The 55,235-nt window shown below is 69.0% G+C and carries 60 protein-coding genes (2 of these 60 cut by a window edge); 22 read left to right on the forward strand and 38 right to left on the reverse strand.

Going from position 1 to position 55,235, the window contains the following annotated elements:
* Together cobA and cobT are read right to left on the reverse strand one after the other, a co-directional pair.
* Positions 1–365, reverse strand: partial view of a uroporphyrinogen-III C-methyltransferase gene (cobA, locus tag ACFYRU_RS23120; RefSeq protein WP_387662206.1) — the 5' end (the start) only. It extends 874 nt beyond the left edge of the window; only the first 365 of its 1,239 coding nucleotides appear in the window; the start codon lies at positions 363–365; its stop codon lies off the left edge, out of view.
* Positions 362–1,423, reverse strand: coding sequence for a nicotinate-nucleotide--dimethylbenzimidazole phosphoribosyltransferase (gene cobT, locus ACFYRU_RS23125; RefSeq protein WP_387662208.1), 1,062 nt, complete (start codon positions 1,421–1,423; stop codon positions 362–364). Before cobT ends, cobA begins: the two co-directional genes overlap by 4 nt.
* A 101-nt stretch (positions 1,424–1,524) precedes the next feature.
* Here cobT and ACFYRU_RS23130 point away from each other — a divergent pair, with 101 nt between their 5' ends.
* Complete coding sequence (locus tag ACFYRU_RS23130) at positions 1,525–2,055, forward strand: YbhB/YbcL family Raf kinase inhibitor-like protein (protein ID WP_387662209.1); 531 nt, start codon at positions 1,525–1,527, stop codon at positions 2,053–2,055.
* Here ACFYRU_RS23130 and ACFYRU_RS23135 read toward each other — a convergent pair whose 3' ends face one another.
* The 5 genes from ACFYRU_RS23135 to ACFYRU_RS23155 form a co-directional block, all read right to left on the reverse strand.
* Positions 2,056–2,448: a YchJ family protein gene (locus tag ACFYRU_RS23135; RefSeq protein ID WP_387662211.1), complete on the reverse strand. Its 393-nt coding sequence runs from the start codon at positions 2,446–2,448 to the stop codon at positions 2,056–2,058.
* Entirely contained in the window at positions 2,448–3,395 is a 948-nt protein-coding gene (locus ACFYRU_RS23140) for a DNA glycosylase AlkZ-like family protein (protein ID WP_387662213.1), read from the reverse strand. The genes ACFYRU_RS23135 and ACFYRU_RS23140 overlap by 1 nt, the downstream gene beginning before the upstream one ends.
* Positions 3,396–3,402: 7 nt before the next feature.
* Positions 3,403–3,996 carry a hypothetical protein gene (locus ACFYRU_RS23145; RefSeq protein WP_387662215.1) on the reverse strand — a complete coding sequence of 198 codons (594 nt, stop codon included), beginning with the start codon at positions 3,994–3,996 and terminating at the stop codon, positions 3,403–3,405.
* 102 nt (positions 3,997–4,098) lie between these two features.
* Positions 4,099–4,236, reverse strand: coding sequence for a hypothetical protein (locus tag ACFYRU_RS23150; protein WP_387662217.1), 138 nt, complete (start codon positions 4,234–4,236; stop codon positions 4,099–4,101).
* Positions 4,237–4,373: 137 nt separating this feature from the next.
* On the reverse strand, positions 4,374–4,727 hold the full coding sequence (locus tag ACFYRU_RS23155; RefSeq protein WP_387662219.1) for a MerR family transcriptional regulator: 354 nt from the start codon (positions 4,725–4,727) through the stop codon (positions 4,374–4,376).
* 75 nt (positions 4,728–4,802) lie between these two features.
* On the opposite strand from ACFYRU_RS23155, the gene ACFYRU_RS23160 reads away from it, so the two are divergent.
* Together ACFYRU_RS23160 and ACFYRU_RS23165 are read left to right on the forward strand one after the other, a co-directional pair.
* Complete coding sequence (locus ACFYRU_RS23160) at positions 4,803–5,117, forward strand: DMT family transporter (RefSeq protein ID WP_387662220.1); 315 nt, start codon at positions 4,803–4,805, stop codon at positions 5,115–5,117.
* A 13-nt stretch (positions 5,118–5,130) separates the two neighbouring features.
* A complete protein-coding gene (locus ACFYRU_RS23165) occupies positions 5,131–5,556 on the forward strand; it encodes a DMT family transporter (RefSeq protein ID WP_387662222.1) in 426 nt (141 codons plus the stop codon).
* Positions 5,557–5,762: 206 nt separating this feature from the next.
* Here ACFYRU_RS23165 and ACFYRU_RS23170 read toward each other — a convergent pair whose 3' ends face one another.
* From ACFYRU_RS23170 to ACFYRU_RS23190, 5 genes are all read right to left on the reverse strand, one after another.
* Positions 5,763–6,647 carry a carbohydrate ABC transporter permease gene (locus ACFYRU_RS23170; protein ID WP_387662224.1) on the reverse strand — a complete coding sequence of 295 codons (885 nt, stop codon included), beginning with the start codon at positions 6,645–6,647 and terminating at the stop codon, positions 5,763–5,765.
* A complete protein-coding gene (locus ACFYRU_RS23175; protein WP_387662226.1) occupies positions 6,647–7,606 on the reverse strand; it encodes a carbohydrate ABC transporter permease in 960 nt (319 codons plus the stop codon). The genes ACFYRU_RS23170 and ACFYRU_RS23175 overlap by 1 nt, the downstream gene beginning before the upstream one ends.
* Positions 7,603–8,886 (reverse strand): ABC transporter substrate-binding protein, encoded by a 1,284-nt coding sequence (locus tag ACFYRU_RS23180; protein WP_387662228.1) that lies wholly within the window; start codon positions 8,884–8,886, stop codon positions 7,603–7,605. Before ACFYRU_RS23180 ends, ACFYRU_RS23175 begins: the two co-directional genes overlap by 4 nt.
* Before the next feature lie 209 nt (positions 8,887–9,095).
* Positions 9,096–11,231 (reverse strand): 3-hydroxyacyl-CoA dehydrogenase NAD-binding domain-containing protein, encoded by a 2,136-nt coding sequence (locus ACFYRU_RS23185; protein WP_387662230.1) that lies wholly within the window; start codon positions 11,229–11,231, stop codon positions 9,096–9,098.
* A complete protein-coding gene (locus ACFYRU_RS23190; protein WP_387662232.1) occupies positions 11,228–12,445 on the reverse strand; it encodes an acetyl-CoA C-acetyltransferase in 1,218 nt (405 codons plus the stop codon). The genes ACFYRU_RS23185 and ACFYRU_RS23190 overlap by 4 nt, the downstream gene beginning before the upstream one ends.
* A gap of 97 nt (positions 12,446–12,542) precedes the next feature.
* Here ACFYRU_RS23190 and ACFYRU_RS23195 point away from each other — a divergent pair, with 97 nt between their 5' ends.
* Entirely contained in the window at positions 12,543–13,253 is a 711-nt protein-coding gene (locus tag ACFYRU_RS23195) for a MerR family transcriptional regulator (protein WP_387662234.1), read from the forward strand.
* On the opposite strand, the gene ACFYRU_RS23200 is transcribed toward ACFYRU_RS23195, so the two are convergent.
* The 3 genes from ACFYRU_RS23200 to ACFYRU_RS23210 are packed head-to-tail and all read right to left on the reverse strand — an operon-like array spanning position 13,250 to position 14,798.
* Positions 13,250–13,507 (reverse strand): DUF6510 family protein, encoded by a 258-nt coding sequence (locus ACFYRU_RS23200; RefSeq protein WP_387662236.1) that lies wholly within the window; start codon positions 13,505–13,507, stop codon positions 13,250–13,252. The two genes, ACFYRU_RS23195 and ACFYRU_RS23200, sit on opposite strands and share 4 nt — an antisense overlap.
* Positions 13,504–14,232, reverse strand: coding sequence for a ferredoxin reductase (locus ACFYRU_RS23205; protein ID WP_387662237.1), 729 nt, complete (start codon positions 14,230–14,232; stop codon positions 13,504–13,506). The genes ACFYRU_RS23200 and ACFYRU_RS23205 overlap by 4 nt, the downstream gene beginning before the upstream one ends.
* On the reverse strand, positions 14,202–14,798 hold the full coding sequence (locus ACFYRU_RS23210) for a sulfite oxidase-like oxidoreductase (RefSeq protein ID WP_387662239.1): 597 nt from the start codon (positions 14,796–14,798) through the stop codon (positions 14,202–14,204). Before ACFYRU_RS23210 ends, ACFYRU_RS23205 begins: the two co-directional genes overlap by 31 nt.
* 116 nt (positions 14,799–14,914) lie before the next feature.
* On the opposite strand from ACFYRU_RS23210, the gene ACFYRU_RS23215 reads away from it, so the two are divergent.
* The 3 genes from ACFYRU_RS23215 to ACFYRU_RS23225 all read left to right on the forward strand — a co-directional run bounded on the left by ACFYRU_RS23215 (position 14,915) and on the right by ACFYRU_RS23225 (position 16,679).
* Entirely contained in the window at positions 14,915–15,046 is a 132-nt protein-coding gene (locus tag ACFYRU_RS23215) for a hypothetical protein (protein WP_387662241.1), read from the forward strand.
* 158 nt (positions 15,047–15,204) lie between these two features.
* The gene (locus ACFYRU_RS23220; protein ID WP_387662243.1) at positions 15,205–15,969 is read left to right on the forward strand and encodes an ANTAR domain-containing protein; all 765 of its coding nucleotides are present in this window, start codon (positions 15,205–15,207) and stop codon (positions 15,967–15,969) included.
* Complete coding sequence (locus ACFYRU_RS23225; protein WP_387662245.1) at positions 15,966–16,679, forward strand: GAF and ANTAR domain-containing protein; 714 nt, start codon at positions 15,966–15,968, stop codon at positions 16,677–16,679. The genes ACFYRU_RS23220 and ACFYRU_RS23225 overlap by 4 nt, the downstream gene beginning before the upstream one ends.
* 252 nt (positions 16,680–16,931) lie before the next feature.
* On the opposite strand, the gene ACFYRU_RS23230 is transcribed toward ACFYRU_RS23225, so the two are convergent.
* From ACFYRU_RS23230 to ACFYRU_RS23280, 11 genes are all read right to left on the reverse strand, one after another.
* Positions 16,932–17,237, reverse strand: a complete 306-nt coding sequence (locus ACFYRU_RS23230; protein ID WP_387662247.1) for a hypothetical protein — start codon at positions 17,235–17,237, stop codon at positions 16,932–16,934.
* 154 nt (positions 17,238–17,391) lie between these two features.
* Positions 17,392–18,534, reverse strand: coding sequence for an acyl-CoA dehydrogenase family protein (locus tag ACFYRU_RS23235; protein WP_387662249.1), 1,143 nt, complete (start codon positions 18,532–18,534; stop codon positions 17,392–17,394).
* Between the two features lie 12 nt (positions 18,535–18,546).
* Positions 18,547–19,668, reverse strand: coding sequence for a CaiB/BaiF CoA transferase family protein (locus tag ACFYRU_RS23240; RefSeq protein WP_387662251.1), 1,122 nt, complete (start codon positions 19,666–19,668; stop codon positions 18,547–18,549).
* Between the two features lie 34 nt (positions 19,669–19,702).
* Positions 19,703–20,092 carry a hypothetical protein gene (locus ACFYRU_RS23245; RefSeq protein ID WP_387662253.1) on the reverse strand — a complete coding sequence of 130 codons (390 nt, stop codon included), beginning with the start codon at positions 20,090–20,092 and terminating at the stop codon, positions 19,703–19,705.
* Positions 20,089–20,802, reverse strand: a complete 714-nt coding sequence (locus tag ACFYRU_RS23250; protein ID WP_387662255.1) for an SDR family oxidoreductase — start codon at positions 20,800–20,802, stop codon at positions 20,089–20,091. Before ACFYRU_RS23250 ends, ACFYRU_RS23245 begins: the two co-directional genes overlap by 4 nt.
* A gap of 19 nt (positions 20,803–20,821) precedes the next feature.
* On the reverse strand, positions 20,822–21,724 hold the full coding sequence (gene sigJ / locus ACFYRU_RS23255; RefSeq protein WP_387662257.1) for an RNA polymerase sigma factor SigJ: 903 nt from the start codon (positions 21,722–21,724) through the stop codon (positions 20,822–20,824).
* On the reverse strand, positions 21,717–22,280 hold the full coding sequence (locus tag ACFYRU_RS23260) for a DinB family protein (RefSeq protein ID WP_387662259.1): 564 nt from the start codon (positions 22,278–22,280) through the stop codon (positions 21,717–21,719). Before ACFYRU_RS23260 ends, sigJ begins: the two co-directional genes overlap by 8 nt.
* A complete protein-coding gene (locus ACFYRU_RS23265) occupies positions 22,277–23,728 on the reverse strand; it encodes a cobyric acid synthase (protein WP_387662261.1) in 1,452 nt (483 codons plus the stop codon). The genes ACFYRU_RS23260 and ACFYRU_RS23265 overlap by 4 nt, the downstream gene beginning before the upstream one ends.
* A gap of 4 nt (positions 23,729–23,732) precedes the next feature.
* Positions 23,733–25,229 carry an MFS transporter gene (locus ACFYRU_RS23270; RefSeq protein ID WP_387662263.1) on the reverse strand — a complete coding sequence of 499 codons (1,497 nt, stop codon included), beginning with the start codon at positions 25,227–25,229 and terminating at the stop codon, positions 23,733–23,735.
* A 72-nt stretch (positions 25,230–25,301) separates the two neighbouring features.
* Positions 25,302–25,838, reverse strand: coding sequence for a YbaK/EbsC family protein (locus tag ACFYRU_RS23275; protein ID WP_387662265.1), 537 nt, complete (start codon positions 25,836–25,838; stop codon positions 25,302–25,304).
* On the reverse strand, positions 25,835–26,128 hold the full coding sequence (locus ACFYRU_RS23280) for a GNAT family N-acetyltransferase (protein WP_387662267.1): 294 nt from the start codon (positions 26,126–26,128) through the stop codon (positions 25,835–25,837). Before ACFYRU_RS23280 ends, ACFYRU_RS23275 begins: the two co-directional genes overlap by 4 nt.
* A 59-nt stretch (positions 26,129–26,187) precedes the next feature.
* Between ACFYRU_RS23280 and ACFYRU_RS23285 the strand changes: the two genes are divergently transcribed.
* The 3 genes from ACFYRU_RS23285 to ACFYRU_RS23295 all read left to right on the forward strand — a co-directional run bounded on the left by ACFYRU_RS23285 (position 26,188) and on the right by ACFYRU_RS23295 (position 31,097).
* Entirely contained in the window at positions 26,188–28,938 is a 2,751-nt protein-coding gene (locus ACFYRU_RS23285; RefSeq protein ID WP_387662269.1) for a hypothetical protein, read from the forward strand.
* A 167-nt stretch (positions 28,939–29,105) separates the two neighbouring features.
* Positions 29,106–30,185, forward strand: a complete 1,080-nt coding sequence (locus ACFYRU_RS23290) for a flavin-containing monooxygenase (RefSeq protein ID WP_387662270.1) — start codon at positions 29,106–29,108, stop codon at positions 30,183–30,185.
* A gap of 90 nt (positions 30,186–30,275) precedes the next feature.
* Positions 30,276–31,097, forward strand: coding sequence for a helix-turn-helix domain-containing protein (locus ACFYRU_RS23295; RefSeq protein WP_387662941.1), 822 nt, complete (start codon positions 30,276–30,278; stop codon positions 31,095–31,097).
* 4 nt (positions 31,098–31,101) lie between these two features.
* On the opposite strand, the gene ACFYRU_RS23300 is transcribed toward ACFYRU_RS23295, so the two are convergent.
* Positions 31,102–31,536 carry an organic hydroperoxide resistance protein gene (locus ACFYRU_RS23300; protein ID WP_387662272.1) on the reverse strand — a complete coding sequence of 145 codons (435 nt, stop codon included), beginning with the start codon at positions 31,534–31,536 and terminating at the stop codon, positions 31,102–31,104.
* 13 nt (positions 31,537–31,549) lie between these two features.
* Positions 31,550–32,503, reverse strand: a complete 954-nt coding sequence (locus tag ACFYRU_RS23305) for a zinc-binding alcohol dehydrogenase family protein (protein WP_387662274.1) — start codon at positions 32,501–32,503, stop codon at positions 31,550–31,552.
* A 51-nt stretch (positions 32,504–32,554) separates the two neighbouring features.
* Here ACFYRU_RS23305 and ACFYRU_RS23310 point away from each other — a divergent pair, with 51 nt between their 5' ends.
* Positions 32,555–33,199: a TetR/AcrR family transcriptional regulator gene (locus tag ACFYRU_RS23310; protein WP_387662276.1), complete on the forward strand. Its 645-nt coding sequence runs from the start codon at positions 32,555–32,557 to the stop codon at positions 33,197–33,199.
* A 40-nt stretch (positions 33,200–33,239) separates the two neighbouring features.
* Here ACFYRU_RS23310 and ACFYRU_RS23315 read toward each other — a convergent pair whose 3' ends face one another.
* The 4 genes from ACFYRU_RS23315 to ACFYRU_RS23330 all read right to left on the reverse strand — a co-directional run bounded on the left by ACFYRU_RS23315 (position 33,240) and on the right by ACFYRU_RS23330 (position 37,031).
* Positions 33,240–33,986, reverse strand: a complete 747-nt coding sequence (locus ACFYRU_RS23315; protein ID WP_387662278.1) for a sulfite exporter TauE/SafE family protein — start codon at positions 33,984–33,986, stop codon at positions 33,240–33,242.
* Positions 33,987–34,097: 111 nt separating this feature from the next.
* Positions 34,098–35,273 carry an SPFH domain-containing protein gene (locus ACFYRU_RS23320; RefSeq protein WP_387662279.1) on the reverse strand — a complete coding sequence of 392 codons (1,176 nt, stop codon included), beginning with the start codon at positions 35,271–35,273 and terminating at the stop codon, positions 34,098–34,100.
* Between the two features lie 81 nt (positions 35,274–35,354).
* Entirely contained in the window at positions 35,355–35,873 is a 519-nt protein-coding gene (locus ACFYRU_RS23325; RefSeq protein WP_387662281.1) for an NfeD family protein, read from the reverse strand.
* Positions 35,874–36,248: 375 nt separating this feature from the next.
* Positions 36,249–37,031, reverse strand: a complete 783-nt coding sequence (locus tag ACFYRU_RS23330; protein ID WP_387662282.1) for an ABC transporter ATP-binding protein — start codon at positions 37,029–37,031, stop codon at positions 36,249–36,251.
* A 62-nt stretch (positions 37,032–37,093) separates the two neighbouring features.
* Here ACFYRU_RS23330 and ACFYRU_RS23335 point away from each other — a divergent pair, with 62 nt between their 5' ends.
* The 7 genes from ACFYRU_RS23335 (at position 37,094) to ACFYRU_RS23365 (ending at position 46,642) form a co-directional block, all read left to right on the forward strand.
* A complete protein-coding gene (locus tag ACFYRU_RS23335; protein ID WP_387662283.1) occupies positions 37,094–37,828 on the forward strand; it encodes a hypothetical protein in 735 nt (244 codons plus the stop codon).
* Positions 37,829–38,010: 182 nt separating this feature from the next.
* A complete protein-coding gene (gene serB, locus ACFYRU_RS23340; protein ID WP_387662285.1) occupies positions 38,011–39,228 on the forward strand; it encodes a phosphoserine phosphatase SerB in 1,218 nt (405 codons plus the stop codon).
* Between the two features lie 84 nt (positions 39,229–39,312).
* Positions 39,313–40,194 carry a GNAT family N-acetyltransferase gene (locus ACFYRU_RS23345; protein WP_387662287.1) on the forward strand — a complete coding sequence of 294 codons (882 nt, stop codon included), beginning with the start codon at positions 39,313–39,315 and terminating at the stop codon, positions 40,192–40,194.
* Positions 40,195–40,261: 67 nt separating this feature from the next.
* Positions 40,262–41,620, forward strand: coding sequence for a glycoside hydrolase family 16 protein (locus ACFYRU_RS23350; RefSeq protein ID WP_387662288.1), 1,359 nt, complete (start codon positions 40,262–40,264; stop codon positions 41,618–41,620).
* Between the two features lie 26 nt (positions 41,621–41,646).
* Entirely contained in the window at positions 41,647–42,708 is a 1,062-nt protein-coding gene (locus ACFYRU_RS23355; RefSeq protein WP_387662290.1) for a cyanophycinase, read from the forward strand.
* A gap of 9 nt (positions 42,709–42,717) precedes the next feature.
* The gene (gene cphA / locus ACFYRU_RS23360; RefSeq protein ID WP_387662292.1) at positions 42,718–45,516 is read left to right on the forward strand and encodes a cyanophycin synthetase; all 2,799 of its coding nucleotides are present in this window, start codon (positions 42,718–42,720) and stop codon (positions 45,514–45,516) included.
* A gap of 172 nt (positions 45,517–45,688) precedes the next feature.
* Positions 45,689–46,642: a Dyp-type peroxidase gene (locus ACFYRU_RS23365; protein ID WP_387662293.1), complete on the forward strand. Its 954-nt coding sequence runs from the start codon at positions 45,689–45,691 to the stop codon at positions 46,640–46,642.
* Positions 46,643–46,807: 165 nt separating this feature from the next.
* Here the strand turns inward: ACFYRU_RS23365 and ACFYRU_RS23370 are convergent, their stop codons facing one another.
* From ACFYRU_RS23370 to ACFYRU_RS23390, 5 genes are read right to left on the reverse strand one after another with little or no spacing between them, the layout of a single operon-like run.
* Positions 46,808–47,659, reverse strand: coding sequence for a hypothetical protein (locus tag ACFYRU_RS23370; RefSeq protein ID WP_387662295.1), 852 nt, complete (start codon positions 47,657–47,659; stop codon positions 46,808–46,810).
* A gap of 39 nt (positions 47,660–47,698) precedes the next feature.
* Entirely contained in the window at positions 47,699–49,369 is a 1,671-nt protein-coding gene (locus ACFYRU_RS23375; RefSeq protein WP_387662297.1) for a Mur ligase family protein, read from the reverse strand.
* An 18-nt stretch (positions 49,370–49,387) separates the two neighbouring features.
* The gene (gene fabI / locus ACFYRU_RS23380; protein ID WP_387662298.1) at positions 49,388–50,158 is read right to left on the reverse strand and encodes an enoyl-ACP reductase FabI; all 771 of its coding nucleotides are present in this window, start codon (positions 50,156–50,158) and stop codon (positions 49,388–49,390) included.
* Positions 50,158–50,862 carry a 3-oxoacyl-[acyl-carrier-protein] reductase gene (gene fabG, locus ACFYRU_RS23385; protein ID WP_387662300.1) on the reverse strand — a complete coding sequence of 235 codons (705 nt, stop codon included), beginning with the start codon at positions 50,860–50,862 and terminating at the stop codon, positions 50,158–50,160. The genes fabI and fabG overlap by 1 nt, the downstream gene beginning before the upstream one ends.
* A 60-nt stretch (positions 50,863–50,922) precedes the next feature.
* The gene (locus ACFYRU_RS23390) at positions 50,923–51,135 is read right to left on the reverse strand and encodes a dodecin (protein ID WP_350863729.1); all 213 of its coding nucleotides are present in this window, start codon (positions 51,133–51,135) and stop codon (positions 50,923–50,925) included.
* 73 nt (positions 51,136–51,208) lie between these two features.
* Here ACFYRU_RS23390 and ACFYRU_RS23395 point away from each other — a divergent pair, with 73 nt between their 5' ends.
* Together ACFYRU_RS23395 and ACFYRU_RS23400 are read left to right on the forward strand one after the other, a co-directional pair.
* A complete protein-coding gene (locus tag ACFYRU_RS23395; protein WP_387662302.1) occupies positions 51,209–51,592 on the forward strand; it encodes a DUF3099 domain-containing protein in 384 nt (127 codons plus the stop codon).
* 178 nt (positions 51,593–51,770) lie between these two features.
* Positions 51,771–51,974: a hypothetical protein gene (locus tag ACFYRU_RS23400; protein ID WP_387662304.1), complete on the forward strand. Its 204-nt coding sequence runs from the start codon at positions 51,771–51,773 to the stop codon at positions 51,972–51,974.
* A gap of 68 nt (positions 51,975–52,042) precedes the next feature.
* Here ACFYRU_RS23400 and moaA read toward each other — a convergent pair whose 3' ends face one another.
* The gene (gene moaA, locus ACFYRU_RS23405) at positions 52,043–53,062 is read right to left on the reverse strand and encodes a GTP 3',8-cyclase MoaA (RefSeq protein WP_387662306.1); all 1,020 of its coding nucleotides are present in this window, start codon (positions 53,060–53,062) and stop codon (positions 52,043–52,045) included.
* Positions 53,063–53,119: 57 nt separating this feature from the next.
* Here moaA and ACFYRU_RS23410 point away from each other — a divergent pair, with 57 nt between their 5' ends.
* Both ACFYRU_RS23410 and ACFYRU_RS23415 read left to right on the forward strand, forming a co-directional pair.
* Positions 53,120–53,920 (forward strand): SURF1 family protein, encoded by an 801-nt coding sequence (locus tag ACFYRU_RS23410; RefSeq protein ID WP_387662308.1) that lies wholly within the window; start codon positions 53,120–53,122, stop codon positions 53,918–53,920.
* Positions 53,838–55,235 carry the 5' portion of a glycoside hydrolase family 15 protein gene (locus ACFYRU_RS23415; protein WP_387662309.1) on the forward strand. The gene runs 456 nt beyond the window's last position, so the window shows 1,398 of its 1,854 coding nt (coding positions 1–1,398); it begins with the start codon at positions 53,838–53,840; its stop codon lies beyond the right edge, outside the window. Before ACFYRU_RS23410 ends, ACFYRU_RS23415 begins: the two co-directional genes overlap by 83 nt.

A 55,235-nucleotide genomic window follows, 5' to 3' on the forward strand; every position in this document is an offset into this window, starting at 1 on the left:
TTGTCGTGCTGCCCCGACGCCGGCGTCCACGCGGTCGCGCGGGACCGGTCGTCGGAACGTACGCAGAAGATCCGCAGCTCCTCGGCCTCGGCCGACACCTGGTCGTTGACCAGGGCATCGTCCGTCGCGACGACGACGTACCAGGCGCCCTCGAGGTCGCCGGACTCGTACCCGCGCTCGACCCAGGTGAGCGCCGGGTTGCCGAGCAGGCCCTCGATCGTGGGCGTGATCGACGGCGAGATCAGGTCGATCCGGGCGCCCGCCTCGAGCAGCCGGGGCAGCCGCCGCTGGGCGACACCGCCACCGCCGACGACGACCACGCGCCGCCCGTCGAGGACGAGACCGGACAGGTACTGGTGCGTCACGAAGAAATCCCCGCGTCCTCGAACGTGGCCATCTCGGCGAGCGCGCGGGCCGCGCAGGTCAGGATCGGGTACGCGAGCACCGCGCCGGTCCCCTCGCCGAGCCGCAGGTCCAGGTCGACGAGCGGCTGCAGGCCGAGCTGCTTCAGCGCGACCGCGTGGCCCGGCTCGGCGGACCGGTGGCCGGCGACGCAGTAGTCGATCACTGCCTGGTCGAACGCCTGCGCGACGAGCGCCGCCGCGCCTGCGATCACGCCGTCGAGGATGACCGGGACCTTGTTGGCCGCGGCGCCGAGGATGTAGCCGGCGAGCGCGGCGTGTTCGAGGCCGCCGTACGCCTGGAGTGCCGTGAGCGGCTCGGTCGGTGGTACGGCGTGGAGCGCGAGGGCGTCCCGTACGACGGAGGTCTTGTGGGCGAGCGCTGCGTCGTCGATCCCCGTACCGCGGCCGGTGACCGCATCGGCGGTCGCGCCGGTGAACGTCGCGATCAGGGCGGCGGACGCGGTGGTGTTGGCGATGCCCATGTCGCCGGTCAGCAGGCAGCGGTAGCCGTCCTGCACCAGCTTGTCCGCGAGGTCGAAGCCGACCGCGAAGGCTTGGCGGGCCTCGTCCTCGGTCAGGGCGTCGGTCTGGGAGAGGTCACGGGTGCCGCGGCGGACGTTCGCGTGGACGATGTCGAGCTGCTCCACCGGGGTCGCCACGCCGACGTCGACGACTCGTACGTCCACGCCGTTGTTCTTGGCGAAGGCGTTCACCGCGGCGCCGCCGGCGGCGAAGTTCGCGAGCATCGCGGCGGTGACCTCCTGCGGCCACGGTGAGACGTTCTGGGCGTGTACGCCGTGATCCGCCGCGAACACGGTGACGACGGCAGCGCCTGGTACGGCGGGGGCGCCGGTCATGCCGGCGAGCTTCACCGACAGCTCCTCGAGTACGCCGAGAGAGCCGGCCGGCTTCGTCAGCCGCGCATGCCGTTCCGCGGCCGCCCGCATCGCCGTCTCGTCCGCAGGCTGGATCCGCTCCAGGTACTCGTCCACCAGGTCCTCCACTCGTAGCTTCCGCACCGATCTTCGCATCCCCGAGTGTGCGCCCCCGGACCGAGCGGCAGTCTGTGGACAGTAGTGTCGGATTCACCACACGTCACTCGATGCCGGAGGGCTGCTTGATGTCGCTCGATCGTCCCGTCACACCGGACCCGTACGAACTCCTCCCGAAGGCCGGTTCGTTCACCGTCACCAGCACCGACGTCGCCGACGGCGAGCCGCTGGCCGACGCGCACGCGTTCGCCGGCGGGAACACTTCGCCGCAGCTCACCTGGTCCGGATTCCCCGCGGAGACCAAGGCGTTCGTCGTCACCTGCTTCGACCCGGACGCGCCGATCGTCTCCGGCTTCTGGCACTGGGTCCTGGTCAACCTGCCCGCCACGGTCACCGAACTCCCCACCGGCGCCGGCACCACCGAACGCCTCGACAACGGCGCGTTCCACGTCCGCAACGACTTCGGCACCAAGAACTACGGCGGCGCCGCGCCGCCGGCCGGTGACCAGGTGCACCGCTACTACTTCGTCGTACACGCCATCGACGTTGAGGCTCTCGACGTGGACGCAGACGCCAGCCCGGCGGTGGTCGGCTTCAACCTCGCCTTCCACACCCTGGCCCGCGCCGTCATCACCCCGACCTACCAGATCGCGGAGTAGTCAGAGCGCCGCGACGTACACCCATTCGCCGGCCTCACGGGTGAATCTGCTGTTCTCGTGCTGCACGCCGGTGTTGTGATGCGCGTTGAACTCGACCGTGCCCTCGGTGTGGAAGGCACTCCCACCGGTGGTACCGAGAATCTCCAGACCGGTCCAGCGGCGATCCGGATCAAACTCGATCGCCGCGGGCCGGGTGCTGAGAGACCACGTCCGCCGCAGGTAGTCCGCGTCGTGCATCACGAACGCGGTGTACCTGGACCGCATCAACTGTTCCGCCGTCACCGCGGTCGCCCTGCCTTGGTGAAGCGACCCGCAGCAAACGGTGTACGGCTGACTCAACCCACAGGGACAGGTAGAAGGCATAACCCCATTCTCCCCGATCGCTGTCGTCATCACGTGACACGTAGTTCCGGATCTCGTACTGGCATACCAGCGGCTTCTGCCCGCAAGGCCTCATGCTGTTCGGGGTTGAGGTCTTCCGCGAGGATCACGTCGACTAGGCCGCCTTTGCGGCCCCAGGCGCCGACGATGCGGCCGTCGGCCAGTACGCCGTTCGGGTGGAAGGTGTCGGCGGCCGGGGTGAGGTGGCGGAGACCTGGGCCGACGAAGCGGGCGCCTGCGTCGCGGCCGAAGAGGCGGAGATCCGGTGCCGGGAGCAACCGTACGCCGCGGGGTGGGGCTGCGAGACAGTCCTCGGTACGAAGCATCCAGGCGGGTACGCCGTCGAAGTCGACCTCGACCAGTTCCTGCGCCAACCCGTCCCACACCGCCCGCGCGTCGGCGGGCGACAGGCCCGACCACCAGGCGAACGCCTTCGGCGACGTGGGTCCGAAGTACTTGATGTGGCGCCGGCACAGCTCCAGTCGCGCCTCGTGTACGTCGATCGCCGGCCGCGGCACCTCACGCGCGTACAGCGAGGTCGTGTCCCAGCGCAGCGCGATCCGCCCGCTCGCGCAGGCCTCACGGAGTCCGTCGATGCCGGCACCGCGACACTCCCGCCCGGCCAAGGCCTCGCAGACCCGTTCCGCCAGCGCATCGATCCGCCGTACCGCTGACGGATCGAGTGGCAGCCGTCCCAAGGTGAAGACGCCGAAGTCGCGGGCCGGGAGTACGTACACGGCGGCGCGCGGGCTGTACGTCTGGATCAGGCTCGGGTGCTCCCAGTCGGTCGGCGTACATCCCTGCATGCGAGCGTGCAGAGCAAGCAACGCGTCCCGCGGCGCGGTGTCCTGCAGGCCGACGTACGCCGCCCGCTCGTGCGATCCACCCGGCAGCCGCTCGCCGAGGTGGTTCACGCGCAGGCGGTGGGCGACGGCCTGTTGCCGGGTGACGGTCCGCATGACTCAGTCAGGGCCGGATGTCGTAGTTGTAGATCATGATGGCGCCGACGATCAGCGCCAGGAAGGCGATCATCATGCCGATCGCGGCGGCGGGTTTGGCGCGGCGGTTGGTGGCGAGTGTGGTGATCGCGAGGGCCAGTGCGGGTATGGCGAACGGGAACGCCAGGTACTGCCGGACCGGGAAACGGTCGATCAGGTTCGAGAACGGCAGAAAGGGCGTGACCAGTCCGGCAATCGCCAGGAGCAGCGCGAGTATGCCCATCGCAGCCGAGCCCTTCGCGCGCGGTGCTGAGGGTGGAACGGCACCGTGCGGCTGCGCATGCTCCGGCCACAGATGCTGCGGATACCCAGAACCAGCAGGCTGCTGCGCATAGCCGGACCCAGGCGCCTGCCGGTAACCCGGCGCAGGCTGCTGCGCGTACCCCCCGCCGGAGCCGTACGGGTGACCCGGAGAAGGTTGTTGCGGGTAGCCGCCGCCGGAGCCGTACGGGTGACCCGCGGAAGGTTGTTGCGGGTAGCCGCCAGCGGAGGCGTACGGGTGGTCCGGAGCGGGTGGCTGCGGGTAGCCGGGGGTGGTGGGGTCGGGCGGGGGGTTGGTCATGGGGGCTCCACACTTGGGGCCAGGCGCGGGGGGCGTCTGGTGGGGAGGGCGTCTTCTGAGCCGACGCAGCGGCTCCGGTGAAGGTTCCCCGGATCGACCCGATTACTCCTCGTGGAGCGGGAACGCCCGAATGATCACCGCGGTCGGCGTGGTCGCCCCGTCCCGCGGCTCCGTACCGACGAAGTCGTACAACACCCGATGCAGCCCCGCCCGGAACTCCGCCAGCTCACCATCCGCCAAACCGACAACCGCACTGAACGCGAAGTCCTCGTCATCCGAGGTCTTCGCGATCAGCCGGGATCACCGGCGTCGGGCTGATGGTCGACTCCAAACGCTTTGTTGCGGAAGGGTCCGGTGGGCACGGGCTGTTCTGGGCGTCAGCCGGTGGGGACGGTGACGTCGCGGCGGAGGGCTTGTAGTACGTCGAGTTCGCGGTCGAGCTCGCGGCGCTTGGCCTCGAGACGCTGGACCTCTTGCGCGAGCAGCACTTCCAGTACTCCCGTACGTTCCTCAGGCGGCGACTCGAGACACGGCAACAGCTCGCCGATCGTGCTGCTGGACAGGCCGGCCGCGAGCAGATGCTGGATCATCACGACCCGCTCGACCATCGACGCCTCGAAGTCGCGCCACCCACCGGGCGTACGGCCCGAGCGGATCAGGCCCTGTTCCTCGTAGTACCGCAAGGAGCGCGTACTCACCCCACTCGCGCGCGCGAGCTCTCCGATCCGCATGCACCCAAGTGTTGCACCTGACACCAGCGTGAAGTTCCACGATGAGCCGGACGCACCAACCCCGGAAGGAACCTCATGCACTGGCTCTACCTAGCGATCGCCGTCGTGTTCGAGATCGCCGTGGCGGTGTCGGCCGGCAAAGCCCAAGGCTTCAAACACCGCGGCTGGACCGCCGCGACCCTCATCACCGGCGCCTTCGGCACGTACTTCCTCAGCCGCGCGCTCCTCACCTTCGACGTCGGTGTCGGGTACGCGCTCTGGACCTCACTCGCCGGCGTAGGCATCACGCTGCTCGGCGCGCTCGTCTTCGGCCAGCAACTCACCTGGCGCAAAGCCGTCGGGATCGCCCTCGTCATCGGCGGCGTCGTCGGCCTCCAACTCTCGTCCTGAGGAGTACTCCCCTATGACAACCTCTCGCCGCACCGCCTGGCTGACGCTCCTCCTCGCAGGCGCCTTCGAGATCGGCTACGCCCTGTCCGTCGCCGGAAGCCACGCCTTCACCGTATGGCCGTGGTCCGTCGCAGCCGCCGTCTTCTTCCTACTGACCCTGTGGGCCTTAAGCCTCGCCCTGCGCACCATCGAAGTAGGCATCGGCTACGCCACCTGGGCCGGCATCGGCGCCGCCGGCACCGCCGTACTGGGCCCGGCGTTCTTCCACGAAACCCTGACGGTCGCGAAGGCCGCCTGGCTGACGGTCACCATCGCGGGCGTCATCTGGCTAAAACTCGCCGACCGCCCATCCCAGCCGTCCAACACAGCCACCCCGCACTCAACTCCCGAGCACGCACCCCACGCCCAACCCGCCGCCAACCGGCCATACCCAAACTGAACTGGGATGACCCAATGGGGTCTGGGAACATGCCATAGCCTCTTCCCAGACCCCATTACCTATCGCCAGTCCCGACTGCCCACAGCCGAAGCCACAACCAACCGACGCGAGGCCAACCGCGCGCGCCGGTGAAGGCGGCCAACAGACAGCCGGCGCGAAGCGGTGACCGATTGGGGCGGGGAGCTGGGGTGGCTCCCCGCGCGGGGTCAGTCTTTGATGCCGGATTGGGTTACGCCTTGGATCAGGTAGCGCTGGAGGAAGGCGAAGATGAGGACGAGGGGGAGGATCGAGACCGCGACTGCCATGAACAGTTCGTGGATGTTGATGGTCTGGGCGGTGATGAAGGTCGACATCGCGACCTGGATGGTCCAGGAGGACGAGTCCTGGCCGATGACGAGTGGCCACAGGAACGAGTTCCAGTTGCCGATGAAGGTGATCGCCGCGATCGCCGCGAAGAACGGCAGTGAGTTCGGTACGACGATCCGCCAGAACACCCCGAGGTACCCGGCGCCGTCCACCCGCGCCGCCTCCTCGAGTTCACGGGGAAAACCGAGGAAGTACTGCCGGAACAGGAACGCCGCGAACCCACTGAACAACGTAGGAATGATCAGACCACGCAGCGAAGACACCCACCCGAGCGACGAGACCACGATGAACGAAGGGATGAACGTCACCGCCCCCGGGATCATCAGCGTCGCCACGATCGCGTAGAAGATCTTGTCGGCGTGCCGGTAAGGAATGCGCGCCAACCCGTACCCAGCCATCGATGCCAACAGCAACTGTCCCGCCGTACCCAGCAGACCGACCACGGCAGAGTTGTACAGAGCCCGCGCCATCGGCACGGTCGTGTCGTTGAACAGCTCGCTGATGTTCCCCCACTGCAGATGCGACGGGAACAACGTCCACGAAGGCGCCGTGATGTCCGACTCGGTCGACAGCGCGTTGCGCAGGATCAGGTAGAACGGCACCAGGAACAGCACCACCGCGATCAACAACGCGATCCAGCGCAGCACCGTACCGAGGCGGCCGAGCCCGCTGCGGTTGAAGCCGATCGGTTGCGGCGTTCCCGTCGTACGTTCGGAGACTGCCATCAGTCGCCCGCCTTCCCGAAGCCGAAGATCCGGCTCTGCAGCAGCGTCACGATCATGATGATGACCGCCAGGATCAGCGCGCCGGCGGAGCCGTGCCCGAGGTCCTGGATGGAGCCGAGCGAGATGCCGTACAGGTAGACCAGTGGCGGCCGCGCGTAGTTCACGTTGCCGACCAGGTTGTAGAACTCGTCGAACGCCTGGTACGCCGCGATCAGGTTCAGGATCAGTACGGCGACCGACGTCGACCGCAGCTGCGGCAGCGTGATGTACCGGAACACCTGCCACCCGGGCTTGGCCCCGTCGACGTACGCCGCCTCGTACAGCGTCGGCGAGATCCGTTGCAGACCGGCGATGAACAAGATCATGTAGAACCCGAGCTGCAGCCACAGCCGTACCGTCACCAGCGGGATCCAGTACCACGGCGGCGAGACCGTCGACAGCCAGGCGATGTTGTCGACGCCGAACCAGCCGAGCACCGTGTTCGCGAGGCCGAACCGGACGCCGTTGAAGATCGACAGCTTCCAGATCAGCGACGCGACGACGTACGAGCACGCGGTCGGCAGGAAGAACACCGACCGGAAGAACGCCCGCGCGATCTTCACCTGGTTGACCAGCAACGCCAGCGCGAGCGAGAGCACGAACGTCAGCGGCACGATGAACACCGCGAAGATCGTGAACGTGCCCAGGCTGGACAGGAAGTTGTGGTCGGTGAGCATGTCGACGTAGTTGCGCAGCCCGACGAACTTCGACGGGGTCGCGGTGTTGTACGCCTCGAAGAAGCTGAGGACGAAGCTCCAGATGATCGGCAGGTACGAGAAGATCAGCAACCCGAGGACGAACGGGCCGACGAACACCCAGAACCACAGCGTGTTGCCCTTGATGCCCTTCTGCTTCCGCCGGGAACCCCGCCGCTCACCAGGAGCAGCGGGGTCCGTACGTGTCTTGACGGTGGAACTCATCCGAACAACCGCTGGAGTTCGTCGTTGACGGTCTTCTCCGCCTTCGTGATCTCGGCGGCTGGGTCGGCTCCCTTCTTGATGACGTTGGTCAGCATGTCGCCGAACGCCGTACCCATCTTCGGAGTCCAGGCTGGATTGTCGGTGTGCCCGTAGTCCTGGTTCAGCTTGACCGTGTCGGCCGCGACGCCGCTCTGCAGTTTGGAGGCCTTCGCCGCGAGGCTCTTGCGCGGCGGGATGTGGAAGCCGTAGCTCAGCGACCAGTCCTCCTGGTCCGCCGAGTTGTCGATCCACAGCCACTTCACGTACTTCTTCGCCGCGTCGACGTTCGCGCTCTTCGAGGACACGAACTGGGTCCAGCCGCCGGAGTACACGGCCGGCTTGCCCTCGGCGTCCAGCTTCGGGAACGGGATCACGCCGATGTCGTCACCGAGCGCCTTCTGCATGCCCGGCACCGCCCACATGCCGATCCACTGCATCGCCACCAGGCCCTGGTTGATCGCGGTCGGGTCCCACCAGTCCGTCGGCGCGCCGAGCAGGATGCTCTTGCTCGCGTAGAGCTCGTGCAGCTTGCCGAATGCCTTGGCCGCGCGGTCGCCGGTGAAGCCGGGCTTGTTGTCCTCGGTCAGGTAGCTGCCGCCCGACGACCACAGCGCCGGCCCGCCCATCCCGTTGCCGCCGTCGTTGCCGACGAACATGCCCTTCACCTTGTTGGTGGTGAGCTCCTTGGAGGCCGCGATCAGGTCGTCGACGGTTTCCGGCGGCTTGATCCCGGCCTTGTCGAGCATCGACTTGCGGTAGTAGATGACCTGCGGGTCGATGATCATCCGGACGCCGTAGATCTTGCCGTCGAGCGTGTTCGTGGCCAGGTCGCCGGGCAGGAAGTCGTCCTTGACGTCGGCGATGATGTCGTCCAGCGGCACCACCTGGTTGCTCTTCACCATGCCGATGTTGAACTGGCTCTCGAACACGTCCGGGCCCTTGCTGGACAGCAGCCCGGACGAGAGCTTCGCGGCGTAGTCACCCGGCGTCCACTGCACCGTCACGTTCGCGTCGGGGTAGGCCTTGGCGTACTTGAGAGCCGCCTGCTGGGTGCCGGTCTCGCCGTACTGGTGGTACCACTGCGAGAGGGCCGGCTTGGACCCTCCGCCGCCGCCACCGGACGAGGGCCGGCCGGTATTGCCGCCGCAGGCCGCGGTGAGCGCGGCGAGCGCGGCCAGTCCACCGGTCCGCTTGAGCAGATCGCGCCGGGACAGTCCGGCGTTCGGAACATGAGCAGGCATGAATTTCCACCTTCCCGAGAGGGAACGTCGCAGGGGTACGACGCACGGTTCCGAGTTACTTAACGGTGTTAAGCATCTCCGATTTTGGCACACGGTACTACAGGTCAATCGTTGTAGAAGTGCCAGCACAATGTCTCAAAAGCGCGCCCGGCGCAAGACCGGGCGCGCTGCTATTTGTTTGAACGTGTGTAGTTGGTACCGGCTCGTGATCAGCTGAAGATCTCGCCCGCGGCTGCCTTCCGGAGCAGCAACGCCGGCGGCTCGAAGCGTTCGCCGTACGCGGCGGCCAGCTCGCGCGAGCGCTCCGCGAACCGGTCCAGTCCGTACGCGTTCACGTACTGCAACGCGCCGCCGTGCAGCGGCGGGAACCCGATGCCGAAGATCGACCCGATGTTGGCGTCCGGCACCGAGCGCAGCACGCCCTCGGCCACGCACTTCACGGTCTCGAGCGCCATCGCGAACAGCATCCGTTCCTGCAGGTCGATCAGCGGTACGCCGTCATGCTGCGTGAAGTGTTCCCACAACCCCGGCCACAGCCGCTTCGGCCCGTCCGCCGGGTAGTCGTAGAACCCCGCCCCGGCCGCCTTCCCGCGCCGGTCGAACTCGTTCACCAGCCGATCGGTGACCGCCATCCCGGGGTGCTCGTCGAACGCGCCCGCACTGTCGCCGGCCGCCCGCGCCGCGTCCCGGATCTTCTGCGGCAGCGTCAGCGTGACTTCGTCCAGCATCGCCAGCGGCGGCGCCGGGAACCCGGCCTGGGTCGCGGCCCGCTCGATCATCACCGGGTCGACACCCTCGGCGACCATCGCGGCACCTTCCATCACCAGCGTGCCGAACACCCGCGACGTGAAGAACCCGCGGCTGTCGTTGACCACGATCGGGGTCTTCTTGATCTGCCGTACGACGTCGTACGCCTGCGCGATCGCCCGGTCCGAGGTCTTCGCGCCGACGATCAGCTCGACCAGCGGCATCCGGTCGACCGGGGAGAAGAAGTGCATGCCGATGAAGTCGTCCGGCCGGTCGATGCCGTCGGCGAGCGTGGTGATCGGCAGCGTCGACGTGTTCGAGCACAGCAGCGCGTCCGGCTCGACCACGGCGGCGATCTCCGCGAACACCTTCTGCTTCAGTCCGCCGTCCTCGAACACCGCCTCGATCACCAGGTCGCACCCGGCGAGATCGTTCGGGTCCCCGGTCGGCGTGATCCGGCTGAGGAACTTCTCGACCTCGGCAGCAGTGGTCCGGCCTTTCGCGACCTGCTTGGCCAGCAGCTTCTCGGAGTATTCCTTTCCGCGCGCAGCCGCCTCCAAAGAAACATCTTTGAGCACAACCTCCATACCGGCCTTCGCGCAGACGTACGCAATTCCCGCGCCCATCATCCCGGCACCGAGTACACCGACCTTCCGCGCGCGGTACGCCGGTAGGTCGGCCGGCCGCGAACCGCCGGCGTTGATCGACTGCAGGTCGAAGAAGAACGCCTGGATCATGTTCTTCGCGATCTGCCCGGTGGCGAGCGAGACGAAGTACCGGGACTCGATCCGGGACGCGGTCTCGAAGTCGACCTGGCTGCCCTCGACCGCCGCGCTCATGATCGCCCGCGGCGCCGGGTACGGCGCGCCCTTGAGCTGCTTGCGCAGGTTCGCCGGGAACGCCGGCAGGAACGCGGCCAGCTTCGGCGACGACGGCGTACCACCGGGGATCTTGTACCCGTCGCGGTCCCACGGCTGCTTGGCGTCACCGTCGTACGTCGTGATCCAACGGCGCGCGGCATCGAGCAACTCGCCGGCGGGTACGACCTCGTCGACGATACCGGCCGACTGAGCAACCAAAGGCTTCATCCGCTGGCCTTGCAGCAGGACCTTCATCAGCGCGTCCTGCAGGCCGAGCATCCGGACCGTACGGGTCACTCCCCCACCGCCGGGCAGCAGGCCGAGCGTCACCTCCGGTACGCCGAGCTCGATGCGGTTGTCGTCGGCAACGATCCGGTGGTGGCAGGCGAGCGCGATCTCCAGCCCGCCGCCGAGCGCGGAACCGTTGATCGCGGCAACGACCGGTACGCCGAGTGTCTCCAGCACACGCAGCTGACGCTTGACTTCCTCGATCGTCTCGAACACCTGCGCGGCGTCCGACGGCTGGATCCGGGACAGCTGCTGCAGGTTGCCACCGGCAAAGAACGTCGACTTCGCGGACGTCACGATCACGCCCTTGAGCAGCGCCTTCTCGGCGACCAGGCGCTCGACGGTCCGGCCCATCGCCGCGACGTACGCGTCGTTCATCGTGTTCGCCGACGCGGCGGGGTCGTTCAGGGTCAGTGTGACGACACCGGCGTCGTTCTTCCACTCGATCATGCGGCAAGCCTCTCGATGATCGTCGCGACGCCCATCCCGCCGCCGACGCACAGGGTGGCCAGACCGTACCGGAGCTCGCGGCGCTCCAGCTCGTCCAGCAGGGTTCCGATCAGCATCGCGCCGGTGGCGCCGAGCGGGTGCCCGAGGGCGATCGCGCCACCGTTGACGTTCACCTTCTCGTGCGGTACGCCGAGATCCTTCATGAAGTGCATGACCGCCGCCGCGAACGCCTCGTTCATCTCGAACAGGTCGATGTCGCCGACCTCGAGCCCCGCGCGCGCCAGCGCCTTCCGCGCGGCCGGCGCCGGACCGGTCAGCATGATGGTCGGATCGGCACCGCTGACGCCGACCGACACCACCCGCCCGCGCGGCGCCTGACCGAGCGCCGCGCCGGCCTTTTCGTTGCCGACAGCAACCAGAGCCGCGCCGTCCACGATGCCCGACGAGTTGCCCGCATGATGCACATGCGAGATCCGCTCGACGGTCAGGTACTTCTCCAGCGCGACCGAGTCGAACCCGCCGTGCTCCCCGATCGCCGCGAACGACAACGGCAGCCCGGCCAGCGTTTCGACGGAAGTCCCGGGCCGGACCAGTTGGTCGTGGTCGAGGATCCGCAGCCCGTTCCGGTCCAGCACCGGTACGACCGAACGCCCGAAGTACCCGTTCGCCCAGGCCTTCGCGGCCCGCGCGTGCGACTCGGCCGCGTACGCGTCGACATCGGTCCGGGAGAAGCCGTCGATGGTCGCGATCAGGTCCGCGCTGATGCCCTGCGGGATGAAGCCGGTCTCGAGCGCGGTCTCCGGATCCATCGCCCAGGCGCCGCCGTCGGAGCCCATCTTCACCCGTGACATCGACTCGACACCGCCGGCCAGGATGAAGTCCTCCCAGCCGGAACGGACCCGCTGCGCGGCTTGGTTCACCGCCTCCAGACCCGAGGCGCAGAACCGGTTGAGCTGCACGCCGCCGGTGGTCTCGGGGTAGCCGGCCATCAGTACGGCGGTCCGCGCGATGTCCATGCCCTGGTCGCCGATCGGCGTCACCACGCCGAGGACGACGTCGTCGATCGCGGCCGGATCCAGGCCGGGGTGCCGGGTCCGGAGCTCGTCCAGCAGTCCGGTGATCAGCTGGATCGGCTTGACCTCGTGCAGCGCGCCGGTCGGTTTCCCTTTGCCGCGCGGCGTGCGGATCGCGTCGTACAGGAAGGCTTCGGTCATACGCCCGATTGTGACAGTAGCACTGTCACGATAGTAAGAGGGACTCGTTATGATCTCCGCCATGTCCGAGGTGGCGGGGGACGCATCATATGAAGGCGTGACGTTGACAGTTGACGAGCTGTCGGCGCGGGTCGGGATGACGGTACGTACGTTGCGGTTCTACGCGGGCCGGGGCCTGATCCCGCCGCCGATCCGGCGCGGCCGGGTGGGGTACTACGGTCCCGAGCACATCGCGCGGCTCGACCTGGTGCGCGAACTGCAGGCACACGGGTTCACGCTGCAGGCGATCGAGGGGTACCTGGACCGGATCCCCACCGACGCGACGCCGCAGGACATCGCGCTGCACCGCACCCTGCTGACACCGTGGATGCGCGACCTGCCGGAAACGCTCGACCGGGCGACGCTGGTACGGCGTACCGGCCGGGAGCTGAGCGACGACGACATCGAGATGCTGGTCGCGCTCGGGGTGGTCGAGCCGACGCCGGACGACGACGTGTTCCAGGTCGCGACGGCCCATCTGTCGCTCGGGGTCGAGCTGCTCGACCTGGACCTGCCGGTCGAGGCGGTGCTCGACGCCGGCCGGATCTTCACCGAGCACGGCCGGGCGATCGCGGAGGAGCTGACCGAGGTGTTCCGGACCAAGGTCTGGCCGCACTACCGCGATTCCGGCGGACCGCCCGAGCACATCCAGCAGCTCGTCGAACGCTTCAAACCCGTCACCATCCAGGGCCTGGTGCTGGCGTACGAGCGAGCCGTCGGCGAAACCCAACGCGACACGATCCGCCGCACCCAGCACAAGCGCCGCTAGGAGCTCGGGACGCGCAAGTACGTCAGGCCTCTCAGGTCGAGGTAGGTGTCGTTCGGGGTGGTGACGACGCGGAGCAGGACCGCGTCGCAGCCGGAGCAGCGGGCGACGGTGCCGGGGGCGTTGACGTAGACGCGGGACTCCGCGAAGACTGTGGTCTGGCCGCACCCGTCGCACTGGCCGATCGCCGCGGTCAGGTCCACCGCGAACAGCTCGCTCAGCGCTCCGGCGGCTGCGTTCCCATCAAGATGACTCATCCGAACCGCTCCGTTCTCACTCGCGCCGGGTCGTGACCGGCCGCGACCAGCAGGTCAGCGACCGTCTCCACGAACGCCGTCGGTCCACACACGTACGTCGTCGCGCCGTCGGCCGGCTTGTACGCGTACTGCTCGAGAAGCTCCGCGTCGATCCGCCCGACCCGCGGCTCCCCCGCCGGCGCCTCCCGGGTGTACACCAGCCGTACGTCGATGTCGTCGGACGCCGCCAGCTCCTTGAGGTCCTGGACGTAGATGACCGACTCCGGACGGCGGACGGAGTACAGCAGGCGCATCGGTGTCGACGTACCGGCCGCGGCCTGCAGCATCGACCGCAGCGGTACGACACCCGACCCACCGCCGATCAGCTGCACCGGCCCGTCCTGCTCCGGCTTCCACACGAACCACCCGCCGACCGGCCCGCGGATCTCCAGCGGATCGCCGGCCTTCAGTACGTCGACCAGGTACGGCGAGACCTCACCACCGGGTACCTCCTCGACCGTCAGCTCGATCGTGCCACCGGTCCAGGCCGAGGCGATCGAGTACGACCGGGAGGCGCGATAGCCGTCCGGCGCGGTCAGCCGTACGTCGAGGTGCTGCCCGGCCAGATGCCCCGGCCAGTCCGGTACCTCCAGCACGATCGTGCGCGCGGTCGGCGTCTCACGCCGTACGTCCGCGACGGTGGCGACCTGCCAGGTCAGTCGCCGGCGTATCGCTGTTCTTTCCATGGGTCTCCGTACTCGTGGTAGCCGGCGGTCTCCCAGAAGCCGAGGTCCTCGGTGTCGGACAGCACCAGGCCGCGGACCCACTTGGCGCTCTTCCAGAAGTACAGGTGCGGGACGAGCAGCCGTGCCGGCCCGCCGTGCTCCGGGTCCAGCGGGTCGCCGTCGTATTCGTAGGCGATCCAGGACTGCCCGTCGAGCAGGTCGTCGAGCGGGACGTTCGTCGTGTAACCGCCGTAGCTGTGCGCCATCGCGAAGTCGGCGCCGGTCTCGACGTCCGCGAGCAGCGTGTCCAGCGAGACACCCTTCCAGGTCGTCTGCAGCTTGGACCACCGCGTCACGCAGTGGATGTCCTTGGTGATTTCTTCGGCAGGCAGCGCCATCAGCGCGGCCCAGTCCCACTTGTACTTCTCGCCGGTCTCCGTGGTGACCGTGAACTCCCAGTGGTCCGTCAGGATGTGCGGCGTCGGCCCTGCCGACAGCACCGGGAACTCGTGCGTCAGGTACTGCCCTGGCGGCAGGTCCGTGCCACCTCCCCGCCGACCGGTGAACCCCGGCGAAACGATGCCCATGCCGACCCTCCCTCGGTATGCGAACGCTCTCAGCAACACGGGACTAGACTGCTGCCCCTTGCTGCCCCGGACCACGGTAGCTTCCGTAGCTGCGACCTGCCCGGGAGGAAGCTCTGATGAGCGAATGGTACGGCGTGCGTCCGCCAGTCGTGCGGGAGCCCGCCCCACCATCGCCAGCTGCCCCGGACGCCGACGATCCCGACGGCTCCGACCCGGTACCGGCCGACGACGCAGCGGCCGACGAGTGAGGATCCCCGAAGCGGGTACCGGAACGTTTCGTACGGCGGTCGCGGACCGGTCGGCCGCTCAACAGGTCGAGGCACGTGGCGCAATGACCAACACGATCCCCCTGCGGTCGCTAAAGTGGAACATCCGCCCAGTGGCGGCACGAACGTGGACGGGATGCGTGGATCTGGACCGGAGTGCCAGGGTGTGGGGGGCGATCAAGACCGCCGCGCACGACGACGGCACGTCACCGACGCTGTTGCACGCGGTCCGCGCCTGCGCCGCCGCGCTGACCGCGGTCGGAGCCGGCGTCGCGCTGACCCGGAACGGCGGCCTGTGGGAACCGCTCGTCGCGAGCAGCCCGGAGGCGACCGAGCTGGACGAGCTGCAGTTCACGCTGGGCGAGGGCCCGAGTGACGACGCCGTCGCGAACGGAACGCCGGTTCTCGAGTCGGACCTGTCCGGATTCGGGGCGGGGCGGCGCTGGCCGGCGTTCGCGGCGGGTGCTACCGAGCGCGATGTGGGCGCGGCGTTCGCGTTCCCGGTCGGTGTCGGCGCGGCGCGGGTCGGCGTACTGACCGTTTATCGGCGCGAGCGTGGACCGCTGTCGGCGGAGCTGCTGCAGGACGCGTTGGTGTACGCCGATGCCGTACTCGTGCTGGCGCTCGACGATCGGAGCGGGATCAGTACCGACGCGGACCAGCTGATCGCGGCGGCGTTCAGTGCCCGACGGGCCGAAGTACATCAGGCCGCCGGAGTGGTCGCCGCACAACTCGCGATCAGCGTGACGGATGCGTTGGCGCGGTTGCGTGCCCACGCGTACAGCAGTGGCTTGTCCTTGCAGGAGGTCGCCGCCGAGACCATGGCCGGCCACCTGCGCCTCGAGACCGACGAACGGGAGACAGGCTCCCAACATGCAGAGCTTGATCAGGAAGAAGACTCATGAGCACATCTGACCGGAGGGTGCGGGAAGTCTTCATCGAGCTGTCCGACACACTCGTCGCGGACTTCGACATCATCGAGTTCCTCGACCGCCTGGCGGCCCGCTGCAGCGAACTGCTGGAGGTGTCAGCCTGCGGCATCCTCCTCGTCGACCACCACGGCGTGCTGAACCTGGTCGCGGCGTCCAGCGAGCAGGCGCGGCTCGTCGAGCTGGTCCAGCTGCAAAGTCTCGAAGGCCCGTGCCTGGACGCGTTCAACACCGGACGCCCGGTGCAGTACGCCGACCTGCGCGACGGCGCCAGCCCGTGGCCGGCGTTCTCGGCGGCCGCGGTCGACGGCGGATACCTGTCGGTCCAGGCGCTCCCGATGCGCCTGCGCGACTCCACGCTCGGCGCCGTCAACGTCTTCAGCGAGGAGGTCGGTCCGCTGTCGGACGACACCGTCGTACTGGGCCAGGCGCTGGCCGACGCGGCGACCATCGGCATCCTCCACCAGCGTGCCCTGGCCCGCCAGGAGGTCGTCACCGAACAACTCCAGAACGCGCTGAACAGCCGAATCCTGATCGAACAGGCGAAGGGCTACCTCAGCCACAGCCTCTCCATCACGGTCGACGAGGCGTTCGCCGTACTCCGCTCCCACGCCCGCTCCACCAACCGCCGCCTGACCGACGTAGCCACAGACGCCGTCCAGGGCCGCCTAACCCTCCCCACCTGAAGCACCGACTTCAAACGCCTGTAAACCTTCCTCCGCGATCTCCCGGTAGTTACTCTGTGTAAGCCAGTCCCCAGCCCCCGGACGTGCCGCGACCGCACGGGAGGGGTGACCGCGGCACCAGGCACCATCTGGCCCTGCCCTCCACGGCGGGGCCAGATCTCAGTCCGAACCCAGCCGAGCCGCCGAAGATCGACACCTCCGCCCGGCCCGCCAACGACCAGCCGCCCGGCGCTCGGAGTCGAGCACCTGCTGCTAGAACAGCGCATCGTTCCAGCCGTCGGAGACCGACGGACTGGCGTACAGCCGAACCCGCGATTGACTGACAGGCGCAACCTCTGGTCCTGCCGCCTCGGCGCCGTACACGACGATCCCCGCGGCGTCGAACACGACCCGTGACCGGTAGGCCAAATCGTCAAGCATGTCCTGGTACAGCGCCTCAACCCGAGCATGATGCCGAGACTCCCTGCCGGTGCTGCGCCCTCCGAAGTACCCGGCCCCCATGCCGGCCAATGCGACAACGTACGGTCCAGCCTCTTTGACAACCTCAACCAGCGTCATGAGCGCTCGCCATCTCCATCAAGCGTCCCGCGTGATCCGTCAGGCCGCGCCGTACTGACCACCAACGGTACGAGCTCTGGCCAACTCTCCGGCCGAACACCAAAGCCAGCCACCAACGAATATCTCCTCCCCTTTCTTTCCTTCCCTTTCTTCCTCAGATGCCCATGGTTCGGCCTATTATTTCTTTCATTATTTCTGTGGTGCCGCCGTAGATGGTTTGGATTCGGGTGTCGAGGTAGGCCTTGGCGATGGGGTATTCGGTCATGAAGCCGTAGCCGCCGTGGAGTTGTAGGCAGCGGTCCACGACCTTTTTCTGGAGTTCGGTGGTCCACCACTTGGCCATGGCGGCTTCGGCTACCGTGAGGGTTCCGGCGTTCAGTTCCTGGATGCAGCGGTCGACGAAGACTCTGGCTATCTGGGTTTCGGTGGCGAGTTCGGCGAGGACGAAGCGGCTGTTCTGGAAGGAGCCGATGGGGCGGCCGAAGGCTTTGCGGTCCTTCACGTACGTGAGGGTGTCCGCGAGCATGTTCTCGCAAGCGGCTGCCGCGACGACCGCGATCGTCAGGCGCTCCTGCGGAAGCTTCTCCATCAGATAGACGAAGCCCTTACCTTCCTCGCCGAGCAGGTTCTCCGCCGGGACCCGGACGTTGTCGAAGAAGAGTTCGGCGGTGTCCTGCGCCTTGAGCCCGATCTTGTCGAGGTTTCGCCCGCGTTCGAAGCCAGGCATTCCGCGTTCGACCACGATCAAGGAAATACCTTGGGCACCGGCCGCCGGGTCGGTCTTGGCGACAACGATCACCAGGTCGGCGAGAATTCCGTTGGAGATGAACGTCTTCTGACCGTTCAGCACATAATGATCACCATCACGCCGCGCGGTCGTCTGAATGCCCTGCAGGTCGCTCCCGGCACCCGGCTCGGTCATCGCGATCGCGGTAATCGTCTCCCCCGAACAGAACGCGGGCAACCAGCGTTTCCGCTGTTCCTCGGTCGCATAGTCAAGCAGGTACGCCGAATTGATGTCGGTGTGGATCGTGAACCCGACACCGCTCGCCCGCACCCGGGTCAGTTCCTCGATCAGTACGGTATTGAAGCGAAAATCCCGTACTCCGCCCCCGCCGTGTTCCTCCGGCATCATGAACCCGAGCAGCCCCGCCGCACCCGCGGCCTCCCACAACGAACGCGGGACGATGCCGGCCTCCTCCCACGAGTCGTGATGCGGCACGATCTCCTTGTCGCAGAACGCCCGGACAGTCTCCCGGAAGGCATCGTGATCGGCATCGAAAAGCTGACGTTCCACGGGCGGTTCCTCTCAGTTCTGTACGGCTGCACCCGATTCGAGCAGGCCGTCGATATCAGCGATGCCCCAGTCGGCGAGCGCCTCCCGGGTGTGCTCCCCCGGCCGCGCGGGCGGCCGGTCCAGGCGGGTCGGGGTCCGGTCGAACCGCGGCGCGGGCGCCGCCTGGCGAACCCCGTCCACCTCCACAAAGGTGCCGCGGGCAACGAGATGCGGGTGGTCGCCGGCCATCGGCAGCACCGGCGCGACACACGCGTCGGACCCGTCGAAGACCGCGGTCCATTCCGCCTGCGTACGTTGCCGGAACGTCTCGGCCAGTACCTTCCGCAGCTCGGGCCACTGCGCCGGGTCGTTCCGGTCCGGCGCGTCCAGCCCGAGCTTGTCGATCAGCTCGGCATAGAACTGCGGCTCGATCGCCCCGACCGCCACGTACTTCCCGTCCGCGGTCTCGTAGACGTCGTAGAACGGCGCTCCCGTGTCCAGCAGGTTCGTACCCCGCTCCTGCCGCCATGTACCGGCCGCGAGCGCACCGAGCAGCATCGTCGTGAGGTGCGCCGACCCGTCGACGATCGCCGCGTCGACCACCTGCCCCTGCCCGCTACGCCCGGCCTCGTGCAGCGCCGCAAGTACACCGATCACCAGGTACAGCGACCCACCCGCGAAGTCGCCGAGCAGGTTCGCCGGCACCTGCGGCGGCCCGCCGGCACGTCCGATGAGATGCAGCGCGCCCGACAACCCGAGGTAGTCGATGTCGTGCCCAGCAGCCTGCGCCAGCGGCCCGTCCTGCCCCCACCCGGTCATCCGCCCGTACACGAGCCGCGGGTTGATCGCGTGGCAGTCCTCCGGCCCCAGCCCGAGCCGCTCGGCGACCCCGGGCCGGAAACCTTCCACCAATACGTCCGCCTGCGCGACCAGTTGCCGTACGACGTCCACGGCCGCGGGCTGTTTCAGGTCGAGCGCCGCGCTCCGGCGGCCGCGGTTGACCAGGTCGAGCTCGGGCGGCCCCATCGACAGGCCGCCGCCGGGGCGGTCGATCCGGAGGACGTCGGCACCGAGCTCGGCGAGCAGCATGCACGCGAACGGCGCCGGCCCGATCCCGGCCAGCTCGACTACCTTGACGCCCTCGAGTGGACCCATGCGGGCCATTGTGACAGTTCCACTGTCACAGTCGTCAAGTGAGCTTGCGCACCCCCACCAGCGCGCTGAGCGGAACCAGCACCATCAGCGCGAGGATGACGGCCAGCCCGGTCGACAGCGCCACGGAGTCGCCGTCGAGGTGACCGAGGTGGAAGAACAGGTGCGGCCCGGCATAGGCGAGATAGGCGATCAGCGCGACGGCGGTCAGGAATCGGTCGAACCGGATCGCGGCGGCTGCCAGCACGATCCCCAACCCCAGCGAAGCCCCACCGAAGTCGTGGAACAAATGGTCGCTGTACGGCGGCGTCCAGTTCACCGTCGGCACGTGGTCGTAGAACGTCTTCGGAACTATCGACAGCCACAGCCCGAGCAGCACCTCGAAGACCGCGAGAACGACCAGCACCACCCGTACGTACGTCCTCATCGCAGGTACTCCGCGAACGTGACCTTCCCGTACGCCGCCCCGTCGACCGTCGCGTCACCGGCCGCGAACCCCCGGAACGTCCGTCCCGGCAACCGCACCGGCACCACCGGCCGCCGGACCCCTCGCGCGTTCTTCCAGAGCCGCGCGAACTCGACCACGGACCGCCGCTCCGGCCCACCGATATCGGGAACGCGGCCGTTGACCGGCGACTGTTCCACGAGCTCGGCCAGCCGGTCCGCGACCTCGTCGACGGCGATCGGCTGCAGCGTCACCGCCGGCGCCACCACCACAGGGAGGAGTCGCTGAGCGCTGAGGACCATGTCGACCAGGTCGTGGAACTGAGTCGCACGGAGGATCGTGTACGGCACCCCGGACGCGGCGACCAATCGTTCGGCCTCGAGCTTGTACCGGTAGTACGGCAACGGAATCCGGTCGATCCCGGCGATCGACATCACGATCAGATGCCGTACGCCGGTTGCCGCCGCCAGCAGGTTCCGCGTCTGCACGACGTCCCGCTTCCCCTGACTCGTAGCCAGATGGACGACGACGTCGACTCCGCCAAGGTCCAGCCCCTGACCGGTCGTCAGGTCGCCGACGACGCGATTCGGTCCGGGCTTGCGGCTCAGTACCCGTACGTCGTGTCCCTGGAGCCGCGCGACGGTCGGCCGGCCGAGCGTGCCGGTACCGCCGGTGACGAGAATGGAGCTCATTCGGTTGGTGTCCTTTCAGTCACCACCTCAGATCCGACAGCCCTCCGATCTGTGACAACTGCCCGGTCGCGAACGCCAGCTTGTCCGGATTCATCACGAACTCCACCGACGTCACGCCGTCCGGGCCGATGCCGAGGAAGCCGATCGCGACCACGCCGTCCGGACCGGCGGCGACCAGCGCAGGGCCGCCGTTCGACTCGGTCAGGTACGCCTCGATGTCGCCGCCGAACCGCTGGATCGCGCCGGACAGGTACCGCGCGACCTTGTTCCGGCCGACCACCGCGTTGCGGGCCGCAGACACCTGACCGCCGCTGTCCGCCCGCGACACCACATCCGCGGCGAGCAGCTCCTCCAGCTCCTCGATCTCCCCGAGCCGCGCCGCCGCGATGAACCGCTCGACCAGCTTCCGCCAGCCGTCGCGGTCGACCGCCTGTTCGCGTCGCGGCTCCGCGGCGAGCTTCTTCCCGGCCCGCGACGCCAACTGCCGCGCGTTCGCCTCGGACGTACCGATCAGCTCCGCGACCTCGCGGTACCCGTACGCGAACGCCTCGTGCAGCACGTACGCGGCCCGCTCGGCCGGACTCAGCCGCTCGAGCATCAACAGCAGCGCGAACGACACCGACTCGCGCTCCGCGACGACCTCGAGCGGTCCGAGCGCGTCGAACTGCCCGGTCAGTACGGGTTCCGGCAGCCACTGGCCGACGTACGTCTCCCGTCGGGCCCGTGCCGAGGTGAGCTGCTTGATCGAGAGGTTGGTGACGATCTTCGCCAGGTACGCGTCCGGGTCGCGTACGGACGTACGGTCGACCTCCTGCCAGCGCAACCAGGCGTCCTGGAGGATCTCCTCGGCGTCGGTCGCCGTCCCCGTCATCCGGTACGCGATGCCGAACAGCCGCCCACGCAGCCGCTCGAAATCATCCATCCCGGAACGTCTCCGCCGCGCGCTGGATCCTGGTGTAGAACTCCGACCAGCCGGCCTCGTCGAGCATGCCCGCGTCGCTGCCGCCCTGCCCGTCGATCAGCTCGCGGACGATGTCGGCGTGCCCGGCGTGGTGGGCGGTCTCGTCGACGACCCGCACCAGTAGCGCGCCGAACGTCGTACCGCGCTGCCCCTCGGCCCAGTGCGGGACCTCGGCCGGTTGGTCCAGGCCGAACTCGGCGATCGAGCGGTCGCTGTGCGCGCAGGCCTCGCGGTAGAGCCCGGTGATGTACTCCGTCGACTCGTCCGGCTTCGCCCACATGTCGCCGCCCTCCCAGACCGAGCCGTCCGCCTCCCACGGCAGTACCTCGGCCGGCGGGCGACCGACGCTCGTGCCGAGGTAGACGTACTCGATCCCGGTGAGGTGCTTCACCAGCCCGAGCAGGTTCGTACCGGACGGAACCAGTGGGCGGCGGCGGTCGTACTCGCTGAGCCCGTCGAGCTTGGCGAGCATCAACGCGCGGGTCGCCTGGAGGTAGTCCTGCAACACGGTCTTCACGGGGCTCCTGGTGGTACGAAGGGAACGGCTGGTGCACCGTGCTCGATGAGGTGCAGGAGCGCGGCGGTGTCGGCGTACTCGTCGATCATGTCGGCCAGCCGGTCCAGGCGGTCCTCGCGCAGGCCCGCGAACGACACGGTCCCGTCGGGCGCGGGCTTGCCCGTCAGCCCGGCGACCTCGGCCAGGAACGCGTGCCGCGCCGAGTCGTCATCGAGCAACCCGTGCCAGATCGTCCCCCACACGTTCCCCGACCGGCATCCGCCCGGAAACTCGGCCGCGTCCTCGGTCACCTCGACCACACCGTGGTGGATCTCGTACGCGGTCGGCGCGGGCCGCCGCAGCACCTTCTCCCGGCCAAAAACCGTGGCTACTGGCAACAACCCCAGTCCAGGGTGATCACCACCTGTCTCGACCGCGTCTGGATCGGAGACGAATGATCCGAGCATTTGGTACCCGCCACATATTCCTAGAACTGGAAGGCGGTTGGCCACCCTGGCCTGGAGTGCGTCGGCCAGGCCTTGCGCGCGGAGCCAACTCAGGTCGGCGACTGTGGCGCGGGAGCCGGGGAGTACGACGAGGTCGGCGTCGCGGATCTCGGTGGGGCTTGTGGTGAAGAAGACGCTGTTGGTCGGCTCCGCGGCCAACGCGTCCAGGTCGGTGAAGTTGCTGATCCGCGGAAACCGCACCACCGCGATCGTCAACAGGTCCCCGGAGGAAGTACGACGGACCGGAATGTCGAGCGCGTCCTCCGAGTCCAGCCACAGCTCCGGCAACCAGGGCAGTACGCCGTACGTCGGCCGCCCGGTCACCGAGGTGAGCATGTCGATCCCCGGCTGCAACAACGACGCGTCCCCGCGGAACTTGTTCACCAGAAACCCGCTGATCAAGGCCTGATCAGCAGCATCCAGCAACGCGACGGTCCCGAACATCGACGCGAACACCCCGCCGCGATCGATGTCGCCGACAACGACCACCGGTGCGCGGGTGTGCTGCGCCAGCCCCATGTTCACGTAGTCGGACTGCCGCAGGTTGATCTCGGTCGGGCTGCCCGCGCCTTCGCTGATCACCACGTCGTACCGCGCCGCGAGGTCGTCGTACGCCGCGAACGCCGCCTTCGCCAGTTCGGCCCGTTCGGTGAGGAAGCCGCGGGACGACAGTTCGCCCCAAGGCTCCCCCATCAGTACGACGTGACTGCGCCGGTCGCTGCCCGGCTTGAGCAGCACCGGGTTCATCGCGGCCTCGGGTTCGGCGCCGGCGGCAACGGCCTGGATCCACTGCGCCCGGCCGATCTCGGTACCGTCGGCGCAGACCATCGAGTTGTTCGACATGTTCTGCGCCTTGTACGGCGCCACCCGTACGCCCTGCCGCGCCAGCCACCGGCACAAGCCGGTCACCACGGTCGTCTTCCCGGCGTCCGACGTCGTACCGGCGATCAGCAGCGAACCCACCCGGTCATCCTAGAGGGGTCGGTCCCTGGAAGCGGGTGGCTCCTCCCTTCGCCGACAGCGGCTTGGCGACGTGCTCCAGCGACTTGCCCTCGGCATCGACGCCGAAGAACCACGCGATCAGCCCACCGAGCAGCATCACGGCCGCGCCGACGATGTAACCGACGGTCAGCGGCCCGCGCGCCGGGTGGTCGCCGGACCCGATCAGCGACGCGAACAGGAACGGCGCGATCACGCCGCCGGTCAGCTGCGAGATCGCGAAGAAGAACGAGATCGCCTGGCCGCGCAGCTCGATCGGGAAGATCTCGCTCACCGTCAGGTACGCCGACGACGCGCCCGCCGAGGCGAAGAAGAACACCACGCACCACAGTCCGGTCAGCGACGCCGCGTTCAGTACGCCGGCGTTGAACAGCAACGCCGTGACGAACAACACCACGGCGGACAGGGTGTACGTACCCAAGATCATCTTGCGGCGCCCGATGGTGTCGAACAGGTGCCCGAGCAGCAGCGGCCCGGCCAGGTTGCCGATCGCGAACGGGAAGAAGTAGAGCGCGACGCTGGAGTCGTTCAGGCCGAAGTACGACTTCAGCACCAGCGCGTAGGTGAAGAAGATCGCGTTGTAGAGGAACGCCTGGGTGACCATCATCGAGAAGCCGAGGAACGAGCGGCTGCGGTAGTCGCGGAGCATCACCCGGGCGATCTCGCGGTACGTCACCGGCGGGTAGTCGACCAGCTCGATCGCCTCGTCGTCGCGGACCTCGCGCAGTTCGCCGCCCTGCCGGCGTACGGTCTCCTCGATGTCGTCGACGGTCCGCTCGGCCTCCTCGACCCGTCCGTGCGTCATCAGCCAGCGCGGGCTCTCCGGGATGTGCCGGCGCAGCACGATGATGATCAGCCCCATCACCGGCCCGATCAGGAAGCACAGCCGCCAGCCCCACTCGATCGGGACGATGTCCTTGTTCAGGAACACCAGCCCGATCGCGGAACCGATCAGCGCGCCGCCCCAGTACGTGCCGTTGACGCCGATGTCGACGCGGCCGCGGAACCGGGACGGGATCAGCTCGTCGATCGCCGAGTTGATCGCCGCGTACTCACCGCCGATGCCCATCCCGGCGACGAACCGGAAGATCAGCAGCGACGCGAGGTTCCAGGACAGGCCGGCCGCACCGGACGCGATCAGGTAGACCAGCAGCGTGACGATGAACAGGCTGCGCCGGCCGAGCCGGTCGGTCAACCGGCCGAACAGCAGCGCGCCGACCACCTCACCGCCCAGATAGACCGACGCCATCAGACCGACCTCGGACGTGGTCAGGTGCAGTGTCTGGGGTTCCTTCAGTACGTTCCCGACCAGCGAGACCAGCTGGATCTCGAGGCCGTCGAGGATCCAGGAGACGCCCAGTCCGACGACGATCATCCAGTGGAACCTGGTCCACGGCAGCCGATCCATCCGGGCCGGCACCAGACTCGGTATCGCCCTGCCCTGCTCCAACGCGTGCTCGCTCATCCGCACTCCTCCCGCGGCTCTTGGGGCGAAAGCCCTCAGAGCCGGTATCCGGGAGTGATGAAGCGCAAACGGTCAGTTGGCAGGTGAGGCGAGCTGCAGTACTTCGGCGGTGGGAAGTTTCGCGAGGTCGGTGCCGTCGAGCAGCAGTTTGGAGGCGCGGATGCCACTGCCGATCACAACCAGTCCGGCGTTCACGACCGCTTCGTCGACCAGGACGGGCCAGTCCGCGGGCAGTCCGATCGGCGTGATGCCGCCGTACTCCATCCCGGTGCTGCCGACCGCGTCGTCCTGGGCGGCGAACGAGATCTTCCGGACCCCGAGGTGCTTGCGGATCACGCCGTTCACGTCCGCCCGGTGGGTCGCGAGCACCATCACCGCGGCGTACGTCGACTCGCCCGCCCGCTTGCCGTGGACGATTACGCAGTTCGCCGACGCTGCCATCGGTACGTCGTACTCCGCGCAGAACGCGGCCGTGTCCGCCAGGCCCGGATCGATCGCGACGGCGTACGCCGCGGTCTCGCCGAGCGACGCGCGGACCGGGTCCGCGAGCAGCTCGGGTACGTCGGCCGCGGGCTGCCACTCGAGCTTGCCGAGCACCGGGGCGGTCACGAGCGCTTCACCAGGTCGGCGTACTCGGTGTGCTCCTCGAGGAAGTCCTCGTAGAACGGGCAGGCCGGCCTGACCTGCAGCCCGAGCGCCCGCGCGTCGTCGAGCGACTTCGTGGCGATCCGCCCGGCCACCCCCTGGCCGCGGAACTCGGGCAGCGTCTCGGCGTGCAGGAAGGTGATCGCACCGGGGTACAGCTTGTAGTCGACGAAGCCCATCAGGGTGCCGTCCGGGCCTACCGCCTCGTACCGGGACCGCTCCTTGGCGTCCACCACGCTGATCTCGTTCTCCATGCCCGCCACTCTAGCCACGCCGCCCGAGGCTGGACCGGCGGTGTCCTAGGGTGCGCCGGGTGCACATTCCGCCACCGGAGAACGGTCCAGGCCAGTTCCTGACCGCGCTGCAGAACGCCGACTGGGCAACGTTCGAGACCGCCCATGACCTGGGCCCGTTGCGTACCGCACTCGCCGAGCTCCAGCAGGAGTACGGCGTGACGGACGCACACCGGTTCGCGACCGAACAGCTCAGGGCGGCCGGTGCGGTGCTCCGGCACCCTGACGGGCACCTCGTGGAGATCGATGCGCTGGCGCTGAGCCCGTGCGGCCGGTACCTCGCGGTCGGCTCCTGGTGCGGCGACGACTACGAGCGCGGCGGCGTACTGCAGGTCTGGGAGCTCTACAGCGGGCGCTGCGTGAACAAGCTGGACGGCATCCCCGGTGGCGTGGGCTGGCCCGGATACGCCCGCAGCATCCAGTGGTCGCCGGACGGGCAGCGGGTCGCGGTTGCGTTCAACACCAACATGGTCGGCTTGTGGGACCCGTTCGGGGCCGAAGGTGAGGAGCCGATCGGCGACGCCTCGGTGACCGACGGCGGGTCGCGTCCGCCAGACTTCGCGTTCGCACCCGACGGAACGCGTGCGTACATCGGGATGCGGGCGGAGCGCGAGGTGCACGGTTGCATCGCTCCGCTGAAGCAGGGCCACTTCTTCTACAACACCTACGACGAACACAGTCCGCAGCCCGCCTGGCTGGCCGAGACCCTGCCGCCCTCGATCAAGGCCCGGCTCGGCGACAACGAACTGTTCTTCGCGCAGGGCTTCTGGTCCCGGGACGGGGCGCGGATCTACGGGTACAGCCGGCGCGAATGGGCGGCGTCGATCGACGTAGGCAGCGGCCAGGTCGTGTGGCTCGAAGGAGCCGCGACGCACGGCCAGGCTCCGGCCTGGAGCCTGGACGAGCGCCTGCTCGCGGTTCACCTGGACGGGCGCCTGCTGATCGCGGACGCGCTGACCGGCGGGCTGATGGCCGAGCTCCCGGGTCTGCCGGGAGCGCAGCTGTGCTGGGGACCGCGTGGCCGGCTGGCGGTGGTGCTCACAGATCACCACTTCCCGCGCGTGGTCGTGCACGACCCCGACGGCCGCAGTCACCACCTGCACGTGGCACCGAAGGATGCGGACTGGGAGCTTCCCGACGTCACCGCCTGGGCCTGGTCGCCGGACGGCGAGTTCGCCGCCTGCCTCACCACGGCTGGTCAGGTGGAGATCTGGGCGCCGGGCGACTACCCGGAGTCCGTGGACGTCTTCGACGTACCGGACACGACCAGCGGCGTGATCTGGGGCGCGGACGGTGTGATCGTCGCGGCCGGACGGACCACGCTGCGCTTCATCGGGGCCTCGACCGGTGACGTGTTGGGCGACTTCCGCTTCCTCCAGGAGCCGTACGCCGCACGGCCGCTCGACCTCGACGGTGCCGATCTCGGCGCCGATCTCCAGTACGAGGAACACGGCGACCCGTCGTTCGTCCTGGACGAGGACACCTGGGCGGCGGCGTTCGCGCCGGGACTGGTGATCGCGCCGGACGGCCGGCGTGCCGAGCTCGACCGGTTGCTCTCCTGGGTGGTCGACCGGCGGTACTCGTGGCCGACGTGGTGGGGCGAGCTGGAGATCGTCCCGGACGCGGCGACGGCGGCGGGGCGTCTTGGGGCGCCGTACGAGGAGTACCTGCAACCGTTCGTCGACGCCCCCGAACCCGCGCCGGCCGAAACCTGGCCGCCGCCGAACACCGCGACCGTCGAGGACCTGTTCCAGCTGGCGCTGCAGTCGGTCGGACCGTTGCATCGGGGCTGGGACACGCACGTCTCCGAGAACCTCCGGCACGCGGCTCGGCTGCGCGCGCGGCGCGGCGAGGTGCAGGGCGCGGTCGAAATGCTGGCCCGCGTTCCAACTCCGTCCGAACGGCTGCGGGGTACGGCCGACGTCGCACTGATCCTGGCCGCCGCGGGCCGGCCGAACGACGCCCGGGCGGTGTTCACCGTCACCGAGGCCGAGATCGACTCCGTACTCGACGAGTACAACGTGCCGCTCATCGCATCGTCGCTCGGCGGCGCGTACACCGCGCTCGGCGACACCGCCCGGGGTGACGCGTGGTTCGCCCGCGCCCGGGCCGCGATCGAGCCCGAGACCAACCCGGGGCAGCATCGCCTGGCCGTCGCGTGGGCGCTGGTCGAATGCGGCCGCGTCGACGAGGCCCGCGCCGTCTGGCAGGGCGCGACCACGACGCCGTCGATGTTCTACACCACGCCGTTCCTGGCGTACCTGGTCCGAACCGGTCGAGACGACCTTGCCCGGGAGCTGTTCACTCTCCGCGGTACCTCAGGTATGGAATACGTCGCGTACTCCGACGACGGGCAGCAGGAGTACCTGGGGCACCTGGACGAGGGCTGGTTCGACGGGTGGGACGGCGTCGAGATGCTGGCGTCGTTGGGACGTCCGGATCTGATTCGTGACTGGGCGCGCGTCTTCGGCGACGGGTACGCGTACGAGGACGTACTCGCGAAGGCCGAGGCCAAGGATCGCGGTCCGCGGCCGACGCCCGCGGACGTCTCCGCGCTGGTGGACGAGTACGGCACGCTGCGGAAGACACCCCGCGCCGCTCGTCAGCACCCGACGCAACTGCTGATCCGCCAGGCCGCCGAATGCCACCACCTCGGCGCGGTGCTCAACCTCGTTCAAGCGCTACCCGACGACGACTTCAACGGCCGCCCCGGCGCCGCATTCCAGGCCCTCTGGATCGCAGCCACAGGAACCGCCACCGAACCCTGGTGACGCCGGCTCGGTACCGGCTGGCGGAGGTCGAACGGCAACGCGGGCGGTACGACGCCGCGGAACGTCCTTATGCCGCGGCGGCCAGCGGACGGTGGCGCGCCACGTCAGCAACATCTTCGCGAAGCTGCAGGGATGTGCGGTCGCACGCGCCGTCCTACCTTGAGGTTATGGACAGGGTTGGGACTGTGGTGATCGGGGCGGGGCAGGCGGGGTTGGCTGCCGGGTACTACCTGCGGGACGACTTTGTCATCCTGGACGCGCACGAGCGGGTCGGTGACTGCTGGCGGGAGCGGTACGACTCGCTGCGGCTGTTCAGCCTGCCGCGGTACGCGAGTCTGCCGGGGCTGCGGATCGGTACGCGCGACTGCCCGACGCGGGACGAGATGGGCGACTACCTCGAGCAGTACGCCGCCCACCACGAACTGCCGGTGCGGACGGGCGTACGGGTGACGAGGTTGTCCCGGGACGACGACGGCTTCCTGGTCGCGACGACGAGCGGGGACTGGCGGGCCGATCAGGTCGTGGTCGCGGCCGGGATGCACAGCACACCGCGCCGGCCGGCGTTCGCGGACCAGCTCGATCCGGCGATCAGGCAACTACATTCGCTCGGCTACCGCAACCCGTCGGACCTGAACGACGGCACGGTACTGATCGTTGGCGCGGCCAACTCCGGCACCGACATCGCGCTCGAAGCGGTCGGGCACCACCGGACGATCCTGGCCGGGCGCCACCCCGGCCAGGTACCGGTCGACATCGACTCCCCCGTCGGTCATCTCTTCACGCCGGTGGTGATGTTCCTCTTCAAGTACGTGCTCACCCGCGGTACGCCGATGGGCCGCAAGGCGATCGCGAACGCCGTCCGCAACGGCCTTCCGCTGACCCGGAACAAGCTGGCGCAGCTCGATGCCGCGGGCATCGAACGGATCGGCCGCATCGACGGGGTCCGCGACGGCTTGCCGGTGACCGCGGACGGCGCCGTACTCGACGACGTCACGACCGTGGTGTGGTGCACCGGATCCGATCCGGACCACAGCTGGATCGACCTGCCGGTCTTCGGCGCGGACGGGCGCCCGAGGCACGAGCGCGGCGTCGCGAGCGATGTCCCCGGGCTGTACTTCCTCGGCCTCGACTTCCAGTACGCGATCGCGTCCGCCAGCATCCAGGGCGTCGGCCGCGACGCTCGCTTCCTGATCAGCCATCTCACTCGACGGAGCGCCGATCGGACCACAGCTGTGGACAGGCGGTAGCATCTCCGGCTGAAATGGGTGTCGTGGGTCAGGGTGAGTGAGCAGGCGGCGGTGAGCGGCGGCGAAGGTGGTCCGACCGCGCTCCGCATCATGCTCGGTGGTCAGCTACGGCGGATGCGTGAAGCCGCCGGGTTCAGTCGCGCCGACGCGGGGTGGGCGATCCGCGCCTCGGAGTCCAAGGTGAGCCGGATGGAGCTCGGCCGGGTCGGCTTCAAGGAACGCGACGTCAGCGACCTGCTCGAGCTCTACGGGATGGGCGACGAGAACGAGCGGGCCCGGCTGATGGAACTGGCCCGGGCCGCGAACAACCCCGGCTGGTGGTCCCGGTACGGCGACGTGCTGCCGTCCTGGTTCGCGAACTACGTCGGCCTCGAACTGGCCGCGACGATGATCCGGACGTACGAGGTGATGTTCGTCCCGGGCCTGCTGCAGACCGAGGACTACGCGCGCGGCGTCATCCAGCTCCGGAAGAACTTCCTGCCCGACGAGGAGGTCGACCAGCGGGTCGCGCTGCGGGTGCAACGCCAGCAGATCATCACCCGGTCGAACCCGGTCAAGCTCTGGGTGGTGATCGACGAGTCGGTGCTGCACCGGCCGGTCGGTGGCGAAGCCGTGATGCGGGCGCAGATCGAGCACCTGCTGGAGTGGTCGCAGCGGCCGAACATCACCCTGCAGGTAATGCCGTTCGACCAGATCGGCTATCCCGGCGCGGGCGGCTCGTTCAGCCTGATGCGGTTCGCGGACAGCGACCTGCCGGACGTCGTGTACATCGAGCACGCGTCCAGCGCGCTGTACCTGGACAAGATCGAAGAGGTCGACGAGTACGTCGCGATCATGGAGGGCCTGACCATCGCGGCCGACCCGATCTCCGCGACCGAGGGCGTCCTCAAGGACGCCCTCGCGCGGATGTAGCGATTCAGGCGACCTGCAGGTCGACCTTGATGTTGCCGCGGGTGGCGTTGGAGTACGGGCAGACCTGGTGGGCCTTGGCGACCAGGTCCTCGGCGACCGCGCGGTCCTCGATCCCCGGCAGGCTGACGACCAGCGCGACCTCGAGGCCGTAGCCGGCGCCGCCGTTGATCGCACCGATGCCGACCTCGGCGGTGACCGTCGAGCCCTCGACATCCTGACGCTCCCGGCGCGCGACGACCTTCAGCGCGCTGTGGAAGCAGGCCGCGTACCCGGCGGCGAACAGCTGCTCGGGGTTGGTGCCCTTGCCGGTGCCACCCATCTCGGCCGGCGGCGCGACCACGACGTCGAGCTTCCCGTCGTCGGTCGCGACCTTGCCGTCGCGGCCGCCGTGCGCGGTGGCCTTGGCGGTGTACAGAACCTTCTCAACAGCGATGGTCATACCTGGATGCTCCTCAGCGAGTTGGGTCGAGAACGAGCTTGCCGACGGTCCGGCGGGCTCGCATGTCTTCGTGGGCGGTGGCAACCTCGGACAGCGCGTACTCGCCACCGACGATCGGGGTGAGTTTGCCCTCCGCGGTCAGGTCGAAAAGCTCGGCCAGCGGGCCGCCGAGCAACTGCGGGTTCGCGAAGCAGTCGGCCAGCCAGAAGCCGGCGATCGTCTTCGAGCCCTTCATCAACCGGCTCGCGTCGATCGGCTCGGCCTGCTGCCGGGACGCGGCGCCGAACGTCACCAGCCGGCCGAACCGGCCGAGCGCGGCGAACGACTCGTCGAACGTCGGGCCGCCGACCATCTCCAGCACGATGTCGACCGGCTTGCCGCCGTTCGCCTCGAGGATGCGGTCCTTCAGGCCTTCCGGCGTACCGTCGATCGCGGCGTCCGCGCCGAGCTCGAGGACCTGCTTGCGCTTGTCTTCGGTGGATGCGGTCGCGATCACGCGACCGGCGCCCCACAGCTTCGCGAGCTGGACGGCGAGCGAGCCGACACCACCTGCACCGGCGTGCACAAGGACAGACTCCCCCGGCTGCAGGTGGGTGGACGTCTTGAGCAGGTGCCACGCGGTGGTGCCCTGCAGCACGAGCGCGAGCGCCTGGCCGTCGCTGACGCCCTCGGGCACGTCCCATGCGTACGGCGCGTGCGCCACGGTCTGCTCGGCGTACCCACCGGAACCGACCAGCGCGACCACGCGGCGTCCGTCGGCCGTGTGACCGACGACCTCGCCGCCGGGGATCAGCGGCAGCTCGGTCTTGGAGAGGTAGCTGTTCTCGACCTGATGGGTGTCCGCGTAGTTGATGCCCGCGCGGTCGACCGTGATCAGGACCTGTCCGTCGCCGGCGACCGGCTCCGGGACATCGCTGATCTTCAGGACCTCGGGTCCGCCGAACTCGGTGATCTGAATGGCTCGCATACACCGTACTATACACTGTACGTTAGGAATCTCGAAGGGAGCTGGGTCACAGTGGCGCGGACACCGCGGAACACCCTCAGTGCCGACCTGATCGTGCGGACGGCGCTCGAGCTGATGGAGGCCAAGGGCGCGGACGCGTTCAGCCTGCGCGGGGTCGCGGCCGAGCTCGGCGTCGGCCCGATGGCGCTCTACACCTACTTCCGGAACAAGGACGAGCTGTACGACGGTGTCCGGGATCATCTGATGGGGTTGCTGCCCGCCGTACCGGACGGGGTGCCGTGGCCGGACCAGGTCCGCGCGGTCTGCCGTTCGCTCCGCCTGCTGATGCTCCAGCATCCTTGCCTCGCGCAACTACTGGCGGGGCGGCCGTTGAGCGGGCACGAGACGGCGCGGGTGGCCGAGGGGCTGCTCGGCGTCCTGCGGTCCGCCGGGTTCGACGCCGAAACGGCGGCCCGCACGCACACGACGCTGTTCACGTACGTCCTGGGCGCCACCACCTGGGAGATCCAGATGGCGGCCGAGCGCCGCGACCCCGAGGCGTGGCGCCGGTTGCGCGCGACGATGGAGTCCCTCTCGGCCCGGGACTTCCCGTCGGTCGTCGCGCTCGCCCCGGAACTCGCGCGGACGACGGGCGGCGACGAACAGTTCGACTACGGCCTCGACCTGCTCCTGGCCGGACTCAGAACACCATCGTAAAACTTCTCTTCTCTTCTCTTCTGTTCTTTTCTTCTCTGCTTCAGAACACCATCGTGACGATGGCCAGCACTCCGATGCACACGATCAGTGCGCGCAGGGCGATCGGCGGTAGGCGGCGGCCGTAGCGGGCGCCGAGGAAGCCACCGATCGTCGACCCGACCGCAATCAGGATCGCGGCGTACCAGTCGATGTCGTGGACGATCACGAACAGGATCGCCGAAGCGGTGTTCACGACCGTGGCGAGAACGTTCTTCAGGCCGTTCATCCGCTGCAGGTTCGAGTCCAGACCGAGGCCGAGGATCGCCATCAGCAGTACGCCCTGCGCGGCGCCGAAGTACCCGCCGTACACCCCGGTCGCGAAGACGGCCGGGATCACCCACCAGGCACCGCGGTGCTGATGGGCGCCGACGCTGACCCACCTCGACAGCCACGGCTGGAACGCGACCAGCAGACAGCCGAGCAGGATCAGCACCGGTACGACCGCGTGGAACGCGGCGTCGGGCAGCGTCAGCAGCAGCACTCCGCCGACGATGCCGCCGGCCAGTGACGCCGGGACCAGCCGGAGCATCCGGCCGCGCTGGCCTTCGAGTTCGCGGCGGTACCCGATCGCGCCGGCCGCCGTACCGGGCGCCAGACCGACCGTGTTGCTGACGTTCGCGAGCACCGGCGGGATGCCGACGGCGAGCAGGGCGGGGAACGTGAGCAGCGTGCCCGACCCCACCACAGCGTTGATCGTTCCCGCGCCCATCCCCGCCAGCAGGACGAACACCGCCTCGAACCATGTCATCGCCAAGAGACTCTACGCAGCTGTCCCCGGCGGCGCAGATCTGTCCGGAGGTTGAACAGCAAAGAACCCTCCTGGAACAGTCGTCCAGGAGGGTTCCTCGGGGGTGTCAGGTCAGCGCTGTGGCGGTTCCTGCGCCGGCGGCTGGGCGGCCGGCGGCTGCTGCTCCGGCGCCGCGGTCGGAGCCGGCGGCGGAACGGCCGGCATGCTCGGTGCCGACTGGCTGCGGCTGCTCACCGCGGCCGACTCGGCGGCAGCGATCGCTTCCCGTACGGCGTTGTCGGCCTCGGCCACGGCCGCCGGTGCGGCCGCACTGTCGAGCTCCTGCACCTCGCCGTTCGACAGCTCCGGCGCGTGCCAGTCGCCCTCGGCCTGCTTCGCGATCCCGGCCACCTGGCCGACCGCGGAACCGAGGCCCTTGAGCGCGTCGCCGATCTCGCTCGGCACGATCCACAGCTTGTTCGCGTCGCCCTGGGCGATCGACGGCAGCATCTGCAGGTACTGGTACGCGAGCAGGCCCTGGTCCGGCTTGCCGGCGTGGATCGCGTTGAAGACCGTGGTGATGGCCTGCGCCTCACCCTGTGCCTTCAGGATCCGGGCCTGCCGCTCGGCCTCGGCGCGGAGGATGCGGGACTGCTTGTCACCTTCGGCCGTGAGGATCGCGGACTGCTTCTGGCCTTCCGCGGACAGTACGGCCGACTGCCGCATACCTTCCGCGGTGAGGATCGCGGCGCGCTTGTCCCGGTCCGCGCGCATCTGCTTCTCCATCGAGTCCTGGATCGACGGCGGCGGGTCGATCGAGCGGAGCTCGACCCGGTTCACCCGGATGCCCCACTTGCCGGTCGCCTCGTCGAGCACGTACCGCAGCTTCTCGTTGATCTCCTCGCGAGAGGTCAGCGTCTGCTCCAGGTCCATGCCACCGATGATGTTCCGCAGCGTCGTCATGGTCAGCTGCTCGATGGCCTGGATGTAGTTGGAGATCTCGTACGTCGCCCGTACCGGGTCGTTCACCTGGAAGTAGATGACGGAGTCGATCGACACCATCAGGTTGTCCTCGGTGATGACACCCTGCGGCGGGAACGCGACCACCTGCTCGCGCATGTCGATGGTGTAGCGGACCTTGTCGACGAACGGGGTCAGCAGGTTCAGGCCCGGCTGCAGGCCGGTCTTGAACTTACCGAACCGCTCGACGATGCCGACAGTCTGCTGCTGCACCACCCGGACGGACTTCACCAAGGTCACGATCACCACCAGGGCGACCAGTGCCAGGACTATGAGGAACGCGGTCACTCGACCCTCCACTCGAACGCTCGGACGGACAATCTGCCGCCCTACCTCCGACACTACTGCGGGTAGGGGACCACCCGAAGGTCACGACTGCGGCGGGTCCTGGGGTTTCGGCGGCTCGGCGTTGCCGAGCTCGTGGTGCAGCGGCTCACCGACCGGGTACACGACCGCGGTGGCACCGTCGATCGACATCACCTCGACCCGGGTGCCGGGCGGGATCGTCGAGATCTCGTCGTACGGCCGGGCCGTCCACAGCTCACCGCCGAGCCGGATCGAGCCGCCGCCGTCGGGGTGGATCTCCTTCACCACCGTGCCGGTCCGCCCGATGACGTGCGCCGAACCGGTCTTGAGTTCCTGCCCGTGATGGATCTTGCGGACGATCATCGGCCGGATCGCGCCCAGCATCGCGGCCGCCGTGATCAACCCGATGACGATCTGCAGCCAGAGCAGACCCGGGAAGAACGCGGCCACCCCCGCGGCGGTGAGCGCGCCGGCCGCCAGCATCAGCAAGGTGAAATCGAGCGACGCCAGCTCGGCCAGACCGAGGACGGCGGCGATCGTCAGCCACGCCGCCCACATGTTGTCCCGCAGCCAATCCATCATCTACCAAGCCTATCCGCGTTCGGAGGTCTGCCGCAGTCCTACGACGCGCCAGCACCCCGAACCGCTCCCCACCCCGAACCCCTCCCCCACCCGACCCACCGCCCAGTACGACACCCGCCCGGCCCACCGCCCCAGTACGACACCCGCCCGACCCGCCCGCCCAGTACGACACCCACCCGACCCCACCGCCCGGGTACGACACCCGTCCGACCCGCCCACCCAGTACGACACCCGGTGATGCCCCCACCCCCGACGCATTTGCCTGGCAGACCCACCAACTCCGGGGTTCCGGACCCGCAGCCGGGGTGGGGAACCCCGCATTTGCTGGGTAGGCCAGGCAAATTGCCGGGTTGAGCAGGCGGCTGGAGTTGGGAGTTACAGGGCGCGGGCGGTGTAGCGGTTGTCCTCTTGCTTGAGGGTCAGGGCGAGGTCGAAGGTGTCGCTGAGGTTCTCGGCGGTGAGGGCCTCGTCCATCGGGCCGGCGGCGACGATGCGGCCCTGTTTCAGCAGCAGGGCGTGCGTGAAGCCGGGCGGGATCTCCTCGACGTGATGCGTCACCAGCACCATCGCCGGTGCACCGACCGCGGTCGCGATCGAGCTGAGCGAGCGGACCAGCTGTTCGCGACCCGTAAGGTCGAGGCCCGCCGCGGGCTCGTCCATCAGCATCAGCTCGGGGTCGGTCATCAGCGCGCGGGCGATCTGCACCCGCTTCCGCTCCCCCTCCGACAGCGTGCCGAACGTACGGTCCGCCAGATGCCCGATCCCGAGCTCGGACAGCAACGCACCGGCCCGTTCGTGGTCGAGCTCGTCGTACTGCTCGATCCAGCGGCCGAGCACCGCGTACGACGCGGAGACCACGACGTCGGACACCCGCTCGCTCTTCGGCAGCCGGTCCGCGAGCGCGGCGCTGGTCAACCCGATCCGCGGCCGCAGCTCGAACACGTCGACCGCGCCGAGCACCTCGCCGAGCAGCCCGGCGACCCCGGCCGTCGGGTGCACCTGGGCAGCCAGGATCTGGAGCAGCGTGGTCTTTCCGGCACCGTTCGGGCCGATCACCACCCACCGATCGGCCTCGTCGATCGCCCAGTCGATCCCGTCGAGCAGACGCGCGTCCCCACGAACGACCGACACCCCGGCCAGCTCCACCACTGCAGTCATGCAACAAAACCTAAGGGGTCGGCGTTGGCGGCCGGTGGTCGGGTGGTGCGAGACTTGCGGGCGTGTTGACGACCTCCGCCGCGGTCCGGTTCACGGTCTGGACGAACGCGATGCTGACCGGCGCCTGCGATCCCGACACCGCCGCGCAGAAGATCCTCGGTGCCGACGTCGGTCACCACGTCGCCGGCCTGGCCGGCCACCCGGAGCCGGCCACCCTCCCGGTCGCACTGAACCTGTTGCGCGCGGCCGGTACGACGCAGGCGCATCTCGCGCTGCCGGTGCCGGGCGACCCGATCGGACTGGCCGGTCCGCCCGCGTTCAACGAGGCGGCGCTGGAGACCGGCGAGGCCGTCGTACTCACGGGGCCGGAGATCGGACTGGTTCCGTCGTACGTCGGTCCTGCTGTGCAGTGGTCCGTACTGCCGGCCGCGTCGCCGGTCGCGGCCGATTTCGGCGAGGCGGATCGTGGGCTGCGGATGGCGCTGATCGATGCGGCCGAGTCGCTGGCCGCGCTGGATGTCGCGCGGTGGAAGCCCGAGGTCGCGGACGCGCTGATCGACATCCGCAAGATCGGACGTGGCAGCGGAGACGACCTGGCGCCAGGCTACGAACCACGCGCGGTCAAGGCCGCCGCCACCGCCCGCCGCTGCCTGGCGATCGCCGACGCGGCACTCGAGGACGACGGCGCAGCAGTCACCGGCGCCGAGGCCGACGCCCGCCGCCGAGCCCTCCTGGAACTAGCATCCGCCGCCCGCCGCGCCCTCGTAGCAGCCTGCGCATACCCCACCCACGCCTGACCCACCCGCCTCCCCACCTCGCCTCCCCCTCGCCTCCCCCCTCGCGCCTCCCCACCTCGCGCCTCCCAACCTCGCGCCTCCCAACCTCGCGCCTCAGTTCTCACCACCCGCGCCGTGTTTCACGCTTGGGATTTGGACTGGTAACTGGACAGTCATCTCAAGTGGGTAGCGTTCGGGATGAGATGACTGAACTGGGTGCGGTGGAGAAGGCGGCGGCCGAGCGGCCGACGTTGCTGGTGACGTTGACCGGGACGGACCGGCCGGGGCTGACGTCCGCGGTGCTGTCCACGCTCGCGACCCGCGGGCTCGACGTGATCGACGCCGAGCAGGTGGTGCTCCGGGGCCGGCTCGTGCTCGGCGTACTGCTGACCGCGCCGCACGACCACAAGAACCTGAAGGAAGAGCTGAAGGCGCTCGCGGACATCCTCGACGTCGACATCTCGGTGAAGAAGGGCGTCGGCGACAACGAACCCCGGCGCAAGGGCCGCAGCCAGGTCACGATCATCGGCCACCCGCTGTCCGCCACCGGTCTGGCCGCGATCGCCGGCCGGATCGCCGACACCGGCGCGAACATCGACCGGATCAGCCGGATGGCGCGCTACCCGGTCACCGCGATGGAGATCGCCGTCTCCGGTGTCGAACCCGAGGCGCTGCGGACCGTCCTCGCCCAGGAAGGTGTCCGGCAGGGTCTCGACATCGCCGTCCAGGACGGCGGGCTGTACCGGCGGGCCAAGCGGCTGATCGTGATGGACGTCGACTCGACCCTGATCCAGGGCGAGGTGATCGAGATGCTCGCCGCCCACGCCGGCCGGCTCGACGAGGTTGCCGCCGTCACCGAGCAGGCGATGCGCGGCGAGCTGGACTTCGCCGAGTCGCTGACACACCGGGTCGCGGCGCTCGAAGGTCTGCCCGTGTCGGCGTTGGACCAGGTGTACGACGCGATCGAGCTGGCGCCGGGAGCGCGGACGTTGGTACGGACGTTGAAGCGGCTCGGGTACCAGTTCGCGATCGTCAGCGGCGGGTTCAGCCAGATCACCGACAAGCTGGCCGCCGAACTCGGCATCGACTACGCGAAGGCGAACGAACTGGAGATCGCCGACGGCAAGCTCACCGGCCGCGTGGTCGGCGAGATCGTGGACCGTCCCGGCAAGGCGACCGCGCTGCGCCAGTTCGCGGAACGCTCCCGGACGCCGCTCACCCAGACCGTGGCGATCGGCGACGGCGCCAACGACCTCGACATGCTCGCCGCCGCCGGTCTGGGCGTGGCGTTCAACGCCAAGCCGGTCGTCCGCGCGGCCGCCGACACCCACCTGAGCGTCCCCTACCTCGACACGATCCTCTACCTCCTCGGCATCACCCGCGAGGAAGTCGAAACCGCCGACGACGAGTTCCCTGCCTGACCGGCAACCCCTGACCGGCGACCCCTGACCGGCGGCCCCCGACCGGGCGACGGGTCGGGCCGGGTCATGCGGCAGGATCGGGGGATGGAGTTCAGCACCCGCCCCGCCACACTCGCGGACGCCCCGGCGATCCACGCGGTCATCGCCGCCAACGAACAGTCCTGGCACGGACAGGTCCAGTCGGTCCCCGACGCGGTTGCGGCCGACCTGCAGCGGCCGCTGATCACGCTCGAGCTCGACACCCGCGTCGTGGAGTCGCCGAGCGGTGAAGTGGTCGCCTGGGCGTGGGTGCACGGTGGGCGGCGCTCGCAGGTCGACGTACATCCGTCGTACGTCGGGCACGGTCTGGGAACCGGGCTGCTCGACTGGGCCGAGCAGCGGGCGCGGGAGCACGACAGCGACTGGCTGGCGCAGACGGTCGACGACGCGGACACCGCCGGTACGAGGATCCTGACCGAGCGCGGGTACGAGGTACTCGCCACGAACTGGTTGCTCGAACGCCCCGTCGACGGTGAGCAGCCGGTGTTGCCGGACGGCGTCACGCTGCGGCCGTTCGAGCAGGCCGACGCGCACCCGGTACACCAGGTCATCCAGAACGCGTTCGACGAGTGGCAGCCGCGGCGGCACGAGTACGAGGAGTGGGCCGGTACGAGCATCGAGCGGGACAGCTTCGACGCGGAGCTCTCGCCGGTCGCGGTCGCCGGTGACGAGATCGTCGGCGCGATCATCAGCCTGGAGCTCCCCGACACGCCCGACGGCTACGTCGACCAGGTCGCCGTCCGGCGTGACTTCCGCGGCCGCGGTCTCGCCCGCGCGCTGCTGACGTACGCCGCGCTCGGAGCCGGGCGCCGCGGCAAGGAGACGCTGACGCTCTGGACGCACTCCGGCACCGGCGCCCTGGCGATGTACGAGCGCCTCGGCATGCGGGTGCGGCGCAGTACGACGGTCTACCGCACGAAGCTGTGACGAGCTGTTGACACCAAGGCCGTGAGAGCGCTCCCATGGAGCTTATCCACCGCCCCTGGAGGTCGACATGCGTATCCGCCCCATCGCAATCGCCCTGGTAATCCCACTCCTCGCCGCCGGCTCGCTCAGCCTCGCTGCAGCGGCCGATGTGCCACCGCCACCGACAGGCTGGACGACGGTCTGGAGCGACGACTTCGACGGGCCCGGCGGCAGCCTGCCGTCGAGCTCGAACTGGATCGTCGACACCGGTCACGGCTACCCGGGCGGCCCCGGGAACTGGGGCACCGGCGAGATCCAGAACTACACCAACAGCCCCGGCAACGTGTCCCTCGACGGCTCCGGGAACCTGAAGATCACCCCGCGCCGGGACGCGGCCGGCAACTGGACCTCGGCCCGGATCGAGTCCCAGCGCGCCGACTTCAAGCCGCCGGCCGGCGGGGTGCTGGCGATCGAGAGCCGGATCCAGATGCCGAACGTCACCGGCGACGCCGCGCTCGGCTACTGGCCGGCGTTCTGGGCGCTCGGTTCGCCGTACCGCGGGAACTACTGGAACTGGCCGGGCATCGGCGAGTTCGACATCATGGAGAACGTCAACGGGATCAACTCGGTCTGGGGCGTGCTGCACTGCGGCGTGAACCCGGGCGGCCCGTGCAACGAGACCACCGGCCTCGGCGCGAACCGCGCGTGTCCCGGCTCGACCTGCCAGTCCGCGTTCCACACGTACCGCTTCGAGTGGGACACGTCCGTGTCGCCGAACCAGCTCAGGTGGTACGTCGACGGGCAGCAGTTCCACTCGCTGAGCCAGAGCCAGTTCCCGGCCGACACCTGGTCGAACATGACCTCGCACGCCGGGTACTTCGTACTCCTCAACCTGGCGATCGGCGGCGCGTTCCCGGACGCGCTGAACGGCCCGACGCCGCGCGCGTCGACGGTCCCGGACAAGCCGATGGTCGTCGACTACGTAGCGGTCTCGGCGAAGGGCGGCGGCGGTACGACGACTCCCCCGCCCGGCGGCTCCTCGGCGTACGGCACCTTGCAGGCGGAGGCGTACAACCAGCAGTCGGGCATGGGCCTGGAGACCACGACCGACACCGGCGGCGGCCAGAACCTGATGCAGATCGGCAACGGCGACTGGGCGCAGTACCGCGGCATCGACTTCGGCAGCACACGGGCCACCCAGTTCGTGGCGCGGGTCGCCTCAGGCGCCGCGGGCGGGGTCAGCGGCCTGGTGGAAGTACGCCTCGACAGCCGTACCAACCCCCCGATCGGCAGTTTCGCCATCGCCAACACCGGCGGCTGGCAGTCCTGGCGAACCGTCCCCGCGAACATCTCCTCCGTCACCGGCACCCACGACGTCTACCTCACCTTCACCAGCGGGCAACCAGCCGACTACGTCAACCTGAACTGGTTCACGTTCGGTCACTGAGGGGTGGAGCACCTACCATTCCGCTTATGTCTGAACTGCAGGGTGGGCCGGGTGCCCTGTTCGCTATCGGTGGCGCCGAGGACAAGCTGAAGAAGCGGACGGTGCTGCAGGAGTTCGTCGAGGCCGCCGGCGGGTCGAAGGCGCGGATCGTCGTGGTGCCCACGGCGTCCGCGCTCGGGCCTGACGTGATCGACGTCTACCGGGCGCTGTTCGCCGCCCTCGGCGCCGAGAGCGTGGTCGGCGTCCGCCCGGAGAACCGGGAGGACGCCGACGACCCGGCCTTCATCGCCCCGCTGAACGACGCGACCGGGATCTTCATGACCGGTGGCAACCAGCTCAAGCTCGCGGGCGTCGTCACCGGTACGGCGTTCGGCCGCGCGGTGACGGCTGCCCACGCCCGTGGAGCGGCCGTCGGTGGTACGTCGGCCGGCGCGAGCATCCTGGCCGAGCACATGATCGCGTTCGGGCGCTCCGGTGCGACCCCGCGGCAGCGGATGAGCCAGCTGTCCGGTGGCCTCGGCCTCGTGCAGGGCGCGATCGTCGACCAGCACTTCGCCCAGCGGAACCGGTACGGCCGGCTGCTCTCGCTGGTCGCGCAGTCCCCCGGCCTGCTCGGGATCGGCGTCGACGAGGACACCGCCGCCGTGGTCCGCGGCAGCCACCTCGAGGTCGTCGGCCGTGGCGCGGTGACGATCTTCGACGGCACCCGGATCACGTCCAACGCGCACAACGCGAAGCGGTCCGAGCCGATCCTCGCGTCCGGTGTCGTACTGCACGTACTGCCGGCCACCGCCACGTTCGACCTGCAGAACCGTGTGCTGCTGTCGTACGGCCCGCAGCCGCCGGCCACGGAGATCGCGGAGATGGCGGCGGCCGAGGCCGACCTGCGCAGGCTCGCGAAGGAGATCGCCGCCGAGGGCGTCTCGCCCAGGTACTACGCGGAACGCAAGCGGCGGGCGGGACGGCGGACCAAGGCCGCTGCTGCCGCCGGGGAGTCCAGACCGGAGGCGACCGAGCCCTATGTCAGACCGACACAGCCGGCCGGCGCCGACGCCGATCTCCCCGACCGCATGCAACCAGAACAGTGAACCCGACGGATGACCACTGGCACCCCCTCCCCTGACCTGAAGATCATCGAGACCCGCGTCTACCGCGGTCCGAACGTCTGGAGCTACGACCCGGCGATCCACCTGGTCGTCGACCTCGGCTCGCTCGAGCAGTTCCCGTCGAACACCATCCCCGGCTTCACCGAGCGGCTGCTCGCCGACCTCCCCCGCCTCGACCAGCACCACTGCTCACGCGGCCGCAAGGGCGGCTTCATCGAGCGGCTGTACGAGGGCACCTGGCTCGGCCACATCGCCGAACACGTGTCGCTGCAGCTGCAACAGGAGGCCGGCCACGACATGCGCCGCGGCAAGACCCGGCAGGTCAAGGGTTCGCCGGGCATCTACAACATCACCTACGCGTACGCCGACGAGGCGGTCGGGCTGGCCGCGGGCGAACTCGCCGTACGGTTCGTGAACAACCTGGTGGAGCCGGATCCGGCGTTCGACTTCACCACCGAGCTGGAGAAGTTCATCAAGCAGGCCGAGCGGACCGCGTTCGGCCCGTCGACGCAGGCGATCGTGGACGAGGCGGTGTCCCGGGACATCCCGTGGATCCGGCTGAACAAGGCCAGCCTGGTCCAGCTCGGCCAGGGCGTGCACGCGAAGCGGATCCGGGCCACGATGACGTCCGAGACCGGGTCGATCGCGGTCGACGTGGCCAGCGACAAGGACCTGACCACCCGGCTGCTCGCGTCCGCCGGTCTGCCGGTACCGCGGTCGGAGTCGGTCCGTACGGTCGACGAAGCGGTGGCGGTCGCCCAGAAGATCGGGTACCCCGTCGTGTGCAAGCCGCTGGACGGCAACCACGGCCGCGGGGTCTGCCTGAACCTGCTGGACGCCGACGCGGTCCGGGAGGCGTTCCCGATCGCGGCCGAGCAGTCCCGGCGCGGGTTCGTGATCGTGGAGAACTTCGTCACCGGCAAGGACTACCGGTGCCTGATCATCAACGGCCGGATGGAGGCGATCGCCGAACGCGTCCCCGCGCACGTCGTCGGCGACGGCGTGCACACGGTCGCCGAACTCGTTGACATCACCAACGCCGACCCGCGCCGCGGTGTCGGCCACGAGAAGATCCTGACCCGGATCACGATCAACGCCGCCGCCCGGCAGCTGGTCCGCGACCAGGGCTTCGAGCTGGACGACGTACCGCCCGAGGACGAGATGGTGAAGCTGACGCTCACCGGCAACATGTCCACCGGCGGGATCTCGATCGACCGGACCTGGGAGGCGCACCCGGAGAACGTCGAGATCGCCGAGGAGGCGGCCCGGATGATCGGGCTGGACATCGCCGGCATCGACTTCATCTGCCCCGACATCACCCAGCCGGTGCGCGAGACCGGCGGCGCGATCTGCGAGGTGAACGCGGCACCGGGCTTCCGGATGCACACCAACCCGACGATCGGCGAACCGCAGTACATCGCGAAACCCGTGGTGGACATGCTGTTCCCGCCCGGCGCGACCAGCCGGATCCCGATCGTCGCGGTCACCGGAACGAACGGGAAGACCACGACGTCGCGGATGATCAGCCACATCTTCAAGGGCATGGGCCGCAAGGTCGGGATGACCTCGACCGACGGCATCGTGATCGACGAACGGCTGGTGATCCGGCAGGACGCGTCCGGGCCGAAGTCGGCGCGGATGGTGTTGCAGAACCCGCGGGTCGACTTCGCGGTGTTCGAGGTGGCGCGGGGCGGGATCCTGCGCGAGGGGCTCGGGTACGAGCGGAACGACGTGGCCGTGGTGCTGAACGTGCAGCCCGATCACCTCGGTCTGCGCGGGATCGAGACGCTGGAGCAGCTGGCCGACGTGAAGGCGGTGCTGGTCGAGGCGGTGCCGCGGACCGGGTACGCCGTACTCAACGCCGACGACCCGCTGGTGCGGAAGATGCGGCGGAAGTGCTCCGGGCAGGTCGTCTGGTTCAGCATGGCCGAACCGGGCAGCGAGGTCCGCGACTACATCGAGGGGCATTGCCGGCGTGGCGGTCGCGCGGTCGTGCTGGAGCGGTCTGACCTCGGCGACATGATCGTGGTCAAGCACGGCCGCCGGTCGATGCAGCTCGCGTGGACACACTTGCTGCCGGCAACGTTCGGCGGGCGGGCGATGATGAACGTACAGAACGCGATGGCGGCGGCTGCGGCGGCGTTCGCGGCCGGTGCGCCGCTGCACGACATCCGGCAGGGGCTGCGGACGTTCAGTACGTCGTACTACCTGTCGCCGGGCCGGTTGAACGAGATCGACGTCGACGGGCGCAGCGTGATCGTCGACTACTGCCACAACGCGCCGGCGATGCGGATGCTGGGCGACTTCGTGGACCGGATCGGCGAGAGTCTGAGCGCGTCGTCCGAGCTCGGGCGGCCGTCGCGGATCGGCGTGATCGCGACCGCAGGCGACCGGCGTGACGACGACATCCGCGAACTCGGTGAGGTCGCGGCGCAGCACTTCGACGTGGTCGTCGTCCGTGAGGACGCGCGGCTGCGCGGACGCAAGCGGGGTGAGTCGGCGGATCTGGTGGCGGCCGGCGTACACGCCGCGATGGAGGCCGGCGCACGGTGCCGCGGCGTCGACATCGTCCTGGACGAACTGGACGCCGTACGCTTCGCCCTCGGCCGCTCGAACCCGGGCGACCTGGTGGTCCTCTGCGTAGACCAGCACCAGTCGGTCCTCGCCGAACTGGAGTCGGTCTCCCACCTGGCCCAGGCAGGCGCCCGCTCCGGCGACGAAGGCGGCGACCCCGACTTCGTCCAACCCGACGAAGACCCCACCGAAGCCCCCACCCGAGACGTTGGGTGAAGCGGAGGGCATCGGACAATCCGTGAGCTCGCGGCGGCGGGTGCTCGGGTTGGCTGGTGTGGCGGCGGCTGGGGTTGTTGGTGGGGGCGCTGCGGCTGTTGTTGCCGTTGGCACGGATCGGCCGGCTGGACAGGCTGCCGCCGCGAGGGTGTCGCCTTACGGTGAGCATCAGGTGGGGATTGCTCGGGGTGCGTCGGCGGCGAATGAGGTGGTGGCGTTCACGCTGACGTCGGGGCGCGGCGGGCTGGGGCGGTTGATGCGGTTGTGGACGGCAGACATTGTCGGACTGACCGGTACGAACGGGCTCACGGTGACGGTGGGGTTCGGGCCGCGGGTGTTCGCGGTGACCGGGCGGAAGCCGGTCGGGCTGGATCAGTTGCCGGTGATGAAGCACGACCGGCTCGACCCGGCATGGTCCGGAGGTGATCTCGTACTGCTGGTCGCCGCGGACGACGCCGTCACCGTCATCAACGCCGTCCGCCGCCTGACCGTCACCGCCAAGCCGTACGCGACCCCGGCCTGGCGCCAGACCGGCTTCTGGGACGACAAGACGGACCGGAACCTCCTCGGTCAGGTCGACGGCACCGGCAATCCCGCCTTCGGGACATCGGAGTTCGACGACACGGTGTGGGCGACCGACGGCCCCGACTGGTTCCGCAGCGGCACGATGCTCGTCGTACGGCGGATCCGCCTGGACCTCGACGCCTGGGACGAGGTCAGCCGCCCGGAGAAGGAACGCGTCATCGGCCGCAAGCTCGACACCGGCGCCCCGCTCACCGGAACGAACGAACACGACGAACTCGACCTCGAGGCCCGCGACGCCGCCGGCAACCCGGTCATCCCGCAGAACGCCCACGCCCGGCTCGCCCACCACACCGAGAACGCCGGCCGCCGGATCTTCCGCAAAGGTCTCAACTACGTCCACGACACCGGCGCGACCCGCGAATCCGGCCTGATCTTCCTCAGCCACCAGGCGAGCATCTCGAGCCAGTTCCTGCCGATCCTCGCCCGCCTGGACGCCGTCGACGCCCTCAACCGCTGGACAACCACGATCGGCTCAGCCGTCTTCGCCCTCCCACCCGGCTTCCAGCAGGACGACTGGCTCGCCGAGAACCTCCTCCGCTGATCCCGCCACCCGAGCGGTCGCCTCGGCATTGTGGTGATGCCGCGTGCAGGTTCGACAGGACGTGTCGCCGCTGAAGTAGTGCACCTGAGCGTGATCGGGTTCGCGTGTACACCGTCTCGCGGGTGTACTACCTGTCGGTCTTGCACAGGCGGGCGCCGGCGGCGTTCAGGAGGCGGGTTCGCGGCGCGGGAGGATGCGGCGGCGGGGTTCGAGCTGGTCGATCCAGTCGAGGTCGTCGGACAGTACGGCGTCGTTGGTACGCTCGGCGTACGGGTCCGGCGGTGGCGGTGGTGGCGGGAGGGCGCGCAGCTTGAGCGCGGTCATCGGAATGGCCAGCAGTACGCCGACTACCATCCACGGCCAGTACTCGCGCAGCAGCGGCTCGAACGACTGGAAGAACGCGTTGGTCGACGCGTCGCCGACCGCGTCCATCGGCTTGCCGGTCGACCGGCTGACGAGCTGGATCGACTCGACGGCGGCGAAGCACACCAGGTAGAACCCGGCCAGTGGGAGCCACGAGCTCACCGACCGCCAGCCGCGCTTCCAGCAGGCGATGTACAGCAGCAGAGCCAGCCCGGCGCCGACGAGCAGACCGTTGAGCTGCCAGATCCAGCGCCAATCGCCCAGCTGCTCGGCCGGCCGCATCGCGTACCAGGCGACCGGCAGCGCCAGCGCGAACGCCGCCGCCACCGAGCTCCGGTTGCCGATCGCGCCGAAGAACCCGCCGAGAGCGGTTGCCACCAGCAACGTGACCAGCAGGTCGTGCACCCCGAACGAGGTCCCGGTCGCCCACCACATGCCCGCGGCAACGATCAGTACCACCGGTACGGCGATCCGGATCCGCCCGATCAGCAGGCCCGCGAGCACTCCGCCGGTGAAGCCGCCGAGCACCAGCAGGTCGATCCGCGGCGGCACGAAGTACGTCGTACCCTCCGGAAGTCCCTTCAGGTACGTCGCGGAGAAGCCGCCCACGAACCAGGCGACCACCGCGGCCGGGATCGACCACAGGTAGCGCATCACAACCCCGTTCCCACCCCAGCGGGCGGACCGTCGGGGCTAGTGCTGGGCTCTCTCGACCTTGCTCTTCAAGATCTCCGGTGTGTCGACAGTAGCTCCCTCGGACCGCAACCAGCCGTCAAGACTCGCCCGATCCTGCAGAGACATGACCGCGACCACATCCCCGGCCCGGGCCTGCGCGACCAGCGCCTTGGCCGCCTCGAGCTCGGTCGGGAACGCCGGTACGTCCTCGACACCGACCGATGCGGCGCCCGCCCGGAACACCGCCTCGAGCTCGGCCGGCGGCCGTCCCCGCAGGTAGTCGCTCTTGTGCCCGATCGCGACCTTGTCGGCCGCCCGGGCGCCCATCGCGCCGAGCGCCGCGACCATGTCGTCGGCCCGGTCGCCCGGCGAACCGAGCGCGAGCATCAGCCGGCCGCCCTCGGGACGGACGCCGTTCATGATCTCGATCAGCGCCTCGAGCCCAGCCTCGTTGTGTGCGAGGTCGATCACCACGGTGAAGTCGCGCAGCGAGTACATGTTCATCCGGCCGGGGTTGTTCTCGTTCGGCGCGAACGTGCTCAGGCCTTCGATCACCGCCGCGCGCGGCAGTCCGAGGCCGAGCGCGGCCGATGCCGCGGCCAGCGTGTTCTCGACGTTGTAGTGCGACAGCCCGGACAGTGTCATCGGTACGTCGACCACCTTGAGCAGAGGCTCCGGGTCGCGGGAATTGTCCAGCACCGTGACGAATCCGTCGAGCACGGTCGTCGCGCGACCGCCCTCGTCGAGCACGGTCCGGATCGACGGCGAGTCGGGGTCGCGTGAGAACACCCAGCACTTGGCCGGCGAGCCCAGCCGCATCGCGAACGTCCGCGGGTCGTCGCCGTTCACCACACACCAGCCGCGCGGGCGGGTGATCTGCGTGATCACGGCCTTCACCTCGGCGAGCTGGTCGATCGTGTCGATACCACCGAGGCCCAAGTGGTCGGCGGTGACGTTGGTGACCACCGACACGTCGTTGTACGCGATGCCGACGCCGCGGCGCAGGATCCCGCCACGCGCGGTCTCGACCACGGCGAGCTGGATGCCCGGCTGGGACAGCACCTGCGCGGCGCCGCTCGGGCCGGAGAAGTCGCCGTACTTGATCAGTTCGCCGTCGTAGTACACGCCGTCGGTGCTGCACCAGCCGACGTGCAGCTCGGCGGCACGGCCGATGTGCGCGATCATCCGGGACGTCGTGGTCTTGCCGTTCGTCCCGGTCACCGCGACCACCGGCACCTTCGGCCGCAGTGTCGGCGGCGGGTTGCCCGGCGGTTCGTCCCGGACGCGTTCACCGACGGCCTTGATCAGCTCGCTCAGGTCCTCGGACCCGAAGGCGTCCAGAACCTCGACGATCGCCGCACCGAGCGCCCGCGCGCGGCCCTCATGCGCCCACGGGAACGCCACGACCAGCCGTCGTACATCGGCCTCCGGACGGACCCGGACCCCGATCCGGCCGATGCCGGCCTCGCGGGCGATCCGCCGTACGACGTGACCGACCACGCGGATCGCGAACCGCTGCCGGAACCCGGAGCCGATCCGCCCCGGCCGGGTGGTACCGAGACCGATCGCCTGCGCGTACGTCTTCGCGGCCGGCGCGGGCGCGTCCGCGAGCGCCGACACGTCCAGCGTCAGCTTGATCGCGGCCCGGCTGAAGTAGAGGTTGGCGCCGTCCAGGACGCGAAGCTCCACCAGGGAAGTAGACACCTATCACGCTCCCATCGCGTGGTAGCCGCCGTCGACGTGGATGATCTCGCCGGTCGTCGAGGGGAAGAAGTCGGAGAGCAGGGCGACGATCGTGCGGCCGGTCGGCTCGAGGTCGGACGGGTCCCAGCCCAGCGGGGCGCGGTCCAGCCACGGTTCCTCGAACTTCTCGAAGCCCGGGATCGCCTTCGCGGCCAGCGTCTTCAGCGGACCGGCCGACACCAGGTTGCACCGGATGCCCTGCGCACCCAGGTCGCGGGCGAGGTACCGGTTGGTGGACTCCAGCGCCGCCTTCGCGACACCCATCCAGTCGTACCCGGGCCAGGCGACGGTCGCGTCGAACGTCATCCCGACCACGCTGCCGCCACGGCCCATCAACGGCGCGCACGTGACCGCGAGCGCCTTCAGGCTGTACGCCGACACGTGCACGGCCTGCGCCACGTCGTCCCACGGCCCGTCCAGGAACTTGCCGCCGAGGATCGTCTCCGGGTTGCCGTACGCGATCGAGTGCACGACCCCGTCCAGCCCGTCGACGTGCTCGCGGACGGCGTCCGGCAGCGCGGCCAGGTGCTCCGCGTTCGTGACGTCGAGCTCCAGTACCGGCGGCTCGACCGGGAGCCGCTTCGCGATCCGCTTGGTGATGCTCAGCGCGCGGCCGAAGTTCGAGATGAGTACCGTCGCGCCCTGCTCCTGCGCGACCTTGGCGGTGGCGAAGCCGATCGAGGAGTCGAGGGTGACGCCCGCGACCAGAATCCGCTTGCCGTCGAGGATGCCCATCAGTTGCCCATCCCGATGCCGCCGTCGACCGGGATCACCGCACCGGTGATGTAGCCGGCCTCCTCCGACGACAGCCAACGCACCGCGTTCGCGATCTCAGACGTCAGGCCGAACCGCCCGAGCGGGATCTGGCTCAGGTACTGCTTCTGTGTCTCTTCCGGCAGTACGGCGGTCATGTCGGTCTCGACGAACCCGGGCGCGACCACGTTCGCGGTGATGCCGCGGCTGCCCAGCTCGCGGGCGATCGACCGGGCCATTCCGATCAGGCCGGACTTGCTGGCCGCGTAGTTCACCTGGCCGGGCGAGCCGAGCAGGCCGACCACCGAGGAGATGAACACGATCCGGCCCTTGCGCAGCCGCAGCATGCCCTTCGCGGCCCGGCGCGCGACCCGGAACGAACCGGTCAGGTTGGTCTGCACGACCTGGTCCCAGTCCTCGTCGGACATCCGCAGCAGCAACGTGTCGCGGGTGATGCCCGCGTTCGCCACCAGCACCTCGACCGGCCCGTGCTGCTCCGCGATGGTGTCGAACGCGGCGTCCACCTGCGCCTGGTCGGTGATGTCGCACTTCACGCCGAGGAAACCCTCCGGCGGCGGGCTGGAGTTGTAGGTCACGGCGACCTGGTCCCCCGCTTCCTTGAACGCGGTCGCGATCGCCAGCCCGATGCCCCGGTTACCTCCGGTCACCAGCACAGACCTGCTCACTAGCCCTCCTCACGTCGTCGGTCGGAGGAACGCTATCCCACTCGGCCCGGTGCTCAGGTGTCAGGAGTCTTCGAGCCGGAAGCCGACCTTCATCGTCACCTGGTAGTGGTCGATCTGGTTGTCGGAGAGGTGGCCGCGGATATCGGTGACCTCGAACCAGTCGAGATGCCGAAGGGTCTCCCCGGCCCGGGTGATCCCGTTCGTGATCGCCTGGTTCAGCCCCTCCTTGGAGGTGCCCACGATCTCTGTCACTCGGTACGTTCGATCGGTCATGACATACCTCTCCCTGCCTGGCTGCGCTTGGGCGGACGGCGCGGCGTACCGTTGTTCTTGGTGAGGAGGATAGATGTCGAGACGCCATGAGCGGAGCGGCGCGACGGTCATCTCGGTGACCAGTGCGCAGCCCGGCCGGTCCGAGGACCTGGACAGCCGGATCGTGCGGTACGCCTGGATGATGTCGATCCGGGTGGTGTGCTTCGTTCTCGCCGTGATCACCCCGTCGCCGTGGCGATGGATGTTCGTCGTCGGCGCGGTCGTCCTGCCGTACTTCGCGGTGGTGCTCGCGAACGCGCACCGGTCCGCCACGCAGGCCGGGTCGAACGCGTTCATCGCGCCCGCGCGACCCGCGATCACCGAGCGCCCGGCGGTCGTCGTACCGGCCGACCCGGAATCGGATCAGGGGCCTGATCAGGAGCCGGTTCAGGACGGCCGGACCGACACCGAAAAGTGATCTGGGCCGGGACTGGAAAACTTGGACTGATTCGTGTCAGAATCTCCCGCGTGCTCTGAAGTTCATGAGTGAAATTCAGGGACTTGATGCGGCGTCGGACGGCTCCCCCCGTGGCTGTCCGACGTCGCTTCATTTTTGCCCAGGCTATTGATTATTGAGACATCAGGAATGCAGGAATGTGACCGAAGAAGCCGAACCGACCACATGCTCCGCCAGGGGCTGCAGCAACCCGGCCACCTGGGCGTTGCGCTGGAACAACCCCAAGATCCATACGCCGGACCGGCGCAAGACCTGGCTCGCGTGCGACGAACACAAGGACAGCTTGTCCGACTTCCTGGCGCGCCGGTCATTCCTGCGCGAGGTCGAACCATTCAAGCCATGAATGTCGAGCACGCCACGCAAGAACTTACCGAAAAACTACATTTCCGGATTAGGCCGGTGCACTGATCATCAACCGCCGATCGCGGACATCGGCCGGGAGGGTTGCAGGAAGCTCGGGTCGTTGATGCCGTGGCCCGGCAGTTTGCCGGCCATCGCGCGCCGCCAGCGGTCCGCGAGTTCCGCGTCGTCGGCGCCGGCCCGCAGCGCCGTGCGCAGATCGGATTCGGTGCGCGCGAACAGGCAGTCCCGGACCTGGCCGTCGGCGGTCAGCCGGACCCGGTCGCAGTCGCCGCAGAACGGCCGGGTGACCGAGGCGATGATGCCGACGGTCTGCGGACCACCGGCGACCAGGAACGACTCGGCCGGCGCGCTCCCGCGCTTCGACGCGTCGTCCGGGGTCAGGTGGAACCGCTCGGTCAGCATGCCGAGGATCTCGTCGGCGGTGATCATCGTCGACCGATCCCAACCGTGCTGCGCGTCCAGCGGCATCTGCTCGATGAACCGCAGTTCGTAACCACGCTCGAGGCAGAACTCCAGCAATTGCGGCGCTTCGGTGTCATTCATACCGCGCATGAGGACGGCATTCACCTTCACCGGGGTCAGACCCGCGTCGTTCGCGGCCTCCAGTCCGGCGATCACGTCCTTCATCCGGTCGCGACGCGTGAGCTTCTTGAACGTCTCGGCGTCGACCGTGTCGAGGCTCACGTTCACCCGGTCCAGACCGGCTTCCTGCAGTGCTTTCGCCTGCCGGGCAAGGCCGATCCCGTTGGTGGTCAGCGACACCTCGGGGCGCGGCGCGAGTTGCGTCGTACGGGCAACGATGTCGACCAGGCCGCGGCGCAGCAGCGGTTCGCCGCCGGTGAAGCGGATCTCCTGGACGCCGAGCTGCGTGACGGCGACCGACACCAGCCGGACGACCTCGTCGTCGGTGAGCAGTTCCGGCTTCGCCAGCCAGTCCAGGCCTTCCTCCGGCATGCAGTACGTGCAGCGGAGGTTGCAGCGGTCCGTCAGCGAGACGCGGAGGTCCGTCGCGACCCGGCCGTAGCGGTCCGCCAGGCCCGTTCGCGTCGCTTCCTGAATCGCTGTCATCTCCCCAGAATACGTGCCGGGCGCCGGGCGTTTCAGGGGATGGCTTAAGTTCGGGACGTGGGCCGTATCGTGAACATCCGCTGGATCGCCGCCGCGTTGGGGGTCCTGTTGCTGGCAACCGTGTGCGTGGAACTCGGTCGCTGGCAGCTGCACCGGCTCGACGAACGCAAGGCGCGCAACGCGGTGACCAGGACCAACCTGGCCGCACAGCCCGCGCCCATCGACCAGGTCCTCGGGCCGCAGGGCGTGGTGGGAGACCAGCACGCCTGGCGCACGGTGGTGGTCTCCGGGACGTACGACGCCTCGAAGCAGATCGTGCTCAAGTACCGCAACGTCGACGACCGGCCCGGCTTCGAGATCGTCACGCCGCTGGTGCTCGCCGACGGCAAGGCGCTGCTGGTCGACCGCGGGTTCATCCCCCGGCAGAGCTCGGAGCTGATGCCGCTGAACGTCCCCGCCGTACCGACCGGCGAGGTGACCGTGACCGGGCGGCTGCAGCGCAGCGAGCGCGGCGGTCACACCACCGGCGGTACGCCCGACGACGGGACCGCGCGGCTGATCAACGGGCCGGACTTCGCGAAGGTCCTCGGCCTGAACCTGTACGACGGCTACGTGCAGATCACCAAGCAGGACCCGGCGAACGATCCGGCCTTCAGCGGGTTCCCGGGACCGGAGATCGACGACGGTCCACACTTCTTCTACGCACTGCAGTGGTTCTTCTTCGCGCTGCTGGCGATCGGTGGGCTGGTCTACTTCACCAAAACGGGAGGCCGTCGTGACAACTCGGGGGACAAGTCGGAGTCCTCGGAACGCGACGCAGTCGAGGAGCCCGCGGCCCACGCCGGAGCGGCGGATTGAGGACTACGCGCTGATCGGTGACCTGCAGACCGCCGCGCTGGTGTCGAAGCAGGGCTCGATCGACTGGCTGTGCTTCCCGCGGTTCGACTCCCCCGCGTGCTTCGCGGCGCTGCTCGGCACCGACGACAACGGCCACTGGCGGATCGCGCCGCAGGATGCCGACGCGGTCAGCAGCCGGCACTACCGCGGCGACACGCTGGTACTGGAGACCGAGTGGTCGACGCCGGGCGGCTCGGTCCGGGTGATCGACTTCATGCCGCCGCGCGACACCGCGCCGGACGTCGTGCGGATCGTCGAGGGCATCAGCGGATCCGTGGAGATGCGGTCCGAGCTGAGGCTGCGGTTCGACTACGGGCACGTCGTCCCGTGGGTACGGCGCTCCGACGGGCAGATCGACGCGATCGCCGGGCCGGACGCGGTGTCGCTGCGGTCCGACGTGCACCAGTACGGCCGCGACCTCACGACGTACGGCGACTTCCGGATCGGCAAGGGCGACCGGGCCTGGTTCGTCCTGACCTGGCACCCGTCGCACCACCCGGTGCCGCAGGCGACGGACGCGATCGGTTCGCTCGGGCCGACCGAGGAGTTCTGGACCGAGTGGATCGGCCGCAGTACGAGCACGACCGAGCTGAGCGAGGAGGTCACCCGGTCGATCCTGACACTGAAGGCACTGACGTACGCGCCGTCCGGCGGCATCGTCGCCGCGCCGACCACGTCGCTGCCGGAATCGCTCGGCGGCGCGCGGAACTGGGACTACCGGTACTGCTGGTTGCGCGACGCAACGATGACGTTGTCCGCGATGCTCCGCGCCGGGTACACCGACGAGGCCGAGGCCTGGCGGAACTGGCTGCTCCGCGCCGTCGCCGGTTCGCCACAGGACGTGCAGATCATGTACGGCGTGACCGGTGAGCGCCGGCTGACCGAGTTCGAGGCCGGGTGGCTGCCCGGGTTCGCCGGGTCGGCACCGGTCCGGATCGGCAACGCGGCCGCGGAACAGTTGCAGATCGACGTGTTCGGCGAGGTGATGGACGTCCTCGCGCTCGCCCGGGAGGCGCAGATCGGCGCGACCGACGAGGCCTGGCAGGTGCAGCGCGGGCTGATGCGGCACCTGGACGAGGTGTGGAACCAGCCGGACGAAGGGATCTGGGAGGTCCGCGGCGGGCGGCAACACTTCACGTACTCGAAGGTGATGGCGTGGGTCGCGTTCGACCGGGCCGCGCGGGCGGTCGAGCGGTTCGGGCTGACCGGGCCGGCCAAGGAGTGGCGGGCGCGGGCGGACGAGATCCACCGGACGGTCTGCGAGCAGGCGTACGAC

Origin of the sequence: Kribbella sp. NPDC004536 (assembly GCF_042873835.1) — a bacterium.
Classification (GTDB): Bacteria; Actinomycetota; Actinomycetes; order Propionibacteriales; family Kribbellaceae; genus Kribbella.

Coding starts and splice junctions, on each gene's coding strand:
- ACFYRU_RS23170 (WP_387662224.1), bottom strand. CDS start 6,647: ATGGCAGTCTCCGAACGTACGACGGGAACGCCGCAACCGATCGGCTTC.
- ACFYRU_RS23315 (WP_387662278.1), bottom strand. CDS start 33,986: ATGACATGGTTCGAGGCGGTGTTCGTCCTGCTGGCGGGGATGGGCGCG.
- ACFYRU_RS23200 (WP_387662236.1), bottom strand. CDS start 13,507: ATGAGTCATCTTGATGGGAACGCAGCCGCCGGAGCGCTGAGCGAGCTG.
- ACFYRU_RS23140 (WP_387662213.1), bottom strand. CDS start 3,395: ATGCGGACCGTCACCCGGCAACAGGCCGTCGCCCACCGCCTGCGCGTG.
- ACFYRU_RS23130 (WP_387662209.1), top strand. CDS start 1,525: ATGTCGCTCGATCGTCCCGTCACACCGGACCCGTACGAACTCCTCCCG.
- ACFYRU_RS23325 (WP_387662281.1), bottom strand. CDS start 35,873: ATGATGGATTGGCTGCGGGACAACATGTGGGCGGCGTGGCTGACGATC.
- ACFYRU_RS23245 (WP_387662253.1), bottom strand. CDS start 20,092: ATGAGGACGTACGTACGGGTGGTGCTGGTCGTTCTCGCGGTCTTCGAG.
- ACFYRU_RS23270 (WP_387662263.1), bottom strand. CDS start 25,229: ATGAGCGAGCACGCGTTGGAGCAGGGCAGGGCGATACCGAGTCTGGTG.
- ACFYRU_RS23395 (WP_387662302.1), top strand. CDS start 51,209: ATGTCGAGACGCCATGAGCGGAGCGGCGCGACGGTCATCTCGGTGACC.
- ACFYRU_RS23230 (WP_387662247.1), bottom strand. CDS start 17,237: ATGACGCTGGTTGAGGTTGTCAAAGAGGCTGGACCGTACGTTGTCGCA.
- ACFYRU_RS23330 (WP_387662282.1), bottom strand. CDS start 37,031: ATGACTGCAGTGGTGGAGCTGGCCGGGGTGTCGGTCGTTCGTGGGGAC.
- ACFYRU_RS23295 (WP_387662941.1), top strand. CDS start 30,276: ATGCTCGGTGGTCAGCTACGGCGGATGCGTGAAGCCGCCGGGTTCAGT.
- ACFYRU_RS23155 (WP_387662219.1), bottom strand. CDS start 4,727: ATGCGGATCGGAGAGCTCGCGCGCGCGAGTGGGGTGAGTACGCGCTCC.
- ACFYRU_RS23300 (WP_387662272.1), bottom strand. CDS start 31,536: ATGACCATCGCTGTTGAGAAGGTTCTGTACACCGCCAAGGCCACCGCG.
- ACFYRU_RS23345 (WP_387662287.1), top strand. CDS start 39,313: ATGGAGTTCAGCACCCGCCCCGCCACACTCGCGGACGCCCCGGCGATC.
- ACFYRU_RS23180 (WP_387662228.1), bottom strand. CDS start 8,886: ATGCCTGCTCATGTTCCGAACGCCGGACTGTCCCGGCGCGATCTGCTC.
- ACFYRU_RS23355 (WP_387662290.1), top strand. CDS start 41,647: ATGTCTGAACTGCAGGGTGGGCCGGGTGCCCTGTTCGCTATCGGTGGC.
- ACFYRU_RS23215 (WP_387662241.1), top strand. CDS start 14,915: ATGAGCGAATGGTACGGCGTGCGTCCGCCAGTCGTGCGGGAGCCCGCC.
- ACFYRU_RS23290 (WP_387662270.1), top strand. CDS start 29,106: ATGGACAGGGTTGGGACTGTGGTGATCGGGGCGGGGCAGGCGGGGTTG.
- ACFYRU_RS23390 (WP_350863729.1), bottom strand. CDS start 51,135: ATGACCGATCGAACGTACCGAGTGACAGAGATCGTGGGCACCTCCAAG.
- fabI (WP_387662298.1), bottom strand. CDS start 50,158: ATGGGCATCCTCGACGGCAAGCGGATTCTGGTCGCGGGCGTCACCCTC.
- ACFYRU_RS23350 (WP_387662288.1), top strand. CDS start 40,262: ATGCGTATCCGCCCCATCGCAATCGCCCTGGTAATCCCACTCCTCGCC.
- ACFYRU_RS23305 (WP_387662274.1), bottom strand. CDS start 32,503: ATGCGAGCCATTCAGATCACCGAGTTCGGCGGACCCGAGGTCCTGAAG.
- ACFYRU_RS23160 (WP_387662220.1), top strand. CDS start 4,803: ATGCACTGGCTCTACCTAGCGATCGCCGTCGTGTTCGAGATCGCCGTG.
- ACFYRU_RS23205 (WP_387662237.1), bottom strand. CDS start 14,232: ATGGAAAGAACAGCGATACGCCGGCGACTGACCTGGCAGGTCGCCACC.
- ACFYRU_RS23145 (WP_387662215.1), bottom strand. CDS start 3,996: ATGACCAACCCCCCGCCCGACCCCACCACCCCCGGCTACCCGCAGCCA.
- ACFYRU_RS23225 (WP_387662245.1), top strand. CDS start 15,966: ATGAGCACATCTGACCGGAGGGTGCGGGAAGTCTTCATCGAGCTGTCC.
- ACFYRU_RS23165 (WP_387662222.1), top strand. CDS start 5,131: ATGACAACCTCTCGCCGCACCGCCTGGCTGACGCTCCTCCTCGCAGGC.
- moaA (WP_387662306.1), bottom strand. CDS start 53,062: ATGACAGCGATTCAGGAAGCGACGCGAACGGGCCTGGCGGACCGCTAC.
- ACFYRU_RS23185 (WP_387662230.1), bottom strand. CDS start 11,231: ATGATCGAGTGGAAGAACGACGCCGGTGTCGTCACACTGACCCTGAAC.
- ACFYRU_RS23190 (WP_387662232.1), bottom strand. CDS start 12,445: ATGACCGAAGCCTTCCTGTACGACGCGATCCGCACGCCGCGCGGCAAA.
- ACFYRU_RS23280 (WP_387662267.1), bottom strand. CDS start 26,128: ATGGAGAACGAGATCAGCGTGGTGGACGCCAAGGAGCGGTCCCGGTAC.
- serB (WP_387662285.1), top strand. CDS start 38,011: ATGACTGAACTGGGTGCGGTGGAGAAGGCGGCGGCCGAGCGGCCGACG.
- cphA (WP_387662292.1), top strand. CDS start 42,718: ATGACCACTGGCACCCCCTCCCCTGACCTGAAGATCATCGAGACCCGC.
- ACFYRU_RS23210 (WP_387662239.1), bottom strand. CDS start 14,798: ATGGGCATCGTTTCGCCGGGGTTCACCGGTCGGCGGGGAGGTGGCACG.
- ACFYRU_RS23240 (WP_387662251.1), bottom strand. CDS start 19,668: ATGGGTCCACTCGAGGGCGTCAAGGTAGTCGAGCTGGCCGGGATCGGG.
- ACFYRU_RS23370 (WP_387662295.1), bottom strand. CDS start 47,659: ATGCGCTACCTGTGGTCGATCCCGGCCGCGGTGGTCGCCTGGTTCGTG.
- ACFYRU_RS23135 (WP_387662211.1), bottom strand. CDS start 2,448: ATGACGACAGCGATCGGGGAGAATGGGGTTATGCCTTCTACCTGTCCC.
- ACFYRU_RS23250 (WP_387662255.1), bottom strand. CDS start 20,802: ATGAGCTCCATTCTCGTCACCGGCGGTACCGGCACGCTCGGCCGGCCG.
- sigJ (WP_387662257.1), bottom strand. CDS start 21,724: ATGGATGATTTCGAGCGGCTGCGTGGGCGGCTGTTCGGCATCGCGTAC.
- ACFYRU_RS23175 (WP_387662226.1), bottom strand. CDS start 7,606: ATGAGTTCCACCGTCAAGACACGTACGGACCCCGCTGCTCCTGGTGAG.